The organism is Aureibaculum marinum (assembly GCF_003813905.1).
Taxonomy (GTDB): Bacteria; Bacteroidota; Bacteroidia; order Flavobacteriales; family Flavobacteriaceae; genus Aureibaculum; species Aureibaculum marinum.
In genome coordinates this window covers 1-57,671 of sequence record NZ_RPFJ01000009.1, presented here as the reverse complement: position 1 = coordinate 57,671, position 57,671 = coordinate 1, and the positions used below count along the sequence as shown (strand labels likewise).

Annotated in this window: 50 protein-coding genes and 1 pseudogene (1 of these 51 running past the window's edge); 9 read left to right on the top strand and 42 right to left on the bottom strand. The window is 34.7% G+C overall.

The features are described 5' to 3' along the window. Nucleotides 1–1,556, bottom strand: partial view of a DEAD/DEAH box helicase gene (locus tag EGM88_RS07815; protein ID WP_118505069.1) — the 5' portion only. Its footprint begins 964 nt before the window's first position; 1,556 of the gene's 2,520 nt are visible here — the first part of the coding sequence; its start codon is at nt 1,554–1,556; its stop codon lies off the left edge, out of view. Nucleotides 1,557–2,346: 790 nt separating this feature from the next. On the opposite strand from EGM88_RS07815, the gene EGM88_RS07810 reads away from it, so the two are divergent. From EGM88_RS07810 to EGM88_RS07775, 8 genes are all read left to right on the top strand, one after another. Further along, nucleotides 2,347–2,691 carry a single-stranded DNA-binding protein gene (locus EGM88_RS07810; RefSeq protein ID WP_123897416.1) on the top strand — a complete coding sequence of 115 codons (345 nt, stop codon included), beginning with the start codon at nt 2,347–2,349 and terminating at the stop codon, nt 2,689–2,691. A 77-nt stretch (nt 2,692–2,768) separates the two neighbouring features. Continuing rightward, nucleotides 2,769–3,218 carry a JAB domain-containing protein gene (locus tag EGM88_RS07805; protein ID WP_123897415.1) on the top strand — a complete coding sequence of 150 codons (450 nt, stop codon included), beginning with the start codon at nt 2,769–2,771 and terminating at the stop codon, nt 3,216–3,218. An 11-nt stretch (nt 3,219–3,229) separates the two neighbouring features. Then, complete coding sequence (locus EGM88_RS16035) at nt 3,230–3,427, top strand: hypothetical protein (RefSeq protein WP_123897414.1); 198 nt, start codon at nt 3,230–3,232, stop codon at nt 3,425–3,427. Between the two features lie 433 nt (nt 3,428–3,860). Next, nucleotides 3,861–4,241: a BfmA/BtgA family mobilization protein gene (locus EGM88_RS07795; protein ID WP_123897413.1), complete on the top strand. Its 381-nt coding sequence runs from the start codon at nt 3,861–3,863 to the stop codon at nt 4,239–4,241. A gap of 11 nt (nt 4,242–4,252) precedes the next feature. Next, the gene (gene mobB / locus EGM88_RS07790) at nt 4,253–5,284 is read left to right on the top strand and encodes a MobB family relaxase (protein WP_123897412.1); all 1,032 of its coding nucleotides are present in this window, start codon (nt 4,253–4,255) and stop codon (nt 5,282–5,284) included. Nucleotides 5,285–5,289: 5 nt separating this feature from the next. Then, nucleotides 5,290–6,870 (top strand): type IV secretory system conjugative DNA transfer family protein, encoded by a 1,581-nt coding sequence (locus EGM88_RS07785; RefSeq protein WP_123897411.1) that lies wholly within the window; start codon nt 5,290–5,292, stop codon nt 6,868–6,870. Between the two features lie 204 nt (nt 6,871–7,074). Further along, complete coding sequence (locus EGM88_RS07780) at nt 7,075–10,179, top strand: HsdM family class I SAM-dependent methyltransferase (RefSeq protein ID WP_123897410.1); 3,105 nt, start codon at nt 7,075–7,077, stop codon at nt 10,177–10,179. A gap of 93 nt (nt 10,180–10,272) precedes the next feature. Next, nucleotides 10,273–10,803 carry a hypothetical protein gene (locus tag EGM88_RS07775; RefSeq protein WP_123897409.1) on the top strand — a complete coding sequence of 177 codons (531 nt, stop codon included), beginning with the start codon at nt 10,273–10,275 and terminating at the stop codon, nt 10,801–10,803. Here EGM88_RS07775 and EGM88_RS07770 read toward each other — a convergent pair. The 9 genes from EGM88_RS07770 to EGM88_RS07730 all read right to left on the bottom strand — a co-directional run bounded on the left by EGM88_RS07770 (nt 10,800) and on the right by EGM88_RS07730 (nt 17,919). After that, nucleotides 10,800–11,099: a basic helix-loop-helix domain-containing protein gene (locus tag EGM88_RS07770; RefSeq protein WP_233565332.1), complete on the bottom strand. Its 300-nt coding sequence runs from the start codon at nt 11,097–11,099 to the stop codon at nt 10,800–10,802. The genes EGM88_RS07775 and EGM88_RS07770 overlap by 4 nt on opposite strands. 70 nt (nt 11,100–11,169) lie before the next feature. Next, on the bottom strand, nt 11,170–12,000 hold the full coding sequence (locus EGM88_RS07765) for a DUF4138 domain-containing protein (RefSeq protein ID WP_118505049.1): 831 nt from the start codon (nt 11,998–12,000) through the stop codon (nt 11,170–11,172). Continuing rightward, nucleotides 11,997–12,926: a conjugative transposon protein TraM gene (gene traM, locus EGM88_RS07760; RefSeq protein ID WP_123897408.1), complete on the bottom strand. Its 930-nt coding sequence runs from the start codon at nt 12,924–12,926 to the stop codon at nt 11,997–11,999. Before traM ends, EGM88_RS07765 begins: the two co-directional genes overlap by 4 nt. Continuing rightward, the gene (locus EGM88_RS07755; protein WP_118506293.1) at nt 12,916–13,530 is read right to left on the bottom strand and encodes a conjugal transfer protein TraK; all 615 of its coding nucleotides are present in this window, start codon (nt 13,528–13,530) and stop codon (nt 12,916–12,918) included. Before EGM88_RS07755 ends, traM begins: the two co-directional genes overlap by 11 nt. Before the next feature lie 11 nt (nt 13,531–13,541). Further along, nucleotides 13,542–14,366, bottom strand: coding sequence for a hypothetical protein (locus EGM88_RS07750; RefSeq protein ID WP_123897407.1), 825 nt, complete (start codon nt 14,364–14,366; stop codon nt 13,542–13,544). Beyond that, nucleotides 14,366–14,953: a conjugal transfer protein gene (locus EGM88_RS07745; protein ID WP_123897406.1), complete on the bottom strand. Its 588-nt coding sequence runs from the start codon at nt 14,951–14,953 to the stop codon at nt 14,366–14,368. Before EGM88_RS07745 ends, EGM88_RS07750 begins: the two co-directional genes overlap by 1 nt. A gap of 4 nt (nt 14,954–14,957) precedes the next feature. Beyond that, the gene (locus EGM88_RS07740) at nt 14,958–17,360 is read right to left on the bottom strand and encodes a TraG family conjugative transposon ATPase (RefSeq protein WP_123897405.1); all 2,403 of its coding nucleotides are present in this window, start codon (nt 17,358–17,360) and stop codon (nt 14,958–14,960) included. Beyond that, complete coding sequence (locus tag EGM88_RS16030) at nt 17,347–17,631, bottom strand: hypothetical protein (RefSeq protein ID WP_123897404.1); 285 nt, start codon at nt 17,629–17,631, stop codon at nt 17,347–17,349. The genes EGM88_RS07740 and EGM88_RS16030 overlap by 14 nt, the downstream gene beginning before the upstream one ends. After that, nucleotides 17,632–17,919, bottom strand: coding sequence for a hypothetical protein (locus EGM88_RS07730; protein ID WP_073243663.1), 288 nt, complete (start codon nt 17,917–17,919; stop codon nt 17,632–17,634). Between the two features lie 189 nt (nt 17,920–18,108). Between EGM88_RS07730 and EGM88_RS07725 the strand changes: the two genes are divergently transcribed. After that, nucleotides 18,109–18,741 (top strand): N-acetylmuramoyl-L-alanine amidase family protein, encoded by a 633-nt coding sequence (locus EGM88_RS07725; RefSeq protein WP_123897403.1) that lies wholly within the window; start codon nt 18,109–18,111, stop codon nt 18,739–18,741. A 104-nt stretch (nt 18,742–18,845) separates the two neighbouring features. Here EGM88_RS07725 and EGM88_RS07720 read toward each other — a convergent pair whose 3' ends face one another. The 32 genes and pseudogenes from EGM88_RS07720 to EGM88_RS07560 all read right to left on the bottom strand — a co-directional run. Next, the gene (locus EGM88_RS07720; RefSeq protein WP_123897402.1) at nt 18,846–19,508 is read right to left on the bottom strand and encodes a P-loop NTPase family protein; all 663 of its coding nucleotides are present in this window, start codon (nt 19,506–19,508) and stop codon (nt 18,846–18,848) included. Further along, nucleotides 19,492–20,244 carry a hypothetical protein gene (locus EGM88_RS07715; RefSeq protein WP_123897511.1) on the bottom strand — a complete coding sequence of 251 codons (753 nt, stop codon included), beginning with the start codon at nt 20,242–20,244 and terminating at the stop codon, nt 19,492–19,494. The genes EGM88_RS07720 and EGM88_RS07715 overlap by 17 nt, the downstream gene beginning before the upstream one ends. A 4-nt stretch (nt 20,245–20,248) precedes the next feature. Beyond that, nucleotides 20,249–20,533 (bottom strand): helix-turn-helix domain-containing protein, encoded by a 285-nt coding sequence (locus tag EGM88_RS07710; protein WP_123897401.1) that lies wholly within the window; start codon nt 20,531–20,533, stop codon nt 20,249–20,251. A 312-nt stretch (nt 20,534–20,845) separates the two neighbouring features. Continuing rightward, nucleotides 20,846–21,688: an RteC domain-containing protein gene (locus EGM88_RS07705; protein WP_238988409.1), complete on the bottom strand. Its 843-nt coding sequence runs from the start codon at nt 21,686–21,688 to the stop codon at nt 20,846–20,848. A 228-nt stretch (nt 21,689–21,916) separates the two neighbouring features. Next, entirely contained in the window at nt 21,917–22,456 is a 540-nt protein-coding gene (locus tag EGM88_RS16025) for a helix-turn-helix domain-containing protein (protein ID WP_238988408.1), read from the bottom strand. A 393-nt stretch (nt 22,457–22,849) separates the two neighbouring features. Beyond that, nucleotides 22,850–23,335 (bottom strand): asparaginase domain-containing protein, encoded by a 486-nt coding sequence (locus EGM88_RS07695; protein WP_123897399.1) that lies wholly within the window; start codon nt 23,333–23,335, stop codon nt 22,850–22,852. A gap of 29 nt (nt 23,336–23,364) precedes the next feature. Further along, nucleotides 23,365–25,137, bottom strand: coding sequence for an efflux RND transporter periplasmic adaptor subunit (locus EGM88_RS07690; protein WP_123897398.1), 1,773 nt, complete (start codon nt 25,135–25,137; stop codon nt 23,365–23,367). Then, the gene (locus EGM88_RS07685; RefSeq protein ID WP_118505014.1) at nt 25,134–25,850 is read right to left on the bottom strand and encodes a PepSY domain-containing protein; all 717 of its coding nucleotides are present in this window, start codon (nt 25,848–25,850) and stop codon (nt 25,134–25,136) included. Before EGM88_RS07685 ends, EGM88_RS07690 begins: the two co-directional genes overlap by 4 nt. Beyond that, the gene (locus tag EGM88_RS07680; RefSeq protein WP_118505012.1) at nt 25,851–26,435 is read right to left on the bottom strand and encodes a DUF2911 domain-containing protein; all 585 of its coding nucleotides are present in this window, start codon (nt 26,433–26,435) and stop codon (nt 25,851–25,853) included. A gap of 4 nt (nt 26,436–26,439) precedes the next feature. Then, nucleotides 26,440–28,509: a copper-translocating P-type ATPase gene (locus tag EGM88_RS07675; RefSeq protein WP_123897397.1), complete on the bottom strand. Its 2,070-nt coding sequence runs from the start codon at nt 28,507–28,509 to the stop codon at nt 26,440–26,442. 1 nt (nt 28,510) lies between these two features. Then, a complete protein-coding gene (locus tag EGM88_RS07670) occupies nt 28,511–29,062 on the bottom strand; it encodes an AAA family ATPase (protein WP_123897396.1) in 552 nt (183 codons plus the stop codon). A gap of 6 nt (nt 29,063–29,068) precedes the next feature. Next, on the bottom strand, nt 29,069–29,908 hold the full coding sequence (locus EGM88_RS07665) for an ATP cone domain-containing protein (protein ID WP_123897395.1): 840 nt from the start codon (nt 29,906–29,908) through the stop codon (nt 29,069–29,071). A gap of 1 nt (nt 29,909) precedes the next feature. Beyond that, on the bottom strand, nt 29,910–30,743 hold the full coding sequence (locus tag EGM88_RS07660; protein ID WP_123897394.1) for a universal stress protein: 834 nt from the start codon (nt 30,741–30,743) through the stop codon (nt 29,910–29,912). Nucleotide 30,744: 1 nt separating this feature from the next. Continuing rightward, nucleotides 30,745–31,017 carry a DUF5676 family membrane protein gene (locus EGM88_RS07655; protein ID WP_118505002.1) on the bottom strand — a complete coding sequence of 91 codons (273 nt, stop codon included), beginning with the start codon at nt 31,015–31,017 and terminating at the stop codon, nt 30,745–30,747. A gap of 194 nt (nt 31,018–31,211) precedes the next feature. Further along, the gene (locus EGM88_RS07645; RefSeq protein ID WP_123897392.1) at nt 31,212–31,946 is read right to left on the bottom strand and encodes a heavy-metal-associated domain-containing protein; all 735 of its coding nucleotides are present in this window, start codon (nt 31,944–31,946) and stop codon (nt 31,212–31,214) included. Nucleotides 31,947–32,024: 78 nt separating this feature from the next. After that, nucleotides 32,025–32,582: a helix-turn-helix domain-containing protein gene (locus tag EGM88_RS07640; protein ID WP_123897391.1), complete on the bottom strand. Its 558-nt coding sequence runs from the start codon at nt 32,580–32,582 to the stop codon at nt 32,025–32,027. A gap of 73 nt (nt 32,583–32,655) precedes the next feature. Beyond that, nucleotides 32,656–33,111: a heme-binding domain-containing protein gene (locus EGM88_RS07635; RefSeq protein ID WP_123897390.1), complete on the bottom strand. Its 456-nt coding sequence runs from the start codon at nt 33,109–33,111 to the stop codon at nt 32,656–32,658. Beyond that, nucleotides 33,112–33,705 (bottom strand): DUF3347 domain-containing protein, encoded by a 594-nt coding sequence (locus EGM88_RS07630; protein ID WP_123897389.1) that lies wholly within the window; start codon nt 33,703–33,705, stop codon nt 33,112–33,114. 29 nt (nt 33,706–33,734) lie between these two features. Further along, complete coding sequence (locus EGM88_RS07625; RefSeq protein ID WP_123897388.1) at nt 33,735–34,952, bottom strand: TolC family protein; 1,218 nt, start codon at nt 34,950–34,952, stop codon at nt 33,735–33,737. Continuing rightward, entirely contained in the window at nt 34,949–38,656 is a 3,708-nt protein-coding gene (locus tag EGM88_RS07620) for an efflux RND transporter permease subunit (protein ID WP_123897387.1), read from the bottom strand. The genes EGM88_RS07625 and EGM88_RS07620 overlap by 4 nt, the downstream gene beginning before the upstream one ends. A 107-nt stretch (nt 38,657–38,763) precedes the next feature. After that, nucleotides 38,764–39,177 (bottom strand): HYC_CC_PP family protein, encoded by a 414-nt coding sequence (locus EGM88_RS07615; RefSeq protein ID WP_123897386.1) that lies wholly within the window; start codon nt 39,175–39,177, stop codon nt 38,764–38,766. Between the two features lie 70 nt (nt 39,178–39,247). Next, complete coding sequence (locus EGM88_RS07610; protein WP_123897385.1) at nt 39,248–41,209, bottom strand: heavy metal translocating P-type ATPase; 1,962 nt, start codon at nt 41,207–41,209, stop codon at nt 39,248–39,250. Between the two features lie 29 nt (nt 41,210–41,238). Next, nucleotides 41,239–41,823: a methyltransferase family protein gene (locus EGM88_RS07605; protein ID WP_123897384.1), complete on the bottom strand. Its 585-nt coding sequence runs from the start codon at nt 41,821–41,823 to the stop codon at nt 41,239–41,241. 61 nt (nt 41,824–41,884) lie between these two features. Next, nucleotides 41,885–42,301, bottom strand: coding sequence for a Fur family transcriptional regulator (locus tag EGM88_RS07600; protein ID WP_118504981.1), 417 nt, complete (start codon nt 42,299–42,301; stop codon nt 41,885–41,887). Between the two features lie 2 nt (nt 42,302–42,303). Further along, nucleotides 42,304–43,488 carry an efflux RND transporter periplasmic adaptor subunit gene (locus EGM88_RS07595; protein WP_123897383.1) on the bottom strand — a complete coding sequence of 395 codons (1,185 nt, stop codon included), beginning with the start codon at nt 43,486–43,488 and terminating at the stop codon, nt 42,304–42,306. A 4-nt stretch (nt 43,489–43,492) separates the two neighbouring features. After that, complete coding sequence (locus EGM88_RS07590; protein ID WP_123897382.1) at nt 43,493–47,827, bottom strand: CusA/CzcA family heavy metal efflux RND transporter; 4,335 nt, start codon at nt 47,825–47,827, stop codon at nt 43,493–43,495. Nucleotides 47,828–47,944: 117 nt separating this feature from the next. After that, a complete protein-coding gene (locus EGM88_RS07585; RefSeq protein WP_118504975.1) occupies nt 47,945–48,256 on the bottom strand; it encodes a DUF6660 family protein in 312 nt (103 codons plus the stop codon). A 53-nt stretch (nt 48,257–48,309) separates the two neighbouring features. After that, nucleotides 48,310–49,524, bottom strand: coding sequence for a site-specific integrase (locus EGM88_RS07580; protein ID WP_123897381.1), 1,215 nt, complete (start codon nt 49,522–49,524; stop codon nt 48,310–48,312). 407 nt (nt 49,525–49,931) lie between these two features. Beyond that, entirely contained in the window at nt 49,932–51,518 is a 1,587-nt protein-coding gene (locus EGM88_RS07575) for a hypothetical protein (RefSeq protein WP_123897380.1), read from the bottom strand. Nucleotides 51,519–51,528: 10 nt separating this feature from the next. Further along, nucleotides 51,529–53,274, bottom strand: coding sequence for a RagB/SusD family nutrient uptake outer membrane protein (locus EGM88_RS07570; RefSeq protein ID WP_238988407.1), 1,746 nt, complete (start codon nt 53,272–53,274; stop codon nt 51,529–51,531). Between the two features lie 29 nt (nt 53,275–53,303). Further along, nucleotides 53,304–56,399, bottom strand: a complete 3,096-nt coding sequence (locus tag EGM88_RS07565) for a SusC/RagA family TonB-linked outer membrane protein (protein WP_123897378.1) — start codon at nt 56,397–56,399, stop codon at nt 53,304–53,306. A 1,033-nt stretch (nt 56,400–57,432) separates the two neighbouring features. Next, nucleotides 57,433–57,671 (bottom strand): annotated as a pseudogene (locus EGM88_RS07560) (galactokinase); the annotation flags it as partial.

The following is a 57,671-nucleotide window of genomic DNA, read 5'->3' as shown; positions in this document are numbered from 1 at the left end:
CATAGATTTGCTGTTTCTTTAATTGTTTCAAGAGTATTGTCTTTTGATTCTTCATCTAATAAAGAAAGACCCAGTTTAAGCTGTTCTCTGGTAACAGGTGTGAAATATTGAAGGTTAGATTTATTGCCCACAAATTGCAATAGGTCTTTTCCCATAAGAAAAACAGTACAGTAATCACTTCCAGACCGTACCGCTCTACCTAATCCTTGCTCTATTATCTGCGCTTTTAATGATGCTTTGACAGACTCTAAACGTAGTTCAGCATATAGCTGTTCATAGGAACTAAAAGATGGATAGCCATCAAGAATAAGTACTCTACACATATCCCCATTTAAGTCAACCCCGTCGTATCTATTTACTAACACATAAAACAACCCTTTTTCTTCTTTTAATTTTCCGATATCTGAATTTATACTATCGTTTTGCAGAACTTTGGCACCTATATCTTCCCATTTTGTAGCTCTTTCTGAAGAAGGAGTTAATACCATTACATTAATTCCAGATTTAGAATAGTCTTTTGCTAAGGCCATTATTTGCTCATCTGTTATTCTGGAATCAAAACGTTGTGGAGCTAGTATTAGCCGTTGACCAACATCCTTTCTGTCTTTAGGTATTAAAGCATTTTTGATGCTATCTTTATCTATTCCTAAATCTTTAATTAAGTCTATTTGGTCTTCGAATGTGGCGGAAAGGATATATCTATGTTTGGCTTCATTAAAAGCCCGAACATTATGAAATGGGACATAGGCTGGTGCAATTTCAATTCCTCTGGGACCAACATAACAATCATAAGATTTTAGGTCGTCAGCAATTAGTCCCCATTTAAAAAACAGTTCATCGTCCTCGCTAAATTCACCAATGAGTTCAATTAATTCGTCATTACGTGAGAGCCAGGACCAATAAGGGACTTTCAAAATTTTAGCATATGGGTCGCCCTGTATCAATCTATGATAAGTGCCCGGCGCCTGATATTTCAAATCCCCTTTAAATAACTTTAATAATCTCTTTGCTAAATCGTGACCAAATGGGATTAGTAATGTAGTTGCATCCCTAGCAATATCTAAACATACGTGTGCATCATCCAGAACAATAGAACCGACATCGATATTATCTCTCTCGAAAATTGAACGTGAGTTGAACAGTTTTTGAAAGGTGCATAAAAGTATTGCTTTAGAGTTCAAGAAATCGTCGGGGAACACACTTCTTTGCCCTACATATTCTACTTCACAGACAGGTATTCCATACAAATGTGCTTGGATTTTTGCTTGTTCCAAGAGTTGTCTGTCTGGACATAAATATAAACTTGGGCCGACACCTTCGACCATTTTTGAATACAACATTAGAAGGCTTACCAAAGTTTTTCCAGAGCCCGTATTCATTTTACAAAGCACATCGCGCTGGTCTCGTATTTTGTGCCAAGAATTTAATACTTCTTCCTGTATGCCACGTAAATAAGCATAACCTTCTTTATGAAATAAAGATTGAAAAAGTTCAGTAGGTTCAAAGTTGAGTTCTTTTGGTGTAGTATCTTCTAGTTTTTTCTTGAATATATTCATTAATTATGTAATTCTTTTAGCTTGATAATGTAATAAAATTTAACAGATTATTATAGAGAATAATCGTTTTGTTTTGATGAAAATTTTTGATTCAGAACCAGTTATATTTTTTCGTCTAAAATTCTATACCCACTCAGCACATTCCCCTACATTTCGTTACTCTCCATTCCAGGAAAAGAGCTTCACTACAAATATCTTGGACACAATCCCCAATTTCAGCTTTCCATTTCGTTAACCCTTCCCTGTGCTCTGGGAAGGAGCACTACATTCCCGAGCCAAAATTGTGAATTAAGTCCGCTTTTTCATCGGAAATCCATCACTTCGGTTTTCTCAACAGGATTTTCGGCGCGGTCTTCTTGAGCCCTCACTCGAAAATCCTTAAAAACCGAACCGCTGTCTTACACATTTTAAGGGGTTTATAATGGATAAAGCCATTGTTGTTTTTCGGGTCGTCGAAAAACAGGCACGACATAACCAATTCTAATTTAACCACAGCTACTTATTTCGCTTAACTATCGGTACGCTCAAACGCAACTGCGTTTAAAAGAATTGCTAATGCCATTATGGAACTTGTCAAGACTATACAAGTTTTAGTGAAAAATAAGGTTTCTACTTCCTTGAAAATCCAAGGATTTTACTACGTCGCAAACACACCTGATTTTACCCTAAAAGTCTTGACAAAACCCACTCTATCCATTGTGCGGTGCACGAAAGAAAAGAACAAACACCCCTTAAAATTTAATCTGTTTTAAATCAATAGGGGAAATATAAATCACTTAAATATTTTATTATGAGTACTATTAAAAATCACGTACAGTTAATTGGAAACGTTGGACAAGAACCAACCATTACGAACCTTGAAAGCGGAAAGAAAGTAGCCCGTTTTTCATTAGCCACAAATGAGTATTATAAAGACAGCAAAGGCGAAAAGCAAACAGATACGAATTGGCATACAATTGTAGCCTGGGGCAAGACTGCTGAAATTGTAGAAAAGTATGTTGCCAAAGGAAAAGAGGTTGGAATATCGGGAAAACTAAAAACTCGAAGCTACACAACTGATGATAATGCACAACGCTATGTTACGGAAGTCGTAGCGGATGAAATCCTTTTACTTGGAAGTAAAGGCGATAAATAAATCTAAAATTAAAGAGGGCGTAACCGTCGAAAGATGCGCCCTCTTTTTTCATTATTCACACATTAATTATATGCACAATGAAAGCACAAGTTAACGAAATAAAAATAAGTTATGAGGGTGGTATCAAATCCAAGGATTGGGTACAGGTTTCATCCTCTGCACAAGCTGCGGAAGTCCTTTTTCAAAATTGGGATAAACGTACTATGGAGTTACAAGAGTCATTTAAAATTTTACTCTTGAATAACAGTAATAAAGTGAAAGGTATCTGCCAAATTTCACAAGGTGGAATTGCAGGGACTTTAGTAGATATGCGTATTCTATTTGCAACTGTTTTAAAGTCACTTTCAGTAGGTTTGATATTAGCACATAATCATCCAAGTGGTAAGTTGGAACCAAGTAAAGCAGATATAAAATTGACAAGCAAAATCAAAAAAGCTGCATCTATTTTTGACATCCGATTATTAGACCATTTGATTTTTGCGCCCGATGGCGATTACTATAGTTTTTCTGATAACGGAATTTTGTAAAACAAATAACTATGGTATATCTCAATTTTACAGACTTGAGCGAAGAGGCTCAAAACCGACTTTTAGAAAATTCTAAAAAGGATGTGGAACGAAAATTTGGGGATGCTATCCGCAAATACGTAAAGGAAAATTATATCTGTTTTGAAACGGTAATTGAGGAAGAAGCACTTCGGAATTTGTATTCCTACACATACGTATTCAATATATAATTTTTTCATTTTTTTTGAATCTAACACCTCTGAATTTTTAGAGGTGTTTTTGTGTGTAATTCATATCCTATTCAAGAAAAAAATGTATCTTTACAATGCTGAAATTCAGCATACAAATTAAAGTAAGGTTATCCAATTTTTGACTTTCGCCGATACCCTTACACATCGAAATTTAACATATCGGAAAATTATTTTCCTTGAAAGTGGTAATCGGCTTTTTAGCCGGATTGTATGGATTTTCGTCCCGCGAGCGGGACGAAAAGGAATAGCAAGAGGGTAACACGCTTCGCGATGTTTCGGATTCCTTTTCGTTTTTAATTACCTGATTATCAGTTAATTAAATATATTTTAATTTCTTGACAATCAACGATTTGCGACAAACGGGCTGTGAACGCCCATTTTTAGGGAAGATTTTGCGACAAATCGGCGAAATATGGACTCATTTACTGGAATTAGATTTAAAAAAGAAACTGCAAAACGTTTCCAAACTTTCTCACGTACTTACTTCAAATCGCACACCGAAGCGATGGCTACAATGCTCGACTTTTTCCTCTATAATGAAATTTCGCCAAAGGAAAAATTAGGTCCAACAGGGCGAACCATAGAAGCCAAATTACTTAAAAGAATCAATGCAGTTATTGCTATAATGAGGGATGTCGAAAAGACACAAACCAAACCTACGGTAGCAATGATTCAATCTCTTTTTGAAACAGAAGAACCAACTAAAAAGCCGCTAATCGTAGAAAAGAAATATGCTGAAGAAAAGAAAGAAGTGCGCTTTCGTGAAAAACAAAACACAAGTAATCAACTCTAATTTTTTAAGCTATGTACATTACAATCACAGCACAAAAATTGGGTACAAATTACTCACAAAGTTCGGCAGATTTTGTTGGGTATTTGGAGAAAGAAAATCAAGGTTTGGAACAACAGGATATGGAACATTTTTTTAATCAATATGGCGATGAGATTTCCGCTGAAGAAGTTGTAAAAGAGATTGATGGAAACACCGCAAAATTAAAAAAGAAAGAACCTAAATTTTATTCAATTACAGTCAGTCCTTCAAAATATGAATTGCGTAAACTTCAGAATAATAGCCAAGATTTAAAAACCTACACTCGTGAGTTGATGAAGGATTATGTTGCCAGCTTCAATCGTGAAATAAATGGGCGACCAATTACGATAGACGACATAAAATATTTTGCAAAAATCGAACACCAACGCACCTTTAAAGGAACGGATAAGCAGATAAAAGAAAACCAACCTTTCGCTACGAAAATACTTCATCTCAAAACGGATATCCGAAATGTCCAAGAAGGAAGAGCTGAAGGGAACATCAGAAAACTGCAAAAAGAAATTTCACGATTAGAACGCCTAGCACCATATCAGCAAAATGGAAAACGGATTGTCCAGGGAATGGTAAAAGATGGGAACCAAAGTCACATTCATATCATCGTGAGTAGAAAGGATGCTTCCAATTCGGTCAGTCTTTCCCCAGGAAGTAAACATAAAGCTTCGGAAGTTGAAATGCACGGTAAAAACGTAAAACGTGGTTTTGACAGAGATAAATTTTTTGAGAAAGCGGAAAAGACGTTTGACAAGACTTTTGGTTATAAACGCAATTTTGCCGAGACCTATAAGGCACGAAAAGATTTTGTTAAAAACCCCAAGCTCTACTTTGCTGCCTTGATGAAGTTACCAGCTAACGAAAGAGCATTGGCTTTCAAAATGATGACGAAAACGGGATTGCCAATCGTTCCAAGTATTCCTGTTACTCAGGCGCAAATTGCACTTCGTGTTTTCAAACGATTAAGACGTGGTGCAGAAATAGCAATTAAATCAAGTTCCATAGGAATATAGTGGGTATGGAAATAGACAATCTTATAACAATACTTTCAATCATTGGTTTGACCAGTACTGTTTTCTATGTGATGTTTCGCATAACCAAATATGCGTTCTTATTAAATATCACTATGCTTTCATTTCTCGTTTTCTATATTTCTGAAGGGAATGAATTAGTGTTGATATTATTGTATTTAGTGTGTCCTCTAATGCTAATTAATACAGGATTGTTTGTTTTTCTGCATAAAACTGAAAACGTACAAAATGGAAATACGAAATACCAAGTCAGTTTTTCTACGAACAAAGGAAACTTCAAACTGGATAATATTAAACGTGGCGCATCCGTCATCGGATCCGCCGGAAGTGGAAAAACCGAAAGTGTAGTTTATGGGTTTCTCAACCATTTCAGGAAAGAGGACTTTTGCGGAATCATACACGACTACAAAGACTTTGAACTAACAGAAATAGCGTACCCGCTTTTTAAGGATGGCGATATTCCGTTTAAGGTCATTTCCTTCGATAAAATCATCCATAGGGTAAATCCTATTGCGCCCCGTTATTTAGAGAACGAGGAAAGTATAAACGAAGTGTCGAGGGTGCTAATTGAAAACCTTTTGGAACAACGGGAATCAGGAACTACAGGCACAACCAAATTCTTTAACGATGCTGCTGAAGGTTTGATTGGTGGTTTAATTTGGAAACTGAAAACAGATTATCCTAAATATTGCACGCTACCCCATTTAATAGCTATTTATCAATTATTGGACACGGATAGTCTTATCCAATTTTTGGAAACCAACACAACATCAAGGGCAATGGCAGATGCTTTTATTAGTGGAAAGGATTCCGATAGGCAGACAGCTGGCGTTAAAAGCACCTTGGCCAATGCACTAAAACGCATTAGTACACAACGTATTTTTATGGCATTATCCGCAGACGAAGTACCATTAAATATAAATAGCAAAGATAATCCTGCCATCATTTCCGTAGTAAACAATCCAAAATTTGAAACATCGTATTCGCCAGTAATTGCAACCATAATTCACACCATTACTAAACAAATGAGCGTACGAAATTCTAATTCGTCGTTCTTGCTAATGGAAGAAGCGCCTACCATCCGATTATTGAATATGCATCGAATTCCTGCAACGTTGAGAAGCTATGATATTGCCACCATCTATGTGATGCAGGACAAAATTCAGAATGATATGATGTACGGCGATAAGGCGAGTAAAGCAATTTTGAGCAATTTGTCTTATCAATTTTTTGGAAAGGTAAATGACCCAGATACGGCTAAATATTACGAACGCTTTTTTGAAATTATCAAAGACCCAACCAAGAGTATTAGCCGTGGGCATAATCTTGATTTCGATACACGTATTACGACTGGAGAGAAAGAAATCCCAAAAATTAGAGCAGATGTGTTCTTCAGGTTAAAACAGGGCGAGTTTATTACTTATGCTGATGGAAAAGACAAGAAAATTAAATTTAAATTGGCTAATATTCAACGAGAATTACCTAATATATCGAAGCAGTTTTCTCAGGTTGATTTAGAGGAGAATTTTGAGCAGGTTTATGAGGAGGCAAGGTCAATTTTTAAATAGTTTCTATGCTTAATTTGGTTAAAACCTATAGTCGTCATATTAATGTAGAATCTGTTTAATAAGGCTAGTAATTGCTTTATCCAATTTTTTGGAATATTTCCAAATAATAGTAAAACTTCAATTATCAAAATCGCAAAATCATTTGTACCTTTGGGATTAATTTAGTATGTAACTAACTATCAGGTATTTTGGACAACTTTCGATATGATTGATTTTGATATAATAGAAAATTTAGGCTTGAATAAGGCCGTGTCTATTACTTCAGAATCCAATCAAGTTTCTGAAAGTCAATTAGTTGTAATCAATCAAGTTAAGGATTTTGGTATTGATGAAATTTATTTCAGTACCGATGAAAATCACAATAGCTATCCAGCGGTTTTTTTAAAGAAAGTTCAAAAATTTGATGACTTTGCCCTTCGAGAAGTTGCAATTGCTCAAAAAAAAATATGGAACTTCAAAAAAGTAATTTTCCTTTATGTTTATTCGGAAACAGAAATTCGTATATATAATTGCGCTGAGAAACCTCTTTTGATTAAAACTGACGATTTTGATTATAAGAAGGAGCTCAAAACTCTCGAAATTGAGTCTTACAAGTTCTCAGATAAAACCAAGCTCAAACAGCTTCAAAATCTATTTTCTACTATAGCCATTGATACAGGTATCATTTGGACATTGGAAGAGGCATTTGAGATTAGGAAGAAGATAAGTCTTCAACGAAGAGTTGATAAATATCTTGTAGAGAGTCTCACCTACACGGCCAAACAATTACAAGAGGAAGGTTTAGAAATCAACCTTATTCACAAAATAATAATGCGCTCTTTATTTCTTTTGTATTTAGAAGACAGGGGCGCAACAGATGAAAAATTCTATTCAGAAATAAAAAAAGGTGCAAAGTCTTACTTTGACATTCTGGATGATGCTGATAAAACTTATTCTCTTTTTCGGAAGCTAGAAGAATACTTTAACGGTAATGTTTTTACAGTAGATAGAAATGAATCAATTTCCAGAGAGCATTTGCTAATTATCAAAAAGTGTTTTATTAATGGTAACGATAATTCCTTACAGCAGAACCTTTTTGAGGATTTACGCCTGTTCGATTTCAGTATTATTCAAATAGAGTTGTTGAGTGAAATCTATGAAAACTTCCTTGCGGAAATAAACCCTACTTTAAAGCAAGACACCGGTACATTTTACACACCGCCTTCTCTAGTAGAACTCATATTGAATGAGAAATTACCAATCTCTAGGGCAGAAAAAGAATTTAATGTTAAGATATTGGACCCAACTTGTGGTTCAGGTATTTTTTTGGTTGAAAGTTTTAAACGCTTGGTCAAGCGTTACGAAAATGCCAAAGGGGAGAAGCTTACTGACTTTAATAAATTGAAGAAGCTACTTACGGATAATATATTTGGTGTAGAGATACACCCGCAGTCTATAAAAGTTGCCGCATTTAGTCTTTATCTTGCCCTGGTAGACAACTTAAATCCAAAAACGATTTGGCAGAATAAGGACTATTGCTTGCCTTATTTGATAAACGACCCTTCGGATGGTACTCTGGTCGAACAAGGTAATAATCTATTCCGAAGCGATACTATTCAGCAAAATCCACAAGTAGAAAGATTAGATTTTGATTTGGTGGTAGGAAATCCGCCTTTTGGAACTAAGAACCTATCTCAATCTATACGTGATTATAGCGATAAATATGGTTTCGCTAAAGAAATGGTTTTACCATTTTTACACAAAGCAACAACCTTTTCTGAGAATGGAGAAATTGCCTTGATTTTTAATACCAAAATCCTCACCAATACCAAGATAACATATCAGAATTTTAGGAAGTGGCTTTTTAACGAATGCTATGTTGAGAAGATTTATAACTTTTCAATATTAAGGAATGCACCTAAAGACTTTGGTGGTCAATTATTCGGTTCGGCTACGGGACCAATAAGTATTGCATTTTACAGAAAAAATCAACCAAAGAAAAAATCTGATACAATTGTCTATTATGCCCCTAAGACTTACATTAAGTCCAATGTTATAGAAGGTGTTAGCATTGATGGCACAGATTTGAAATATCTTCCTCGTGAAGAATGCAAAAAACCGACCTCAAAAATTTGGAAAATTGCAATGTGGGGTGGAATAGGAGATATTAATTTAATACAAAAACTAAATACTTCAGACAGTCTCGAACAGTTTATTTCAGATGAAAAAATTTATAAGGGTTCTGGATTACAATTTTTGAATAATTCTACTAAGAACCCGAAAGTAGACAACGAAATTCCAAACAGATACATTGCCCCTAAGAACATTAGACGTTACATTTCACACTCATTTTCAGATTTGAATTCTGGGCTTACTCAGAGGTCAAAGGAGATATATGCCAAATATTACGGTGTGCAAGTGGAGGACTTACCCACGATTAATGTATTTAGACGTGTGGGCGCAAAAAAAACTTATTTTGCACCACATATCTTAATTAAGGAAGGTCTTTCTAATTGGAAAATTTGTGCTTCTTATGAAGATGAAGCCTGTTCGTTTAATAGTAAAGTTCTAGGGCTTAGCCACTCAGACTCAAAATTACTTAAGGGATTAACTTGTTTTATAAACTCAAAACTTGCCTATTATTACCTTTTCTTGTGTTCCGCATCTATAGGAATAGAAAGAGAAGAAATCAAACCAAATGAAGTTTATCGACTACCATTTTCTTTGACAAAAAAGAACTTACATCACCTTGCTGATATTTATGATAGGTTGATAATTGAGGAATCTAAAATTTTCAACACCAACACAAAAAAGTTTGAACAGGAAATTGATAGCTATATATCCAAATGCTTTGACTTTTCAATCGATGAAAGTTTAATTGTAGACAATTTTGTAGAATTCACAATTCCATTATTAATCAAGAAATATCAATATGTCCTCGGTCCAACCAATAAAGATGAAATTCGAGATTATGCCATAAAAGTTTCACAACATTTAAATGACTTTTTGCAAAATCAGAACCTATATGCTAATTGTACCGTTTATGAAAATATAAATCATTTCTCACCTTTAATGATAACCAAAATTATGTTTGGAGATTCAGAAAAGGAAGTTTCAATGTCTAGTGTTGATTTACAAGACATATCGCGGGAATTGGATAAAGAATTATGGCAAAAGAAAGCAACTAACATCTATTTCAGAAAAAAATTAAATTATAAAACAGGCAACGAGATTTTTATTGTTCGTCCCAATCAGAGGCGATTCTGGACTCAATCGATGGCGATTGAAGATGCTTCAGAATTAATACTGGAAATCCTTAATGAAGTATAATAAATGGGATTAAGCAAAGTAATAGTTGCTAGCTTCAAAGGAGGCTTTGAAGAAAAATGCTTTCAGCTGATAACAGAATCTTATGTTTCAGCTATGGAAACCAAGGTCATCAAACTAAACTGGGATGAAAATGATATCACTTCAGAACTACACGAGCATATCAAAGAAAACCCACTAAGATTAAAGTGGAGTATCGTTACGAATATTGAACAGCATTTGCCAAAAGATGATATAGAAAAGGAAAAGGGTTTTTCTGCGAAACTGCCTAGAATAGACCTTAGGTTGGTAACCATAAATTCATCCTTAGAATATGAATACCATATGGAAGCCAAGAACCTTAAAGAAAAAGATTCGGGCTTAAAACGACGTTATATTGATACCGGAATTAACAGTTTTGTTTCCAAGAAATATGAAAACGGATGCCTACTTGGGTATGTACTCGAAGGAGATTTAGACAAAACTGTAAATGGGGTTAATACACTTTTGAAAAAAGACGAGAGGGAGCCTGAATTTTTGAAACATAAATCCTTTCTCTTACACGATAAGTATTATGAATCAAAACACCCCGAAGATATGGTAATAAGACACTTTATGTTTGATTTCACTTCTTTAAATAGTGCTTAAAAAGGCCCTTTCTCTCTCGGTCCTTTACTCGTCACTTTCCATTGGTCATTTTCTTTGACGAGTTTAAAGATACCAGACTTTCCATCAAAAGAGGTTTTATATTTTACCCAGGCAATTTCACCTTCAATAGCTTCATCCAAAATCTCTACTTTAATTTCCTTATCAGAATCTGGTATCATATTTTGAACTGTGATTAAACTGGCATATCCATCTGATGTTGTATGCTTTTTTAAAGCTGATTCATCTTTTGAGAAGAAACTTTCAGCAACAATTTGAGCTGTTTCGGTGTGGGACATATTATTATTCCCGGCACAGGAAATAAATAGAAGTACAAGTGGGCAAATAAGTAATCTTTTCATAATATTATTAATTTGGGTTATTGATATATCTATGTGATATATTCAGTTTTATATTTCGTTCGCCATCTTTCTCGTTCAATTCTAAAATTGCCCTACGGTCATTGGACAATGAAAATTTGGGCATTACATAAACAAACCGCACCATTTTTCCTTCTGCAATTTTTGAAGGTAGATAGTGTTTGTAAATAGGTTCTTGATATAAACTCTGTAAAGATTTCTTTTTCCCTTTTTGTCGAGTCTCGATTGAGAGGTTCAAAAAATTCAAATCGTAATCCAACGTAGAATTATTCTCAATCTGGATAACAAAGTAGAGTTCTTCTTTATCAAAAACAACATTCTCAACATTCAAGACAATGCCTTGCATTCGCTTCTTAATCCGACCAATACGTTGGTTTCTGTTAAGAAGATAGGAGCAGAATTTTTGATAATAGTAGGTTCTGTTATCTATATTTTTTTCAGAAGTTACAACCTGAATCGAATCGGTTACAATTGGCTTTTCATTCCCAATACTATTTGATAATGGGATAAAATAATTGAGCTTTGACAGATGCTTCTTATATCTTACAATATACGAAAAAATTGCACCATTCCTGTTGACTACCAGTAGATTACTTTCTTTGCCAGGTTTAGCCTGAAGCAGCCCGAAATATTGTTCTTTTTCACGATTATAGCTGAAAACAAAATTATCCGAACCGGTTATGCCCTGTCTAATAGGTTCTGGGAAAAATAACGCAACATTTTTAGTATCGTTTGCATAAATTGTATCTAGTACTGTGTCTGTTTGAGCTTTCACGAAAGTGGAAATCAATGATATGAATATTAAAAATAGGGTTCTCATAATTTTGGTTTTAGAATTAATTTGTAGTTGTTAAGCACAGTTACCTTAACGTTTCGATTACGACGTCTAAATACCTGTGTGATTCCGCCCACCTGTGGAACAGTCGGAATATTGATATCACCTATAACATCATCCAAAACTTCTGTGGTAGCTTCTGCCCGAAAATTATTTTGCACATATATACCTTCGCTACCATCCAACAAATCAAAAGCTTTAAGTTTGGTCGGATGATGCTTAATGTTCTCAATTTCTATTAAGGCACGATTGGGTTGAAAACTTATAAATCCGAAGACTGGTGTATTCTTTGGCATCAGCTTACCATTTATAGTTGCTGATTTGGTAAGGCGCATTCGCAATCTAGTGTTCGCTTTAACAATCTGGTCACCATCGACAACCACATATATCGTTTCATCTGTATTACCAATAATTGAAACTTCATTGGGTTTTGGTGAGGCAGCAAAGAATAATTGATGTTCTAGCCCTAATTCTTTGGCTTGAATTTTTTGCTCTCGTATTATTTCGGTTGAATCGATTTGTTGTGAGCTCTTTTGAGCAACTTTCTTTTGCTCTAAGTTTCTGTATTTCTTGTCAGAGTATTGAATTTTACCTGCTTTGTATATACTATCCACAATGCGTTCTTTTTCGAGTTCTGGCAAATCAGGATTGTAAAGACCTGTGGAATCCAAAAGTTTTTCATCGTAGATGCTGGGTGCGTTATTCTCGCGCACTTCCTTTAAGTCATTGATGGCATCAAGCTTAGAATCGTATTCTTTTTGATTTTCTTCTAAGTCTGGAACTAAGGTCTGTTCAAGGTTTTCATTTTCACTTTCGTCATCGCCCATAATCATTACAGAATAGGAAATTAGGAAAATGAAAATCACAGCCAGTACAGCTGCAAAGACAATTTTATTTTTTTCAACTTTCATCGTTTATTTTTTTTAAGGTGTTCTCGAAATAGTTTGTAATCAACAAACCGTGTGGATTATTTGGAAAGTTTCTATCAACGGGAATTAAGTTTCCACTAGAAACCAGTTCATAAGTGTCTATTATTGAACCTCTATTTATTTCAAAGACGGTAACCGTTCTAAAGGTGTATGTTCCGTTTTGTTCCCCTATTTGTGAATCTATGCTCAGTACTTTCTGAACGAGCGAATATTGCAATAATCGATTGTAGACGCCATCAGCTTTTTTCTGGCGATATAGATTGTCCACAGAACTATTTCCTAGCCAAAGCGCCTTTTCAAGATTCCGTTCATAATTACTGGCGTCGATATTATAGAAGTAGTTGTGGAATAGGTCCAAATGTGCTAATGCCTCTACATTGAAATTTTCTTTTTGAGTAACGAGCTTCAGCGGAATAATACTACCATCGGTATTGATAGCAAAGGCACTATTAAGGGAATCCTTGTTCGTCTTAAATGCCACCCATAGTGAAAAGGTGCTGGATAGCATTGCAAAAACAACAACTGCCAACACTATAAATCTGTTCAACTTTAATACTGCATAGATGTTTTTATAAGGTGTTTTCATTTTCATTGGAATTAACTTGTAAATAATCTGAGGGTAAATGAGGTGGCACGCTTATATAATTTGAATTTTAGAAAAACTATAAAACCAACCGACCCAAGCTGAACTACAGGTGCAAAAAAGCCCTGGCCAATATCAGTTCCAAAAAGGTTTGTCCAGAAGTTCGTATTGATTTCGGTATAGAGTGCATTTACAAATACGTTGACCAAAAAGAAAGCTGGGACCAACATATACACCGCAGCGTATAATTTAAAAAATGTATAGGCAAGCGAACGGAATTTTTCAAAAACCGCTAAACTTATAACCAATGGAAAGAAGGCTTGCATAATTCCCAATAGAAAATAACGTTCGGCGAGAAATAACGGGTATATGAACAAATCCAATATCCAAAGGATAAGGCTAATGATAAATGCAAATATTTTGAATCCATAAAGTGGTGTGACCAAGGCTTCATATAAGAGCGTCATTGCGGCTTGAGCTACCTCGATGATACTTACATCTTCCTCAATAGGAATATCCTGCATCTGTAATGGTAACAAAGCAGGGGCAGTACCACGATACTGCGCTTCAATGGAAACCAAAATTCCATCAAAGAAACCCAGTACTTGAGTAGAAAATATAACAAGAAGAACCACGGCAAAATTCTTGGCTAATTCGCCTGGACTCAACCCCCAAGTGTAACCGTCTTTATCCGCTACACCTTCATTATATTTTTTAAGGATATTGACCAGAAAGAACAATACAGCAAGTGTTTTCATTCCGGCAATAGTGTATTGCGAGAAGTCACTGGCTTGTATCGTCTGAAAGACGGCATCCACATATTCAAGTCCAAAACTCATTAGTAATTCGTTTCGCGATTATTGATTTTGTCTTGCATTTTTCTGAAGGAAATGATATCACGATAGCGTTTGGTTTTTGTCTTAATGTTAGAAACCATTTCCTTAGATTCCTGCTCTTTTTGTTTTAAAACTTCAGCACGCTCAGCATCGGACATTTTTAGATTATCGCTGGATAAGATTTCGCCAATAAAATCAACGGTGTCCAAAGAATTTTGAACTATGGCATCAAATGATTCCGCAACTCGTGTTACTTCTTCTGGTTTGATATAAGGTGAGTTTAAAATATCTTGTAAATCATTTTGCATTACATTGATAAGGCGTTGATTGTTCTGTGCAATTTCCTCAACTGCTCTAAGCTGTTGTACAACGCTGGATACTTTCTCTATAGCTTCTTTAGCATCTTTCAGGAATTTTACAGACTTAATCATTTCAGCTGTCTGCTTACCTGATTCTATAAGTTGTTTTACTAGACTAACAAAGTTGGTATTGTCATAAACTGGCATTCCCTGGGCGGTAGCACCGTTGGGTAATAAAAGGGCAACTGTTAAGCATAGCCCAAACAAGATTGTTTTGATTTTTGTTTTCATAATATTATGTTTTAGATGTGAATTGAATTATTGCTTTCTCCATATTGTGATGCTCGTTGTAGAGCTTCATTATTTCCTCATTTTCTTGTCCATCGGTTAGGTAGGCAGCATAGACTTCCTTTGGAACCTCCAAACGGAAGATGTTGCTTTCCTTTCCTATTTTGATAAACATTTCAGTGTATTTTCTTGGTCCAGATAAGTTGTTTTTGATGGACTTTAATTGGTTTAAATCGTGGCTCGATAGATTGAGGCGTTTGACCAATTCGTCATAGCCCTTTTCATTGTTAAGGCTATAAATGACCTGTGTGTTTTCTATTATGCTGGCTGATGTTGAATTGTTGGGAAGCTGATTAATGGACTGAAGAATAATACCAATCGCACCATTCTGTTTACGGATGGCTTGATAGTAGAATTCTACACTTTCGAGCACATTATCAAACTTTAATTGTTTTGCAAATTCATCAAATAGGATGATGCCTTTTTCAGCTCTGTTTTTCCAAATTGTTCTTTGGATGGCTGACTTAATCAGCTTCAACATTACCGACAGGATTTCCTTATTGTCCTTTACTTCATCCAGTTCAAAAACAATCAGGCGTTTGTCCTCAATTTTATAGGTCTGGTCTTCGCTTACTTCAAAGAGGAAACTATATAGACCATCGCCGACATATTCAGACATTACGTGCAAGAAGCTGGTAATATTGAAATAGTCGGGATGGATTTTTAAGGTGTTCAGAAGGTCTTTCTGATTCCTCTCTATAAAGTTGCAAAAACCATCTAGCGAATGATTTTCTGATGTATTGTTGTAATAGTGGCGCAATATCTTTTTAACCGAAACCGATTGTGTTTTGGTTACCTTTAAATCTGATGCGAATAGTTCAAACAGAAAAACTGATAAATCTTCCAGTCGCTCAGGTGTCAAGTCATTTGCATCACTTATATAAAAAGGATTGATACCGAGATTTTTACCACTTTCATAACGAAGCACGGTATATTTTTCTGGATAGAGTTTGGCAAATTTTGTGTAGGATCCGCCAAGGTCAATTATGACCAGACGGACACCACTCTCAAAATATTGCCTCAGTATATTGTTTGCCAAGAACGATTTACCCTCACCCGTTGGCGCAAAAATGGCAAAATTGCGTGCCTTGATGCGCTTCTTACGTTCGTCCCAAACATCTTTTAAAACAGGAACGTTATGTTCCCTGTCATTGAAGATGATTCCAGTAGCATCCGAATTGTAGTTAGTATTATTAATGAACAAGCAAAGTGCGTGTTTTAAATCGGTAACGTATAAATCGTTGTTTGAAAAATTGGAAGAAAAACAACAGTAGCTGTTAAGGATGTAATTCTTTCGTTCTTCACCTCTTGGATAATAAGGAATGATGTCCAGTTCCTTAAATTCGGTCTTTATTTTAGAACCAATTCGGCTTAAATTCTCTGGGTTTTTATCCCAATACACAATGTTTAAATGACCACGTATAATCCGAGCATTATCGTCGGCATTGATTTGGTCTAGAATATGTTGAATTTTACCAAGGACTACTTTGTTCTGTGAGCCGAAGTTGGAACTTTTATTAAGTTCTTCGATTTTCTTATCGAGTAGCTTACGCCACTTTTGTTTGTCATCGAGATATAAAATTTGGTTGACAATGTGGTTTTCATTAAGCGTAAGCCCTAAACCATCAATAAATCCTTGATGAAATACAAAATCGTCAGAAGTGAATTTCTCATTGGTTTTGCTACTCTGTACACTTTCGCCAAAGCACAGTTCGCTATTGATGGCCAGGGCATCAAAGTGGTTTTCGCCAATATTGACACTTTTTTTATCTAATATGATATCAGTATCAAACCCATCATTGAAGCCATTGAAATAGCCATTTGTGAGTTGTTGAATGTCTTTTGCGTTAAGCGGAAGAAAATTCATTTTTCGGCTATTGTTTATAAAGGAAATAGAATCACTAACAGAACCGATAAAGCTCTTAATGTTGTCATCTAATTGTTGAATAATTCCTTTTGAAACTTTACGGAAAGGATTAACATATTTTGAATTGTTTAAAGCTTTGTTCTTAGTGAGCGTAAAGAACAAAAAGCAACGATGTTCCATATAATCACGTCCTTTAAAATGGTCGTGTGTTACTTTTTCTAAAAATGTTGTGTTGGGTAATGCCTCTGAAGTGTATGTCTTTTTAAGGTAGATATCTTGTTTTTGCACCACTGTACCAATAGGCAATGATTTTAGAGCCTGAAACCAAGCACCGTGTATATCCTCAAAGTCTTTTTCCGATAAGGAATAGATTTCTGGCAATTTTCCTTCATAGCATAGGACAACATTGCCATTATTGGCAAATATGATATTGTCTTGAATATCCGTGATTGGTTGATATGCTGAAAGATTAATTTTGTTCATAATCGAAGCCAGAGTTTCTTTTATTACTTATTATTCTAGGGAAGGCTTTAGCCATCTGAAAGATTTGCGGGTTATGCGTTATTCTAGACAGGGCTACGTATAAGGCAGCATTAAAAACGAGTATGCCAATTATTATCCCAAAGCTGAAAGAGAAGATGATAATGAGTAGCGAAGCTAAAATGGAAACCATCATTAGAGCAAACAGAGAAATAGGCAGCCCAAAGATGACCGCCCGTTTCCTGATGTTTTTATAGACCTCGTAGCGTTTCATTTATACTACGATTCCTATTAAGTATGTGAAGATGCCGACAACTGCACCAGCAATCAAAACAAACACAAGTACTCTAGTAATACCTTTTTTAAGGTCTGCGTTTTCCCCAAAGAAGTGCCCTGCATTAAACAGGAAACCAACAAGAAAAATGACACCAAGTAAAATTGGAAATATAGTACGTATGGTATCGCCCACATCATTAACGGAATCTTCAATTCCCCCAATTTGAGCAAAAAGTGATGTTGAGAGCAACGATAAAAAAGTTGCTAAGTAGATTGATTTTTTCATAATAAAACTGTTTAGATTTTTTATTCATTTTCTCTTTCTGAAATTTACATATATTTGCACATAAATAATTGAAAATCAAATATTTGTGAATAAAATATTATTTGAAATCAATTGAATTTAATTGCTATTATTTGGTATCAAATTCTATGAGATTTTGAAAGAATGTTGTTGATAACCCGAAAATTGAAAATGAAAAAAGTGCTCAAAAACGTCAGTTTTGTCTTTTTGCTTCTAAAAATGTGTCTCGTTTTTGGACAAGAATCGAGTACTCAAAAACGAATTGTAATTGACGTTGGACACGGTGGAAAAGATTCCGGTGCGATAGGTATGAATAAAATTCAAGAAAAGGATATTGTATTGAATATTGCAAATGCGATTTTGAGGTTGAATAATAAATTTAATAAGCCTCTGGATATTTATTTGACCAGGTATAATGATACGCTTATTTCGTTATCGGATAGAACAAAACTGGCCAAAATCCTTGATGCGGATTTGTTTGTCTCTTTACATTGCAATCATTCAGATAATTCTAATGCTAGAGGAATAGAAGTTTATGCGTCACGAAAGCGAACAAATTATTCAAAAGAATCTATTTATATAGGTTATCAAATTGAAAAAGCACTTTGCAAAGAGATAGGATATGAAAGTAGAGGCGTGAAGTTTGCAAATTTTCAAGTGCTGAGAGAAACAACCAGTCATTGCGTTTCTGTTCTCTTGGAACTAGGTTTCTTATCTAATAAAGACGAAAGTGGTTATTTGTCAAATTCCGCAAATATAAAATTGATAGCATTTGCCATTTTATTATCTATACAAAAACAATAGTATTATGAAAGATATTTTTTTAGAATTAACCAAAAGTTTAAAAGAGATAGTAGTACAATTTATCTCAGAAGTGATTATCTTATATAAAACATTTAGAAGCTAGATTACTTACGCTTATCACCAGCAGCTTTATCAAAAGCAATAAGATTAAACAATTCTCGCATTCTACTGCGAACACGATTCCCATAACGTTCTTCTAATTCTTCGGCATTAAGGTTGGTGGTAGCGTGAGTTTTTACTTTATGTTTGGTGGATAGATATAATTCGTATCGAGATAGAAGCACTTCTCCCATTACGTTCAAATCCTTACCATAGAAACGTCCAACGGGCTCAATACCTAAATCATCAAAGCAGAAAAATTTAGTATTTCCATATTCTTCAATGGTTTTAAATCCTAAGTGATTAAAGCTGAAGGTTACGTTCCTACACGGAATCATTTCGTAAGGTCGTTGTAATGGTACAATATGGCGAAGCAGTTTCATCAAGCTTGTTTTACCACAACCAACGGGTCCGGAAAGTAAGATTCCTTTTTCCATATCTATACCAAAACTTTTACAATTGTCTTTATCCTTAATAAAATAAGAGCAGAGCTTCATCAGTATATCTCTATCTTCGTCATAAATCCTAAACTTTTCACCAAAAAGCAATTTCCCTTTAGCATTCAAATAGATTAATATTTTTGGAAAATCGTACAATATACTTTTTCCATCAAATTTTCCTAGCGAATATTCCACGCCACCTTCAGTAATTTTAGAGGGGTTGTCCATAATCTTTGTTTTTTGTGGTTCGCAAGTTGTCCTTGATTTGGGACGCTTGTTTTTTATTTGATTCGCTTTTCTCGTCGAATAATTCTGTTCTGTCCATCCAATTATTTGCTAGAGCTCGCCAATCACGAATTTGCTGACCATCGCTTGTTTGCCAGTTTCGGGTTTCATAATGCTCAAAGAATTTTTTTCCTTCATCGGCATCAAAACCATTTTTTTCAAAAAAAATAATAACCGCCTGACTGCCCTTTGGCTGTTTAATATAATTTTCTTGTTTGTTATTGTTTGTATTAGATACCAATGCTTGTCCATTTATGGGACTGTGTAAGTCCACAACCTGTCCATTTGTGGGATGGTAGTGTTCCTCAAGCGGTACACTTCTGGGATTGTACTGTTCCGCAAGTTGTTCTAATATGGGATTGTACTGTCCCGTAACTGGTTCATCACTTGTACCAATAATGGACATCTTAATTTTACTCCCTTTATATGGATTGTTAGATGGGAAATAACACAGGTAAAGCCACGAATCCAAATCTCTAACACATCGATGATAAGTAGATTTTGAGCCTATTTTGGCGCAACGCATTAAATCTCTTCGGTTGACATAAAATTCATCTGCAAAGCGACTGCTGTTCCATTCTTGGAACAGCGCCATATACAAACTGATATGGGTTGGATTTAGGCGGTCATCAAAATAGAACTTTTCAAAAGCCGCGTTAAGTAGCTTTATATAGTTCATCATTTTAAGAATTTGAGCCGTGCTGCACACGGTTGGTAGTCATTATGTTTTGAATTTCTTCCGCATCGTAATAGATAATGCCACCTACTTTAGTGTAGGGCAATGTGCCATTAATACGAAGGTTTTGTAAAGTTCCTGGACTCACTTGAAGCAAGTCCATAACTTCTGCGGATTTCAAATACTTTTTGAGTTTTCCAGTAGTTTTTTTGGATAGCAGTTTTTTAATGTCATCGAGCAATTCCATTTTGAATTCCCGAAGGTCGTCTGTTGTAATGATATTTGCCGGCATAATAGAACGGTTTTAATGGAAAGGGGCTATCGTATCGCTTTCAACTAATTTGACAGCCCCTGACCTGATTTGACTTTCGTTCTACAAATTTGAATAGCTTTAGTGGATTTTATTCCCCAGTATAACCGTACTACGGTTAAAATTTAACATTTTGAAATTTGATTTGTTTTAGTGCTATTTTCTTGAGTTTCCGTAATTAATAGACCTTTAAATTGTATCAAAATTTATGGAAAACAGGTGTACAATGTGATTACCGTAGGTCAACCGTAGTACGGTCTTATTTTAAAGAATAAAAGAAGGGCAAACGAATAACTATTCCTCACTTTTGTCCATTTCCGAAAGAAGTGAGGCAGTCAGTTGGTCAAGAAACAATGTCCGGCTATTTTTGCGGTTTTTGATGTCTTGAAAGGTTTTGTAGATTTCCTTTGGGGTAAAGTCAAATACCTCTTGCAATATTTTAGATATTCTAATAATACTAAGACCTTTTTGTTTCGCAATTCCACTAGCAGATAATGCATAGAGAAGTTCTACCCAATCCGTATTTGTGAATGGCCAAGGAATTTTTTCCGTAGGTTTTATATTCACGCTATTACCGTTTAATTTATTTTTAATAGAATGTTTCTTTTGGTCCATATAGTTGATAAGAGAAATATACGCCTTGAACTTTCCCAAAAGCATATCTCTTGGTGTACAAAAATCAGGGTCTTGAAAATAAAATTTGGAAGTAGTAATATGGTAAATATCAAGATGGCTTCTGGTATAGTAAGCTTTATCGAAGTGAGTTGCCCCAGATTTTACATATTGACTGAAGTCAATATTATAAAGGAAAAATCGATTTAATTTGTTAATCTTCTTTTTTACAAATTTTAATTGGGCAGCACTGTCCGCTTTGGGGAATTGAATTTCAAAAGAATGAATCTCGGAGAAGTAAATAAGCTTGACTAATGGTATTTGCTTAATTTTCTTGAAAAAGACTATTTCTTTATCGACACTTTCAAAATCATTAACCAAAATTTCTCTTTTGAAAACACTAAGCAAATTTCTACTTAACTCAATAGAACGATAAGATTGCTCCAAAATCGGTAGATTTTCGAGCCTTATCCCGTTTAACTCTTCGAGAAGATTTTCGCATAATGTTTTTAAATCCAATTGCATCCATAAATACAGTTAAGTCCATCTAGGTTTGGGTGGTTTAGTTGTTAGAATTCTTTGGTATCAATGCGTAGTACCATACTTTGAAAGTAGAAGTTTATACTAAGAATGAGCTAAAGAACTAATCGTAAAGTACTAACATAATTTTTAAAGAAGCGTAATTTATTCCGTAGTTATGTACGGAATCAACCGTATATTCCTACGGTAATTGCTATAAACCTAAGAATAACGCTATTTCGATTTTTTTCTGTAGCGAGAAATAAATTGCCTTCTATTCTTTGCGCCTGTTTTTTTGTAGATGTTAGAGGCGTGTTTTGATACTGTACTTTCTGCAATGAATAAATCCTTGGCAATTTGTTTATAACTAAGATTGCCGAGAATGGACAAGGTAATCTCTATTTCTCTTCTTGTCAAATTTTCATAAATAATTCTTGTATCAGCCGAGTTGATTGCCTGTTCTTTGCTCATTGCAAATACTTCGTACATTTTTGTCTTATTTTCTAGAAAGTAAAGGTGCCTATCTATCTCAATAATCGTTATGGCGTAGAAAGATGCATTCATAACTGTGAAGGTCAACCACTGATAATCTCCAATAAATGTCAGTACAGGTAAAAGAGCTATACTCGCCACACTAACCATTGATAATCTGTTACGACGTAAAATATATTCATTTGGGTTACTTGGATTAGAAATTCTCTCGTAAAACATCCCTAAAAATAAAAAGGCGATTATCGAAATTGGTATGGTAAAAAGTAATCTTGAAGAGTTCAACGAATTTGTAAAGAAGTAAGGAATTAAAAAGAGGACGATGAAACTTGCTGAGACTAAAATTGCTAAATTTCGTATAGAAGAATTATATTTTAAAACCACAATATCATATTCCTTGTACAAGTAGTAAACGATATAAACGCATAGCGAAATAGCGACCCCGTAGGTTATGATATATTGAAGGATGAAAGGTCCTGGAAAGTTATCAATTGGTAAGAACCCACCTGTTAGATTGTATGTTATGAACAGTATGCCTAGATAGAAAAATCTTTTGTAACCGCTAGAATACCTACGCGTTGAATAGTAAAGTGTAAACAATACAATGACCGTATCTAATAAAAGATAGAAAAAAGTTGTCCAATGTATCGAGGTTCCAAACATAGCGTATACTGAACCTTATATGGTTTCAAACCGATTGTGCTGATTATTTTTTCGGACATTATCCCAATTAAAAACTGTTCCGTTCATAGCGATGTAAACTCCTGGTTCTAGAAACTGAAGCGCAGAAAGAGCAAATCCCAAATTGAAAGGCGCATCGCTATTCTTTTTTGTTCCCAAAACAAATGCTCCAGTGAGAACGATGGTTTTTTTGATTTTAAGCCTGCCTAAGAATTTGGCTGTTTCAGCCATTGTAACAGTACCGTGAGTTAATAATATCTTATCCGAGTCTGAAGAATTGATGGTTTTAGCTATTAGTTCTCTGTCATCATCATTAATAAAGCGACTATCCTTATTCAGAATTTTATCTATGCTGTAAGCTGAAGTGATTTTGGCATTTGAAAGTATATCTTCAATAGCAACTGTATTTGTTTGCTTTTGATTAAGATTTTCGTAATCCAGACCTTCAATCGTGCCACCTGTTGAAATAATATGAGTTTTCATAATACAATAGTTTTGTGCTAAATGGTTGATTAGTCTATTACCTGTTTTACCTCTCCACAGGTCAGCATTGCATCACCGAAATATGGGTTTAATACTTTTTCTTCTTTGCTCAACCAATAAGCGCCTTTGTTGTTATCTGCCATTGGGCAAAATTGATTGTAAACCTTTTCGTTTACTCCAAATAACTGTATTGCAGTGCCCAAATGTGATGATAGATGCTTAAAATGATTTCTCTGTTCTTTTATATCCGAGGTTTCAGCAATAGATTTAGTTGAAGATTTTAGTTCTTTCTCTAACTTCATCCAGTGATTATGAGCATTGTTGTCCTTCAATAGGGTCATATCTATCAGATTCAATTTATCGAGTAGTTTCTTTGCATCGTCAGCTACTTTCTTTGAATCATCTTTTACCAATGCATTTTTTACTTCTAAATAATCATTAAAAGCAGTTTTCAATTGACTTTGAAAATCCACCGAGACCTTTATTCTCTCATTCATTTCAGAGTGATTACTATTGTCACTTGAAGTTGTTTCTTGCATTCCCAAATGTCCTTCGTGTCCGGTCATTACTTTTCCACCTTCCTTGTTCATCATTGATTTTTTACCCTGTAATTGAGCAGCTGCATCGATGGTAAAAGTTCCATTAGTGACTATTTCATCACCATTCTCCAAGCCATTTAACACCTCATAATTATCGCCTAAAGTATTACCCAATTTTACTTCGCGCATTTCAAAAACTGGTTCATCAGGGTTACTTTTTAGATAGACAACCGAACGCTCTCCAGTCCATAAGACCGCTGTTGATGGAATACTAAGTGATTGTTCTTTAGTTGAAGAAATACCTTCAATGTTACCTTCAACAAACATTCCTGGTTTAAGCTCATCTTTTGTATTGTTTAATACAACTCTTAATTTTACGGTTCTTGTACGTGTATCTAATACTGGGTCTATAAATGAAACTTTCCCTTTGAATTCTTTGTCTGGATAAGTATTGGTGGTGATAGCCACATCTTGTTCTTTTTTGAATAAATCAATCTGATTTTCATAGACATCGAAATTTGCCCAAACCGTATTTAGTTTCGCTATTTTTAATAATGGTTGACCTTGCTTTATATAATCTCCTTGTTCTACTAATTTTTCTGAAACTGTACCAGAAACAGTAGCATATACAGGAAAGTTTTCTAACACCTTACCAGAAGTCTCAATTTTATTAATTTGATTCTCCGATAATTTCCAGAGTTTCAATTTGTTTCTGACCGCATTGTATAATGCTGGTTGCGACTCTTTTAATGAAGCTGCCGTAATCAACTCTTGTTGCGCTGCATATAATTCAGGCGAGTAAATAGTAGCTAACAGTTGCCCCTTACGAATTTCTTCACCCGTAAAGCTCACATTCAAACGTTCAATTCTTCCGGAAAAATAGCTTACTTGCACAGCGTTGGATTCTTCATTTTCTACTATTTTTCCTGATAACTTTATGGTGTTATTCTCCACGTCACCATTACCAACTATGGATGTCTGAATGTTGGCCAAAGCCATTGCGTTTTCTGTAAGTTTGAATTGGTCTGCCAACAAACCATCTGCACCACTTTCGGCAGGAATTAAATCCATCCCACATATAGGGCAGTCGCCTGCTTCTGGTTGCATAATCTGTGGATGCATTGAACAGGTCCACATTTGATTGGTCTCTGCCACTTCATTGTGATTATGCTCTGCTTCCTTGTTTGATGAGTTACCGAATAGTAACCACCCAAACAGTAATCCTAGGACTACTAATCCAATGTAAATCGCGTATTTCTTCATTTCTTTGTTTTTTTTCGTTTTAATAATTTTCTAACTGAGGGTGATGATGTGTACCATAATAAGAAGCCACTTAATACTGTAATCAAACCTAAAAGGGAGAAAGCTCTTAAGACCATAGTATTGAAATTATCCCTACCGTCGTAATCCATAGTGTGTGTCATCCATAAAAAGTCGAACCAACGCCAACTTCGATGTCTAACGGTTTGAAATTTTCCGTCTTTTGTCGATACATAGGCTTTAAGGGCTTCGTCTGTTTTATATGAAATCACATAAGCAGGCAATAGTTTCTCTCTATATTCGTGATGCTTTCCAACCTCATTTATTTGCTCAATAGCGTCCACCTCTAAACCGTTTTTCATATAGTTTTTAGCAACATAGAGTGCTTCTTCCTCTGTGATGCTATTCTTTGGGCTTCCATCTACAGCATTATACAGCTGCTTGCCATTTACCCAATAATATGGCACGTTACCAATATCTCTTAAAGCGATGGTGTTAACACCTTCAGAAACATTAAGTTGTGATGGACTTATAAGATTGTTAAACGCTTTGGGCTGATGCTCTAAATTTTTAAAGTGGTCACCGTGTATATCGTCAATATCTGTCCAACTGAAATACATACCGCTAATCGTCCAAAACAAAAATTGTATTCCTAAAAACAACCCTAAATAGCGGTGTGTTTTTCTAATTTTTAGTGCTGTGTGCCTATTTACCATCTATTGCTCTACTTTAAAATTGAAGTCAATTGATACTTTTTCCCAAGACAGACTTATTTTCCCTTCGACGTCATCAACTTTGCTGACTTTGTATTCTAAATGTTCCTTTATTTCTTCAGAAAAATTAGGTTTTACTTTAAACCTAATTACATCATCTTTTTCATCATATTCATCTTTACCGTGTTGCTCCCAATTAGAGTTAAATATGACTGTCCATTCATCTTTTGAAGGAATTGTAAAGAATCCGTATTTACCCGCAGGAAGTGTTTTACCTTTAATTTGTAAATTCTTATTGGTCTCTATCCAAGTAGCCATATGTGCTCCTGATTGCCATACTTGGTCGTATGCCAATAAACCGCCGAAAATTATTCTACCCCTAACTCCAGGTGATGAATAGTCTACGTGAATATGTGCATCACCTACCATTGCCATTGCAGATGTATGAGGGCTTAAAACTTTCTTTTTATTCTTCTCAGCATCCACCTCCATAGTTTCTTGGTGGTTATGTTCTTCTTTATTACTATTTACGTTTTTACAACTTATGAGGAGGATTCCAGCAAATAGTATTGTGAATATGATTTTCATAGATTTATTCTTTTGTGGTTATTAAATTCCTTTTTAATAATTGTGCATTTACAGCACAGATTATGGTACTTATACTCATTAACGCCGCGCCAAATGCAGGGCTTATCATAAGCCCAGGGATGAACCCTGTTGCCAAGGGCAAAGCCACAATATTGTAGCCTGTTGCCCAAACCAGATTTTGGACCATTTTACGATAGGTAGCCTTACCAAATAATATCAAGTTGGCAATGTCTTTTGGATTACTGTCCACTAAAACAATATCTGCGGTCTCGGCGGCTACATCCGTTCCAGAACCAATGGCAATACCAACATCTGCTTGTGCTAATGCAGGTGCATCGTTTACACCGTCGCCTGTCATTGCCACAAATTCATCCATTGCTTGCAATTCTATTATTTTGTCTTGTTTCTGGTCTGGCAGTACTTCTGCCATATAATCATCTAGTCCTAATTTATCAGCGACATCTTTGGCTACTTTTTCATTGTCTCCAGTAAGCAAAGAGACTTTGATATTGTTTTTCTGAAGGACTTTAATAGCTTCATAAGAACTTTCCCTGATTTCATCTGCGAAGGTTACAAAGCCAATCACTTCATCATCTACTATGGTAAAGATTTTGGTTTCAATACCCTCGTCTTTATCTTCAGCAACATCTTTGTTCAATTGTTCCATTAGTACATATCCACCTGCTTGTACTTTCTTTCCATTGACCGTTCCACTAACACCAATACCAGCGTTGTACTTGAAGTCGGTTACTGAAGGAACCTCAATATTTTCCTCTTTTGCTTTTCGCCTTAATCCTTTAGAGATATGGTGCTCGGAAGGGCTTTCAACAGCAGTCGCATACTTTAAGAGTTCTGTTCTATCGTAGTCTGATGACAATGGAACAATTCTTACTACTTCGTGTGAACCTTTAGTTAGCGTTCCAGTTTTGTCGAACACAATGGTCGATATTTTACGGGATGCTTCAAAAGCTGTTCTGTTACGAATCAACAGTCCATTTTTTGCAGAAATACTAGTAGATATTGCAGCTACTAAAGGCACTGCCAACCCTAAAGCGTGTGGACAACAGATTACCATTACAGTTACCATACGTTCCAGAGCAAATGATACTGTTTCTCCCAAAGCCAACCACGTAAAGAATGTACCAAAACCTAATACTAATGCAATTACAGTAAGCCATTTTGCTGCTACGTCTGCCAAACGTTGCGTTTTGGATTTCTGCTTTTGAGCCGTCTGAACCATATTTATCACTTTTGATAAATAGGTTTCTTCTCCTATGCCTTTTACTCGTACTTTGATGACCCCATTACCATTAATAGCACCGCCAATTACTTCTTCATCAACACTTTTACTTACAGGCTTACTTTCCCCAGTGAGCATACTTTCATTGAGGTCACTTTTACCTTCTACTATTACGCCGTCAGCCGGAACTTTTTCACCTGGTTTAATGAGAATGATATCACCTTCGCTTAGTTCGTTTATTTTTATTTTTCGAGTTTGGTTTCCATCAACCAAGTTAGCTTCGTTAGGCATTAGTGCCGCTAGAGCTTCCAAGGCTTTACTTGCACCCAAAATAGAACGCATTTCTAGCCAATGACCAATTAGCATTACATCGATAAGTGTTGCCAACTCCCAAAAAAACGTTTTCCCCTCAAACCCAAAAATGACAGCTACGCTATAAAAATATGCTGCCGAAATTGCTACGGCAATAAGTGTCATCATTCCTGCCGATTTCTTCTTTAACTCACTTACCAAACCTTTTAAAAATGGCCATCCGCCGTAGAAGTAAACAATACTCGACAATGCAAACAGTACATAATTACTGCCAGTGAAATTCCAGTCTACGCCCAACCAATTCTGTATCATTGGCGATAATAGAAGAATAGGTATGGTCAAAATTGTGGACACCCAAAATCTTCGTTTAAAATCTTCTATCATCATTTTGTGATGGTCGTGTCCCATTTCGCCGTGAGCAGGATTATGACCTGAATGGTCCATCTTACTGTGGTCCATTCCTGTCTTCTGCTTGGAATGGTTTTCGTGGTTGTGATTTTTGTGTTGTTCGTGATTTTCCATTTTAATTGTCTTTAATACTGTTCAATATAAAATTCACTCGTTCCAATGGTGGTAATACAGGTACGTGTACTACTGGAAAGGGTAATGATTCATACACTTCGGTAATAAGATTGTGTATTTGATTTTGGTCGTTTTCACTTTCCAATCGCGCATAGTCGTTTATTAAAGGCAGTTTGTCTAAAACGAAAATCTTTTTATAATTCACTTTGCGCATTGCGTCTTTTAAAATTTCGTCAACTTCCAATTTTAAAAACCGATAATATGCTAACGCATCTGGGATTGCCCTGTCTAGAAAAACTAAATCTTTAGGGTTTATCGATGCTTCCTGTTCGATTTGCATATCTAAAACACCGAGTTGAAACTCTCGTTTATTGCTTCGAAGTTCTTCAACTGTTTGCCCCTTTATTCGCATCGTATCTATATAATGTCTAGCGTGTTCAATGGTAGTTTCATACCCCAGTTCTGCAAGCATATTGATAGTAGTAGTTTTGCCAGTGCTTGGGCCTCCTGTTATGACACACCAATTGGTTTCTATGATTTGGTAATTCTTCATTTTCTTTTAGTGATTACATAATTCATTAGCTTCTTCTAAAATCTTTTTCTTTTTCGTTGTAGGTATTCCTAAGGTGTTTAAAAGCTTGGGATTATCGCAAACCTCTCTACAAAGCACAATACCATTGTTTAGAATCTTTTGTTTATCCTGTTTGCTCAATGAGGGCAATGCTGTAATTGGGTACAATCTTGAGCGGTCAATTTTACTTTTAAGATTATTTTGTTGAGGATAATCCCAACTAACTAATCCAAGTCCTGCACATTCACCAAATTGAATTGCATCGGTTGAGAATCTTGTATTGGTATAAACCCAGCCTTTATGAAATTTCTTGGAATGGTCTTTTTGCTTTAGCCAATGGGTTTCTAAATCTTTAAACCTGGACTGTATGTAAAGAGGTATTTTTACATTGCAATTCCTGCCTTGGTCACTATGGAACTTACATTCCACTAAATAATGTTCGTTAGCTTTCAAAGCGGTTACATCTACCTCGTGGGTTACGCAATGACCTTGCATAACGACACCTACATCTGTTTTGAAACCTTCATATTCGAGAATTTTACCAATATATCTCTCAAAAGGGTAGCCAGTAGGACCAAATTCCATAATGGCTTTTTTGAGCTTGTATCGAGCAGAACCTGATTTTGATTTCTGTTTCAAAATCTCATAAGCAATTTCATAAATTCGTTTGGTTGTCATACCGTCTGTTAATTGCTTCTGTACTTCTTCAGCGATTTCCACTACAAGTTGTTCACTTGCCTTGGAATGCCTCAAAGAGCGTTTTAGCTTTTCAATATTGAAAACTTCAACCTCACCCGAATACTTTATGATATTAATTGCATTTTCCATTTTAAAGATGAACTGTCATTACAGGTTTTTTTGAATGGTTAGTAACATTTTCAGCAATACTCTTTGAAAAGACATTTGTAAACCCTTTTCTACTGTGGGTGTACATTGCTATTAAATCCACATCATTTGAACCTTCAAATTTTTCAATACCACCTAACACGGTAGATTCATTATAGACGTGCATTGCATAGTTTTCCAATTTTGGGAAGAGTTTTAAAAATTCTTCGATGGGTTGCAGCCCATTTTCAACACTATTAAAATCTGATGTTGTGTTGATATTCAACAAATGGATTTTTGCATTGCATTCTTTGGCTATTTTGTCAACTTCCTCAAATGCATTGGATATGTCTTCCTTAAAATCAGACACAAACACGATATTCTTAAAAGGAAAGGCTACAGCATCTTCTTTTACAACCAAAATTGGTACTCGTGCCTTACGAATGATTTTTTGGGCATTGCTTCCTAATAATTTCTTTAAGAATCCATTTTGTATGCCTTTGCTTCCAGTAATAATAAAATCGTGATTAAAATTGTGGGAATGTGCCACAATTGCATCTTCATCTGAAACAAATTCCAGAAACGTCCTTGATTTCAAACCTTTACTTTCAGCTTCTTTGTCCAAAGCCCTCAACTTGCTTTTAGCTATGCCAATTTCTGCAAGAGTGTCAGGGTAGTTTTGCTCCTGGGTCTTGGTCAATTTTGTCCAGTTAACTATAGTACTTATTTGGTGCAAAAAATGGATTTCTGCATTAAATAGTGCTGCCATTTCTATGGCCAATTTTGCCGCTTTATTGCAGTTATCCGAAAAATCTGTGGGTACTAATATATTTTTCATCTTATTTCTTTATTTGCCAATTATAAAGCGATGCAATACAGGCACCGATTAACCAACCCAAAATGAACGTTTGAATAATACCTAGGCAAGCTTCCCAAAGTGGCATATCCATCCTAATTATGGTCGATACATCCAATCCGTGCAGTAGGCTATTGAAGAATTTTACAGACCCTTCACGGCCAACAGTAAACATTACCACCATACAACCCAAATAGAGCAATGCTCCAGTAAGGCCTGTGGCCATTCCTAATTTTTTGATGCTGATTGTTTTCATAATTGTGGTTTATTGTTATTTTCTTTATCGTGATTATGTTTATGATGCGGCATCAACAGATGGCAACCAAACATTAGAATTATAAAAATGAACAAGGACACATTCTCGCCCATTCCTATACTTGGTGCAATAAAAATGAGTAGTAATGGAAGTACACAACCTAATATCATCCAAAGCGTATGTGATTTCATCTTTTATATAATTTGAGTTAACATTACTATCGCCATTACAATCATAATGGCATTTTCAATAAATGTGGCTTCGGTCATTGGTAATTTTAATGCCGTTCCAAGACAAGCACAACGAATTGATTTTTTATCCAAAAGCGTTTTAGTAACGCCAACCGTTGTGATACTTAATATTATTAGGGTAGCTATAAGGGCAATTTCAATTTCAAAACGCATTAAGAACATCAAACCCAGAGCAGTTTCTATGAATGGGTATATCCAACCATATATTGAAACTCGTTTTGCCAATGGGTCATACATTCTGAAGGATTCAGGGAAATTCTTTAAATCTAGCATCTTGAAGAAACTGAACACTATGAAAAACAACCCCATAAAATCCAACATTACGGCATTACCATCCCAATTTTTATAATGCAACAAAATACTTGCAGTTGCTATGTAAAAAAGGATGAGCAATAATGGTTGCAATTGTTGCAGTTTTGATTTTTGCTCTGTTTCATCCATAGATTGGGATGTCATCTGGAAAACATTTTTGTTTTCCTTTTCCGAAAGCGTATATTTTTCCGGTAATGCTTTTTTAAGAACTTCCGTAGCAACGTGGCTACTCATTGTAACTTCAGCTTCAGCTTTTTCGAGGTTAACAGTAACGTTGGTAACGTTATCTACGTTGCCCAAATATTTTTCTACCGAAGCCTTACAGCCTCCGCAGGTCATTCCTTTTATGTTATATGTATGTGTCATTGTTCATTTTTTTTTAATGATTATTACACAAAATTAATTTCGGCAATCCATCTTCATTTGTAAAATTCTGGATAATCCTTACACAATTTGGTCTAAGGATTTTCTGTTCCATTTTTGCAGGTTCTTAAATACTGTCATTGACATTCCTGTTACATTTTTGAATTGTCTCGCCAAATGACTACTGTTATTATAGTTCAAGCTGTATGCTATTTCTGAAAAATTCAACTGCCCTAACTGTATCAGTTCTTTTACTTTTTCAATCTTTAAGTTGATTTCATATTTTTCAATGGTTAAACCTTCAGTTTTACTGAACAACTTGCTCAAAGCCGAATAGGATTTATTAAACCTTTTAGTCAAAAAAGAGGAAAGGTTTGCATTGTCTTGATTTTCGATTTTTTGTATGAGTACAATCTTTATTTCCTCTATCAAAATTTCTGTTTCATCCTTTATGATTTCAAAACCGTGTTTGTTCAGCACTTCTTCCAACTCTAATGCTTGGATGCCTTTCTTTTCGTTTAGAACAATTTGCCCGAGTTCAACAGATTTTATGTCACAACCCAATACTTCCAACTCACGTAATACAGTTGATTTGCATCTATCGCATACCATATTCTTTATGTTAAGGGTTTGTTCCATATTTCTTTTATAGTGCCTGAAACGGGAAGGGCTATTAACCAATCAACCAGTATTTCCTTCCCATATCAGGGCTTTATCTTAAATTTTCTTTTAGGTTCTTCATATAATCAATAATCAAGGTCTTTTCAGATTTGGACAACTTAGCATCCTTGTGAATCAATGTGTAAGATGCTAGTGGCATTTCATCATCTTTAACCTGACTAATTATTGACTTTAGTTTGCTATTTTTTCTTCGGTTAGAATATGTGTCCCATTCATTGAAATTCAATTCTTCCTTTCCATCCTTTATGTGGTTTTCTAAAAACCAAGCAGCAGGTTGTACTTTATTGTACCAAGGATATTTTGTGTTATTACTATGACAATCATAGCAGGACTCTTGTAATATTGCGCTTATGTTTTCTTGAGTGTTGTTTACTAACAAGAAGTCGGTTTTTGGCACAGTATCACTTTGATTAAGGTCTGTGGGCACAAACTGTATGCCCACAAATCCAATCAATAAAATCAATGCTATGATTTTTGTAATTTTCATTTAGTTAATTTCTCGCTGCACCTTTCCGCATTTCAACATCTGGCTTCCATAATATGGATTTCGTACTTCTTCCTTTGTACTCAACCAAGCTGTACCGCCATCATACATCGGGCAAAATTGCTCGTATAGTTTCACTTTTGTTCCTGTGATAGCTACCATATCCGTAACATCCTTACTCAAGACTTTAAAATGCTCACGCTGATGTTTAATATCGCTTTCGCTGATGTGTTCAGCGTGCTCGATAGCATCTTCCATAATATCCTTTAATTCAGACTTCTCTTTACTTGAAAAGCTAGATGCGTCAAACGATTTTAAAGATTGAGCCAATACATTACCCAATTCCTTTGCCTTTGCATTATCGTCATTTACTAAAGCATCCTTAAGAGCCATATAATCTGCCAAAACTTTTTGTGCACCTAAGTTCTGCGTATCGGAATCCATCATATCATTGGATTTATCCATTTTATCGTGGTTCATTTCGGAATGTGTTGTACTATCTTGCGCATTTTCCTTTTTGGTGTCTTTGCAAGACATTGCAGTTAGGCTTAAAAATGCCATCATCATAATTGTTGTTGTTAATCTTACTTTTTTCATTATTATTAATTTTAAATTATACTTGTTTTTTAGTTACTTAAATAATTGACTATTGTTGTTTTTACATAGTAGGTTTTAATGGATTCTATTTGGTTTATTTGAAACTTTAACTGTAATTCCTGAATGTCCAGAACATCATTAAAATCAATGGTTCCAGTTTCATAGCTTTTGATTAATATTTCTTCGGCATCATTAGCTTGCTTCAGATTCTTCGTCTGAGTTTTGTAGCTGATTCTTGCTGAGATTCTATCGTTTACAGCTTTGTCCAAAACTGTTTCCAATTTGTTCAAACGTTCTTGTTTCTGAGCAGTTATTTCCTGCTGTTGTAATTGGTTTTGTTTTGTTTGCGATTTGTATTTTTTGTTGAAAATTGGAATTGACACTGATACCATTGGCATTACAATGTCTTTTCCGTTATCACTAAAATCCATATTTGGTCGTTTGTCAACGTTGACATAATCCAAACCAAAACCAATCATAGGAAGGCTTTCCTTTTGATTTAATAATTCTGACTGCTCAACAGATTGGTAGAGCTTGTCATATTTTATCAGTTCTGGATGCAGGGATAAGTTTTCTGTATTAATCAAAGTAGTTTCAGAAGGAATCGTCAATTCTTGAACTACATTCACCACAATATCCTTATCACGGTTTAAAAGTTTATTGAGTGCCGTTTGTTCTGCCAAATACTGTTGAGCTAATACTTCCTTTAATTGTTCCAACTCATTTTGACGCATTTGTAATCGCAATACATCCACCGCTGAAGCTTTACCGACTTCAACAGAGGTCAATGCCAGAGTCTCATAGGTTTCGAGCAATTCAATATTTTGCACCAAGACCTTTTGCTTTGCTTTGTTTGCATACAAATTGTAATAGGATTGCGATACAGAAGCGATTAATTTTCTTTTGGCAATAACAATGTCCTCGTATTTGGCATCGGCCAATGAACTTACATAGTTTTCCCTTGCAGTTATCGAACCAAACCAGGGTATCATTTGTTTTGCCGATACCTTAAAGCGTTGAGCTCCTGTCCTTGTCTCAGGTTCACTAACAAAATATCCAACTCCAAATTCAGTGTTTGGAATCGTGTTTACTTCGTTCACTTTTTCAGAGACAATACTATATTGCAATTCAAATTTTTGAATTTCTGGACTGTTTTTCAATGCTTTCTCGATAAGAGTTTCCAATTGCTGTGCATTTGAAAAACCAAAAGTTAAAAGCCCTATCCCTATTAAAATTATTTTCTTCATTTCGCTACTTTTTTAAGTTGTGCCTCGTGTTTCCAACTGTATAATACAGGAACAACAAACAGTGTAATTAAGGCGATGACCATCCCGCCAAAACTTGGGATTGCCATAGGAATCATTATATCGCTTCCACGTCCTGTGGATGTTAGAACTGGCAGTAATGCCAAAATGGTGGTTGCCGTGGTCATCAAACAAGGACGAATACGTTTTTCTCCAGCTTCTACTACGGAAGCTCTAATTTCCTGTTTCGTTTCTGGTGTATTTCTATCAAATGTTTGGGTTAGGTAAGTTGCCATTACTACACCATCATCGGTAGCAATACCAAATAGCGCGATGAAACCGACCCAAACGGCAACACTCAGGTTAATGGTGTGCATTTGAAATAGGTCTCTTAAATTTTCTCCAAAAAAACTGAAGTTTAAAAACCAGTCCTGACCATATAGCCAAATCATTACAAAACCACCTGCAAACGCTACTGCAATGCCTGTAAATACCATTAATGATGTGGCTACCGAACGGAACTGGAAATACAAAATCAAGAAGATAATAAGTAGAGCCAACGGCACCACTACTGATAATGTTTCTTCTGCTCGCAATTGATTTTCATACGTTCCAGTGAATTGATAGTTGATGCCTTTAGGTACAATTAATTCCCCAGAATCTATCTTTTGTTGAATTAGAGTCTGGGCATTTTCAACCACATTGACTTCTGCAAAACCATCTAATTTATCGAACAGCACATAACCAACTAAAAAGGTGTCTTCACTTTTAATGACTTGTGGACCTTGCTCGTATCGAATTGATGCCAATTCGCTCAGTGGAACAGGACTTCCTTTTTCGACAGGTACATAAATTTGTTTTAAATCGTTCGGGTTGGCTCGCAATTCTCTTGGATAGCGTACACGAACACCATAACGTTCACGGCCTTCTACCGTTTGTGTTAACACCATTCCACCTACAGCAACTTTCAGCACATTTTGAACATCATCTATGGATATGCCATAACGAGCCAGTTTATCCCTATCTATATCAATTAATAAATAAGGCTTTCCAACTATCCTATCTGCAAAAACAGCTTCTACTTTAACACCTTCAGCTTGTTTTAAAATATCTTCTAATTGAATTCCAAAAGCTTCAATTTGCTTTAAATCTTGCCCTTTTACTTTAATTCCCATTGGAGCACGCATTCCTGTTTGAAGCATTACCAATCGGGTTTCAATGGGCTGTAATTTGGGTGCTGAAGTAACGCCTGGTAACTTGGTTACTTTTACTATTTCTTTCCATATATCGTCAGGAGAATTTATTTCAGGTCGCCAGTTTCGATAGAATTCACCATTGCTATCTTCGAGTAATTGTGAGCTGTCGAATGTACTGAAAGTAGCATTTTCAGAATTATTAGGATTTGCAATAAATCGCCCATCCTTCAATTCAAATAATCCGTCGTCATTTACTTTATAGCGTTGCCGATTTCCTTTTTCGTTCAATGCATATTCTGGTTTATACTGAATAACATTTTCATACATTGATAATGGAGCAGGGTCTAAAGCTGACTCCGTTCTACCTGACTTACCAACAACGGTTTTGATTTCTGGAATACTGGCTACCGCCATATCTAACTGTTGTAAAATCCGTTTGTTTTCTTCAACTCCTGAGTGGGGCATAGAAGTTGGCATCAACAAAAATGAACCCTCATTTAATGATGGCATAAATTCTTTCCCTGTATTTTTCATAATGGAAAAACCAGCAATGACAATAAGTGTAGGTATTGATAGAAATAATAGTTTATTGGCAAGAGCCCACCTTAAGATGCGTGTGTATTGTCGTCTGAATAGGGTGAATGCTCCTAATAGTCCGAAGCAAATAACCCCAACAAAAATTAAATTCCAAAGGATGCTTCTGTCTACACCAAGTGGTCGCCAATATTCTGCTAACAAGAATACAATTGCAAAAGCAGAAATCCCTATGTTTAATAGATTGGAACGTTTTTCTGTAATTCTGTTCTGTGATTTTAAGAAGGCAGTAACGCCAAACGCAATTAGAATTATACCTAACCAAGAACCAAAAATTAAGGCCGCTATTCCTAAGACAACTAAAAGACCATTGATTATATAACCTGATAGTTTCTTAAGGCTTTTCTTTCTAAACAAGAATGCTGCAAAAGGCGGAATTAAGAATAGGGCAACAATAATGGAAGCCGTTAACGCAAATGTTTTTGTGAATGCCAATGGTCTGAACAATTTACCCTCTGCACCAATCATTGTAAACACAGGGATAAAACTAATAATGGTGGTCATTACCGCCGTTACAATTGCACCAGAGACTTCCGCAGTAGCAGTATAAACAACGGTGTTTATAGGTAGCTTTTCATTGTTTTCATCAAGATGCCTGATAATGTTTTCAGAGAGTATGACACCCACATCTACCATTGTGCCAATAGCAATAGCGATACCTGACAATGCTACTATGTTAGCATCAACTCCGAAAAGCTTCATTGCAATAAAAACCATCAAAACTGCAACGGGTAGAAGTCCAGATATAAGTACCGAAGCTCGAAGATTAAATACCATAATGATGATGACCAAAATGGTAATTAGTATTTCTAAAGTGAGGGCTTCGTTAAGTGTTCCAAGAGTTTCTTGTATAAGTTCTGTTCTATCATAAAAAGGCACAATAGTCACTTGTGAAGTCCTTCCGTCACTCAGAACTTTTGACGGTAACCCAGGGCTTAATTCATTTATTTTCTCTTTTACATTATTGATGACTTCCATCGGGTTGGCGCCATATCGGGCTACAATAACTGCTCCCACAACTTCCGCACCTTCTTTGTCCAACATTCCTCTGCGTGTTGCTGGGCCTAAAGACACTTTACCAATATCCTTAATTTTGATTGCCGTATAATCTTCTGATGTAACGACTGCATTTTCTATATCCGATACAGATTTCACATACCCCAAGCCACGGACTAAGTATTCAGCTTGATTGATTTCTATAGTTTGAGCACCTATATCTTTATTACTTTCCTTTACGGCTTTTACAACGTGATGTAATCCGACATTATATTGTCGCATCAGTTCCGGATTGACATCAACTTGATACTCCTGAACATAACCACCTATGGATGCTACTTCTGACACACCACTTGCTGAAGACAAAGCATATTTTACGTAGTAATCCTGTATGCTTCGCAATTCGTGTAAATCCCATCCGCCCGTAACCTTACCGTTTTCGTCCCGACCTTCAAGAGTGTACCAAAATATTTGACCTAAACCTGTAGCATCAGGACCCAAAGCTGGGTTGACTCCTTCTGGAAGTAGCCCACTAGGTAATGAATTTAGCTTTTCTAGAATTCGACTACGACTCCAATAGAATTCTATATCTTCTTCAAAAATGATATAGATACTCGAAAAGCCAAACATAGACGAACTTCGGATGGTTTTCACCCCTGGAATACCCAAAAGTGATGTTGTTAATGGGTAAGTAATTTGGTCTTCTATGTCTTGAGGGGAACGACCATCCCATTTAGTGAAAACTATTTGCTGATTTTCGCCAATATCTGGAATGGCATCCACAGCTACAGGATTAGCTGGTAAAAAACCAGTATCCCAATTAAAAGGTGCATTTACAATTCCCCAGCCTATAAAAAGGACGAGTAATAGTACTGCAACGAGTTTGTTTTCTATTAGAAATTTTATGCTTTTGTTTAGCATTGACTTGATAATTAAATAATTAGACATTGGTGCTAAGAAAACACCGAATACAAGGAATTATCCTAATGGAAATAATCCACTGGATAAAAAAGTCTATTATTTAAAAATCAAATTAAGTATGTCTCGTCAAGCTTGTAGATTTGCCTGACAACGAGAGGAGGCCTATATTCTTCATAGGAAACAACCTTTTTATCTAAACTTTCAAAAAGGTTGATGTAAGTGTAAACAAATGAAGCAACAAAAACTTGTTGGTCAAAAGATAGCTTGTCAAAAGTTATGTTTAATTCATCTTGACCATCAACTGTCAACTGTTCATCAGAACAGCAATTTTTTACCTTAATGGAACATCCCTCAGTTGAAGGGTTTTCCATTTCCATCCCACAACCTTTTGCCTTTTTGAAAATGGCAGTTTCTACCAAAGAATCTCCACAATAATGCATATCAATAGTAAAAGACATTGTAGAGAAAAGCACTACAATAGCCATTAAAAAGGATGATATTTTATGAAAAATTTGCCTCATTGATTAAGCAAAGGTACAAAATTTTAACATTTTTTATTGGGATTAACAGAATTTTAATTTCGCAAAATAGCTAGTTCCAACGCATTCGTTGTAATCTAACAGCGTTCAAAATAGCTAATAATGCCACCCCAACATCTGCAAATACAGCTTCCCACATTGTAGCTAATCCACCTGCTCCTAAAATCAGAACAATTACTTTTACGCCAAACGCTAATATGATGTTTTGCCATACAATTTTACGAGTGGAACGACTTATTTTAATAGCTCTAACTACTTTAGATGGTTGGTCGGTTTGAATTATCACATCTGCCGTTTCAATAGCGACATCACTTCCTAAACCACCCATTGCAATACCAACGTTACTTGCGGCTAAAACCGGTGCATCATTAATGCCATCACCAATAAATGCTACTTTATTTTCTGAATTTTGTTTTAAGGTCTCAACTTCATTTAATTTGTCTTCTGGTAGCAATCCTCCTTTAGCATTTTCTACACTTAATTCTTTTGCTACTTGTTGGGTTATGGAATCTTTGTCTCCAGAGAGCATCATTATATTTTTAATGCCTACTTTATGCAATGCGGTAATCGTTTCTTTAGCATCTTCTTTTAATTCGTCTGCTATCACCACATAACCAGCAAATTGATTATCGATTGAAACCAATACTATAGATTCTACAATATTTTCAATTTCAGTTGGAATATCAATATCATTAGCAATCATTAAGGCTTTATTTCCTATTAAAACGATTTTACCTTTTACTATTCCTTTTAAGCCTTTACCTGCAATTTCAGAAACTTCTTTTGCTTCATAGTTATCTCCATTTTCTTTATACTTCATAATAGCTTTTGCAATAGGATGAGTTGACTGTTCTTCCATAGCCATTAGGTATTTCATAAATTCAGATTCTTCCCAACCTATAGACTTGATTTCCTTGATTTTGAAAACACCTTTGGTAACAGTTCCCGTTTTGTCCATTACCAAAGTATTTATCTTGGTCATAGCATCTAAAAAGGAAGCTCCTTTAAACAAAATACCATTTTTTGAAGCTGCACCCAATCCACCGAAATAACCTAAAGGAATAGAAATCACCAATGCACAAGGGCAAGAAATCACCAAGAAAATCAATCCTCTGTACAACCAATCCCTAAAGACGTAATCATCTACAAAAAAATAAGGGATGAATGTTACACCTATCGCTAAAAACACGACAATTGGTGTATAAATTCGTGCGAACTGTCTGATAAATAATTCCGTTTTTGATTTACGTGCAGTAGCATTTTGGACCAAATCTAATATTCTGGCAATAGAACTATCTTCAAACTTGTTAGTGACTTCAACTTCAATGACACTTTCTAAATTAATACTGCCCGCATATACTTTTCCTTCTTTTAAAACAGAATCTGGTTTGCTTTCTCCAGTTAAAGCAGCCGTATTTAATGATGCTTTTTCGGATAATAATATGCCGTCCAAAGGAATTTTTTCGCCCACACGAATTTGAATCTTCTCACCAATTCTCACATCTTCTGGTGAAACACTTATATAGTCTCTTTCACGAAATACATTGGCTTCTTTTGGTCTAACATCCAGTAATGCCTTTATATTACCTTTTGCTCTGTTGACTGCCGCATTTTGAAATAATTCACCAACTGCATAAAATAACATTACTGCCACACCTTCCGGATATTCACCAATAATAAATGCACCAATAGTGGCTATGGACATTAAAAAAAACTCGGTAAAGAAGTCACCTTTTTTAATGCTTACCCATCCTTCTTTTACCACAGGAAAACCCACGGGGATATAGGCCACCACATACCAAAGAATACGAATCCAACCAGAAAAATGAGGAAATGCTTCAAAATAATCTATAGCAATACCTACTATTAACATTACAAAACTGAAAATAGCTGGCAAATAGGTGTTAAAAGTTGAAACGCCTTTAGGACTGCTATGATTATGCCCATCGTCGTGACTATGTTCTTCTTCTGAACTTGGTTTTAAATCTCTTAAATTAAGTTTCTTTTTTTTCATTATTATTCTAATTCTTCAAATGCAAATAATTATATCCAACGTCTAACTTTTTTTGTATACTCCAAATAATCATTTTTAAATTCTCGTTTTAAAAATTCTTCTTCTAATCTAATTTGGGTATTTATACTTATTTTCGATAATGAAATTATCAATAATGTAAAAGCATTTGGAATCACTAAAAACAAACCAATGTTTGCAATCATAATCCCAAGAAATATTGGATTTCTGGAAACCGAAAATAATCCCTTAGTTACTAATTCCGTCTTGTTCTTTTCGTCAATACCTATTCTCCACGAATTAGCCATTTGTGATTGAGCAACCCAAACTACAATTAGAGAAAGAATTAAGAATCCCCAACCTATTTTAGACAAAGTATCATTTTCTAAATACCAGAAAGGAAGTAAATATTTGTACCACTCAAATTTAAAAGCATAAATACCAACAACAATCAGTTCTAAAAGAGATATTACAATGAATACCTTACCGTTATAACCGTGAGCATCATCTGTTTTGTTAAAGGTTAGAGGATTTACTCCTGTCTTTACCTTTAACCAAACTGACCTTATTACAAATACTAATAGGAAATATACTAGCAGGTATACAAATAACACCATAGAGTTTTATTTACATAATTAAAAGCAAAAGTGCTCAAAAATCAAATGCAATGGAAGTGCATTATTGCCCACTACATTTATCACACATACCTTTCACCACTAGGTTTATATTTTCCGAAACAAAGCCATTAGGGACTTTTATTTTAGGGATTTTATGCTCTGTTAAGCAAATGGTTTCATTACAGTTATTACAATGGAAGTGCAGGTGTAAATCCGTTTCAATTTCACAGCTGCAATCTTGTTCACATAGTGCATATTTTACTATACCTGTACCGTCGTCTATTTGGTGTACAATATCTTTTTCTACAAATGTTTTAACTGTTCTATATAGTGTTGTTCTATCTGCCTTTTCAAAAGCGTTCTCAATATCACTTAACGTTACGGCCACCTGGTTTTCCGCAAGGAACTTATAAATTAATAAACGCATTGCAGTAACACGTATGTTTTTTGACTCTAATACTTGTTCTATTGTTTCCATAATTAATGTTCGTGTTCTGCTTCACCTTTTTTCATTTCTGCAATAAGGTAATATGCATTATTATAAGCAAATTTTGTGTTTGGTTTTATTTCTTCGGAAAATTGAACTGCTGTCCAATTGTTATCTTTTGCTCCCAAAATAACTTCAACTGGCTTAAAACTCCAATCGTCATTTTCCTTTTCTGCTGAAAAAACATAATACCTATCACCTTCTTTAATAATGGCACTTTCAGGTAATGCTTTTGTCTTGGTGTTCTCTACTTGAATTTTACCTTGAATATACATCCCAGGGATTAAGTTGCCTTTCTTGTTTTCAATTTCCGCGTGAACGTGAACTGCTTTTGGATTGTCTTCAAAAGTTTTGCTAACGGAATAGATTTCTGCTGTAAGTTCTTCATCCGGAACGGATTGTATAGTAAAAGATACTTTCTGACCTCTTTTTACTTTATACACATCCTTTTCAAACACCATTAAATCAGCGTGCACGTGATGCGTGTTTACAACTTCAAATAACTCGGTTTGAGGCTCTACGTATTGGCCTGTTTTTACTTCAACCTTTTGTACAAAACCTTCAATGGGACTACGCAATGCAATTTGTTGAGCAATAGTACCATTACGGACTGAAGTGGTATTGACGTTTAGTATTTTTAATTGGGCAGCTAATCCGTTTACCATTGCTTTTGAAGCATTATATTCTGCTTCTGCCTTTTGAAAATTAGCACCAGAACCTACACCTGCATCGTATAATCTTTTTTGACGCTCATAGTTTTTTTTCAAAAAAACACTATTACTATGGGCATTTAAGTAATCAGTTTGCAGTTTTATAATATTTGGGTGAGAAAGGTAAGCTACTACTTGACCTTTACTGACTTTATCGCCTTCAATTACTTTAATCGATACTACATTAGCACCAACCACAGAAGTTATAGCAGCTTCGTTTTGTGGTGGCACTTCCAATGTTCCATTAGCTTCTACATAGCCACTCATATTGCGTAATGTAAGCGTGTCAATTTTCATTTTTAAAGCATTGAGCTGCTGTTTTGAGAGCACAACTTCTTCTCCTTCATTTTGCGACTCCTTTGCTTCAGTTTTTTGGGTATGACCATCTGAGCCATTTTTATTTCCACAAGCGGTTACTAAAATTGAAGCTATAAATAGTATTAAAAATTTATATGATGTATTTTTCATTGTCTTATTGGTTAAAATATTGTAATTGAAATGTACTTTGTAAATAATTGATTAGCGCGGTTTGAGATTCCAAATCAGATTGAACAGCTTCTTTTATAAGTTGTGTAAATGTGGTATAATCAATTTCCCCTTCTTTATATGCCAATAAAGCACCCACTTTTTGTTCTTTCACAAGTGGTAACACTTCATTTTTGTAGAAAAGCCAAGATGTTTTCCATTTTTGGTAATTTTCTTTAGCTTGAATAAATTTGGATTGTACTTCTTTTTGCTTGAATTGCACATTGGCTTCCGTTATCTCCTTATCAATTTTTGCGGTTCTAATTTGCGCTTTGTTTGAACCCGATAAAAACGGAATTGAAATACCTGCTTGATAGGTGTAAAATCCCGAATTGCCATCAACTTTTTGTAAACCCCCTTGTAGGTTGAACTTTGGTAAATTATTTGCTTTTGCAGCTTTATAATTGGCTTCGGCTTCATCTACAATATTCTGTGACATATTGTACAACGGATGATTTTCAATATTGAATGCTTCCATATTTATATCCATAGCAATATCAAATTTATCAGTAACCGTATAAATTTCCTCTGAAACAAACCATAGATTTAATTGCTGTAAAGCGACTAAATAATCACTATACGCCTGCGCTTTTTTATTTTGAATTTGTAAGGCTTGATTTTTAGCTGCTGAATATTCTAATCTTGAAATGGCCTCTACTTCATAATTTAAGGCAACAGCTTTCTCGAAGTTGATATAAATAGAATCTAACTCTTTGTACAAATTATAATTCCTTTTACTCTGCAAAGTATTTGTCCAAGCCTTTTTCACTTCCAATTCTAAATCTAATTCTGAAAGCTGAAACGCTTTTTGAGCTAATTGAATGCGTTGTTCTTGCAATCGCTTTTTCGCAGAAATACCAAACACATCAATGTTGCTTTGGCCAATTCCTATGGTAGTATAAATACCATTTCCATTATTAATTTCCTCACCTCCGGTAAATATTTGAGTTGTGCCAAAATCATAGGCTGTAGCTTTTAGTTGTTCCTGTTTTGTGATTTCCAACTGCTTTTGCTTCAACAACGGATAATTGTTTTTTGAGAGTTTTACAGCCTCCTGTATTGTTATTTCAGGAAGTGTATCGCTTATCTGTTGAGCGTTACTTTGTGTCGAAAAACCAAACATTATAAGTAAAACCGCAGTTGCTGTAACTATCTTTTTATTCATTTTGAACTTAAAAGATTTGTTTTCTACCCAATGGTACAAAATTGGTAACACGAATAGAGTCAGTAATGTAGAAGTCATTAATCCACCAATAACCACGGTTGCCAATGGGCGTTGTACTTCTGCTCCAGCAGATGCCGAAATTGCCATAGGTAAAAACCCCAATACATCTGTAAATGCTGTTAGCATAATTGGTCTGATTCTTCTTTTTGTGCCTTCTACAATCCTATCTTTTAGATTGGTTACACCTTCATCTTTTAACTCGTTGAGCCCGCTAATCATCACTAATCCATTTAAAACCGCAACGCCAAACAGCACAATGAAACCGACACCTGCCGAAATACTAAAAGGCATATCACGTAACCACAATGCCACGACACCACCAATGGTTGCCATAGGAATTGCGATATAAATCATTAAGGTTTGTGGTAAGGATTTTAATGCAAAATATATTAATATAAAAATGAGCAATAATGCAATAGGAACAACAGTTTGTAAACGGTTACTGGCACGTTCCAAATTCTCAAAAGCCCCACCATAGCGAATGAAATAACCTGATGGCAATTCTAATTGTGCATCTAGTTTTTTCTTTATTTCAGTTACCAATGATTTTACATCACGACCTCTCACATTAATCCCTACATAAGTTCTTCTGTTAGTATTGTCTCTACTTATTTGCATTGGTCCTGATTTGTAGCTAACATCCGCAATTTCACGTAATGGAATTTGAGTGCGAGAAGGTAGATTGATGTAGAGGTTTTGAACATCTGAAATATCCTTTCGGTTTTGAGAACTTAAACGCACCACTAAATCGAAGCGTTTTTCACCTTCAAAAATCACGCCTGCCGTACCACCAGCAAATGCAGATTGTACAGTTTGATTTAGCGCATTTATTTGAAGTCCGTATTGCGCTAATTTATCCCTATCGTAATTAATAGTCATCTGTGGTAGTCCGGTTGTTGCCTCCGCTTTCATATCACCAATACCTTCTGTACCTGCAATAATTTTAGATATTTCTTCAGCTTTTTGAGACAACACATCAATATCTTCACCATATAGTTTAATGGCAATATCTTCTCGAACACCTTCAAGCAATTCATTAAAGCGCATTTCAATAGGTTGGGTAAACTCATAATTAACGCCCGGAACGATTTCAACCGCTTCTTTCATTTTCTCAATCAGCTCATCTTTAGTAGTAGCTGTCGTCCATTCGCTTTTTGGTTTTAGAATTACGAAAACATCCGCTAAATCCATTGGCATTGGGTCTGTTGGTATTTCTGCAACACCAATACGACTAACTATTTTTTCGACTTCTGGAAATTTAGCTTTTACAATTTGCTCTATTTTTGTCGTTGTTTCAATGGTTTCTGTTAGAGAACTACCTGGTTTTAAAATGGCGTGAAATGCAATATCTCCTTCATCGAGTTGCGGGATGAACTCGCCACCCATTCGGCTAAACATAAAAACTGTAATTCCGAATAGCACGACTGCAATACCTATAATCCATTTTCCTTTTTTCAGTGCCTTTACCAATAATGGTTGATACTTATCCTCAACCCAATGCACAAATCTATCTCCATAAGATTTTTTGTCGTTTTTTGGTGCCCTTAACACCAATGCAGACATCATTGGTACATACGTCAAACAAAGCACCATTGCACCTATCATAGCAAAAATGAAAGTTAATGCCATTGGTTTAAACATTTTCCCTTCAATACCTTGTAAAGCCAGAATTGGAAGAAAAACAATGAGAATAATAAGCTGACCGAAAAAAGCAGCATTCATCATTTTTTTTGAAGCATTTGAAGCTACTTTATCTCTTTCTTTTGCCGTAAGACTCTTCTTTTTTAATACTTGGGAAGTGATAAGAAAAACAGTGCTTTCTACTATAATTACAGCGCCATCTACAATGATTCCAAAATCGATTGCACCCAAACTCATTAGGTTTGCCCATACGTCAAATACATTCATTAGTATAAATGCAAATAATAGGGACAATGGAATGGTTGAAGCTACTATTAAACCGCCTCGCCAGTTTCCTAATAAGAAAATAAGAACGAAAATGACTATTAATGCGCCTTCAATTAGATTGGTTGCAACTGTAGAGGTTGTTTCACCGATAAGTTTACTTCGGTCTAACAGCGATTCGATAATGATTCCTTCAGGTAATGACTTTTCTATTTGAGCCATTCGCTCTTTTACATTAGCGATAACATCATTGGAATTAGCACCTTTAAGCATCATCACCAAACCACCTACAACCTCGCCTTCACCATCTTGAGTTAATGCACCATAACGAATTGCAGAACCAAATTGTACTGTAGCGATATCACCAATAGTAACAGGAATATTATTAATGTTCTTAACAGTAATTTTTTTAATATCCTCTAAACTTCGTACCAGGCCTTCACCACGAATAAAATTAGCTTGATGGTTTTTTTCGATGTAAGCACCACCTGTATTTTGATTATTAGCTTCTAGTGCATTAAACACATCAGTAATGGTCAAACCAATAGCGTTTAATTCGTTTGGGTCAACTGCTACTTCGTATTGCTTAATTTTGCCACCTATGGCATTTACTTCAACCACACCTTCAACCATAGCCATTTGACGTTGTACAATCCAATCTTGCATAGAACGCAAGTCCGCAATGGTATATTTGTCTTTAAACTCTGGTGCTACCTTTAATGTGTATTGGTAAATTTCTCCTAGACCTGTTGAAATAGGTCCCATAGTGGGTTCGCCAAAACCAGCAGGAATTTGCTCTTTGACTTCATTTAGTTTTTCTGCTACTAATTGTCGCGGAAGATACGTTCCCATATCATCGTCGAAGACAATGGTAACCACAGATAGGCCGAAACGAGAAATTGACCTAATTTCCTGTACATTGGGAAGGTTGCTCATTGCAACTTCGACAGGATAGGTTACAATTTGCTCAATATCTTCAGTGCCTAGATTTGGTGCTTGTGTAATGACCTGTACTTGGTTGTTAGTAATATCTGGAACAGCATCGATTGGTACTTGGGTCATACTCCAAATACCTGCTCCAATAATGGTGAGCGTTAGCAAACCAATTATGAATTTGTTATTGATTGAAAAATCAATGATTTTATTAATCATAGAAAATGTATTAATTCAGTTGAACTATTCGATAGACACCAATTTAATAGTTGTACATCGAAGTAATGAGAACCTGCTTGCAGATTCATAAATGGATATAATTATCCTAAAACTGAATTAAACTTGTGGCGGTTGCCAAATATTGGAATGAAAATCAAATCTATAAATAGATTGATATGAAGAAAATATTTCTGTAGAAATTTTTGAATCAATTGTAAGGTTAAAAGTACTGAAAGGCTCGTATGTAATTGACATCCCACAACAATTGCAAATACAGGTCACAGGGCAAGAATCGTCGCTATCTTCTTGGTGGTCGTGACTAGCACTTATTTCTTCTGGATTTTGGTCTTCTAGATTTTGACCATCAGAACAAGGTTTCACAGATAGAAATAGTAGAATTAATGATAATATTATTGTTGCAAATTTCACAGATACAAAGATAAAAATTATTTAATGCAATGGTTGTGCAAAATTAGAATGGTTCAAAAATTGACTACGCTATCCAAAGCATCATCAGCGTCTTTGTGTATAAAGTTTGCTTGATAATTAATGGTAGTTTTTAAATCTGTATGACGGTACAGCTTTTGAAGCATTAGAGGATGAATACTGTCAGCTGCAATATTGCCAAACGAATGACGAGCAATATGCATCGTTACCTTTTTTTGGATGCCTGCTCTTTTTGTAATTTTCTTTAGATGGTCGTTAAACTTTTTATTTGCGACTTTCTTTTTTCTATAAATATCTTTTGCATCGGTTAAATCTGCTTTTTTCATTTCTGGAAACACAAAATCATCATCACTATTTTTATAAGAAATATATTGTAATAAGATTTTTTCAACCTTGCTTGGTATTTTCAAGGATAACAACTTTGAGTTCTTACCCATTCTATAATGTAATCTGCCATCATAAATCTGGGACCACCTCGTAAACAAAACATCAGACACACGCATTCCGGCAAAATAGAAACTAAAAAGCCAAACATTCAGCGAGTGTTCTTCCATATCGGTGAGTTCAGCGACATTTTCAAGGGCTTGTATTTCTTTACCCGTAAGCCCTGTTTTGGTAGTTTCAGGAAACTTGATTTTAAATTTGCCTGTACCGAACGGATAAAGTTCTTTACTTACTACCTTATCCTTTATTGCCCGATTAAAGAGTAAACGAATCAAAACCATAACATTCATAGCAGTAGTTTCAGTAAGTGAGCAAGAACCTTTAAGGTAGATTTTAAACTTTTTGAGGAATCGCTCATCTATTTCTTGAAAAGTAAGGTGTCGTGCTTTACAATATTTCTCAATATAACTGAGCCAAGCAGAATCGGTAGAATGACGATTGATTTTATTTTCTGCTACAAGAGCTTCAAGATGTTCGTCTGCAAAATCAAAGAAAGTGAGTTTAGAAGTTGGTTTATAAATTTCTTTTTTAATTTGACGAACCGTTGCATCCTTATTATTGGTCTGTAAAACTATTAAACCTTTTCTAGCTTCTGAAAGTTTAGAAGTCAAAAGATTGTTTAAACTTTCTGCATTAGGATGCGATTTCTTTACTTTAAGATTTTTTGTATCCCAGTCTTCTAGTTCAATATAATGCCCGATATGTTTATATGTTGAACGACGGTCTTTAGTTATCCTAATAGCAAGCGGATATAGGCCTTTCGAATTAGGCTTTTTACGAAGAATAATTTTTGCACTTGTTGACATTGTAAACCTGTTTTGAGTCCGAAAGTCAAATCAGGTACAACATTTGATATGAAAACCGCCCTAAAGTTACTAATTTATTAGGTAATCTGGGTACAACATAGGTACAACAAATATTGAAATCAACTGATATTAAATGACTTTAAATAAAATGATTGAAAACATAAATCATTGAAAATGAGATTATTTATGTTTTATTGGTGCAATATATACCAGACTTAGGATCTAGTGCCGCAAGGTGTGAGAGTTCGAGTCTCTCCGCCTGTACAAAAAAAGCCTTTCAGTTTACTGAAAGGTTTTTTTATTTATTTAATTGAAAGTAAATGGTAAAAAAAATAAATAGATTAGAAATTAGAAACCCTCTAGCAACAATTACTAGAGGGAATTCAATTTACTAACTCAAATAATATTTATGGTCTTAGATTTACTTCAGATATTGAGAAATTGTCCATATAGAATTTTAATCTTTTATTTGTTCCAACATTATAACCTCTAATATATAAGTCTACATTAGAGTCACTTGGCCCTGTAATAAATGTGTTTGTATAAACCCATTCACCAATAGGGAAATCTTCTGTAAAAGTTGTTACAAGAGCTTCAAAACTCCAGTCGCTAGGGTATATTCTAATATCAGATTCAAAAACAGAATCATTTAAAGGGTAAGGGCTACTAGCAAAATCTTCAGTAACATAAATCCAAAGTCCAAATTCATAAGCTTGTCCTGCTTTAATAGGGACAGTAACTGGTGTTCCTGCAAGATTATTGTGTCCAATAATCATACCTCCATTTTCATGATATTCAATATAGGCACTTTTAGATCCGTCTTGAGCATTTGAAGATACAATATCTAAATCATACATTCCCCATTCTCCGCCCCACCAAAGGTAAGGCCATTCAGTAGCTGTCGTGTTTTCAAAACTATAGTCAAACTCTGTGTCTTGTAAAATATTATATGTTTCAAATTCTAAACGAACGTCAGTAAATGCAGTTGCCTCAACAGCGTCCGTAGTCATTAAAATACCTGGAGTGTAACTTACAGTAACAATATCATCATTATAAACCCTATTATTATTTAATTCAATTAAAACTATATTTCCTTCATCTGGGTCTATACTTACTTTTGATATTGAAGATGTAATTATATTTCCATCATTTTCTATGGTTACGTTAAAGTTGTTTTTGTCTAAACTAAATGCATCCATTTCTCTACTAAAAACCAAAGCAATTTTCCCATCTTTTTCAGTTACTTGTTCTAAATCTACTGGGTCGGTAGATGGTATAACTTTAATTAAATCTTTGAAATAAATAGTGTCGATCCCTTCTGGTCTTTCTCTTGAAGCTATAAATTTCACATCGTAAACCCCTAATTTTTTGTATTTAACGTCAATTGAATTTTCTTCGCCTGTAACTGTTTCAGGATCTCCGCCTTCTAAAGTCCAATCAAAATTTTCAGGGCCACCAATTGTAGATTGAGAAAATCTAATTGATTTACTAGCTGTCACTACATTTTCAGCCATATTAGCTAAATTTAATTCGGCTCCAGTTGATCCATCTTCATTAATATAGTTAGCTGTAATTAAAGCTTTTAGAGAATCTAATACTGTAACTACGATGGTGGTATCTAATGATTTTCCTTTTATAGTTTCACCAACATACGCATCACCTTTAAACTCTTGGTGTAAATAAACATCATATGTTCCAGCTTGGTTAAAAATAGTTTTAACTGTTACTTCGTTAGATGTTAAATCGTTTTCTGAATCAATAATGTCTACAACATTTTCTGGAAATCTCCATTCTCTAGAAACTACACCTTGTGATACATCTGAAAATGAAATTTTTCCATTTACTTGGATAGTGTTTTCAAAATCCATTTCAGAAGTGTAAATTACTTGATGATTGGTTTCTATTAATTTTACATCATTATCTTCTTCACAAGAACTAAATGTTAATGAAAAAAGAATAAATAGTATATATATATTAAATGTTTTAATTTTCATAATTCGCTATTTAGTTATTTAATTGATCATTTGCTTGAACCTCGCCAGCAGGAATTGGAAAATAATTGTGCTGATTTGGTGTGTAAACATCAGAACAAATTACAAAGTCTGGTCTAATTCGTTCTTTAATAAATAGTGGTGCAACTCCAGTTCCATCGTTACCAATAGCTGCATTCTTTTTAACATTTAGATCATCAATATGGTCGAATCTCCAAACTTCATCTGCACGTAGTTCATCAAAAACTTCTTGTACAATTCCCCAACGTACTAAATCTTTCCATCTGTGTCCTTCAAAACAAAGTTCTAATGGTCTTTCAACTCTTCTTATGTGAGTCATAACTGTTTCTGAATTTGGGGCAACCATAGGTCTTTCTCCGTGAATTTCTTGACTAATATGTAATTGTGGAAACATTCCAGAATTAGCATCCATGTATTTTTGAAGTGTTACTACACCGGCTCTTTTTCTTACTTTATCAATGTATTCGATTGCGGTAGTGTAGTCTCCGTTAGTTTCAATAACTGCTTCAGCATACATTAAATAAACGTCTGCCAATCTAATATGTCTAAAGTTTATACCTGATCTGAACTCTGTATCTTCTGCATCTAGATGATACCAATTGCTATATTTTTTTGTGTAGGCACTTTGTCCGTAGGCCCAACCAGACATGTCTTCTATTGTTTTATTGTAGTATAAACCTTCATAATTTACAGGAGCAATACTAGCGTTTAATCTTTTAGAATGGGTGTTTCCATTATTTATTGGGTTCGTAGAATCTACTTCGTCAGCTAAAAACATTTCATGTAAATAGTAAGTTGGCATAATTCCGTTGTAACCTCCACCTTCTAAATGATGACCAATTTCTCTTGCCATTGTTGAGGCTTCGGCACCAGTTTCATTAGGATTGTCGTCAATTATATTTCCATTAACCCCTGGGTTTAAAGTTGATGAGTATACTACTTCAAAAATAGATTCAGAATTAAACTCATTAACATCGGTGAAGTTATCCATGATATTTTCGGTTAAGCTGTAGATTTCTGAATCTATTACTTGTTTGAATAAGCTGGCAGCAGTAGAAAAGTCTTTACCATATAAATAAACTTTACCTAACATACTGGTTGCAGCTCCCCAAGTAATACGTCCAATATCATCTCCCTCCCAAGTTGTTGGCAAATTAGCTTGAGCAAATTCTAAATCTGGAATAATTATGGAGTTAGTAACTTCTTCAATTGTTGAAAAAGGTTTAGATAGATCTTCAGAGTTTCTAGCAACTTCTGTATGAATCACAGCTCCTCCATAAGAGTGTGCCAATTGAAAGTAAAAAAATGCTCTTAAAAATCTAGCTTGTGCTTCAATTTGTGCTTTATTATTTCCTGTGAAGTTAGATTCATCTGCTTGTTGGATATATTGAATTATCTGGTTTGCTCTAAAAATTCCAACATATAATTCATTCCATTTTTCAGTAACCGCAGCTGTTGCATCTGTATAGGTAAGGTTTCTAAATGTATATCCTCCGTTCCAAGTTTCACAGCCTCCGATGTCAGACATGTTCATTTCTTTTATTAAACCACCAGCACTAATGTTTTTAAATTGTAATGCTCCATATACTGTAGTTAAAGCTGTGTTAAACTGACTTTCTGTATTCCAAAATGTATCTTCTGTAATTGCATTTGGATTTACTTGTTCTAAAAAACTATCTTCATTACAACTAACAAAAAATATAGTTATAAGAAATAGTAACTTGATGTTATTTTTCATAATTTTCATAATATTAAATTAGTTAGTAATTAAAAACTTAGTTGAACTCCAAGCATAAATTGACGAGTTACAGGGTAGTTACCTCTATCAACTCCACGTGTAAATATTCCATCTCCACCAACTTCTGGGTCATATCCAGAGTAGTTTGTGAATGTAAAAGGGTTTACACCTGTTAAATAGATTCTTGTCTTTTCAATTCCTGTTTTTTCAACTAGATTTGGAATAGAGTAGCCAAGGCTTAAGTTTCTAATTCTAAAATAGGTTCCATCCTCAAGAAAATAATCTGATCTCGCTCTTACATTATTATGTAGAGAGTTTAATCTATCTGTCGGTATATCTGAATCTGGATTTTGTGGTGACCACATATAATATTGGTCTGCATGCCTACCTCTTGAATATGCGTGTAGTTTTGCTCCATTATAAATTTCAGCTCCATAAGAATAATATCCTTGAACAAAAAAATCAAAGTTTTTATATTCTAAATTTACGCTAATACCAGCTTCAAATTCTGCTTGTCCCGAACCTGCGTATACTCTATCGTTATCGTCAATTTTACCATTACCATCTTGATCTACGTACATCATATCTCCCTTTTGTGCACTACCGTCTATTTGTTGGTAAGCAGCTAATTGTTCGTCGGTTTTAATAACTCCATCGTGTTGAACTAAGAAAAATGCACCAGCTTCGTAACCTTTAGCTAAGAATGTAGTGTAATCTGTATTTTCGCCATTTGTAAGAATTGGACGAGCATTTGCATATCCTCGTTCAATACCATTTAAATCTGTTACTTCGTTTTCATTTTTAGTAAATGTAGAAGCTATTGAATATTTTAATCCTGAGTTAGTTTCATCATTGTAACTTAAAGCTAATTCAATACCTTTATTAACCATGTTTCCTGCATTAACAGTTTTTATATCATAAACACCTGTTGCTCTTGGTTGATAAGTACCAGTTGAAGGAGGAAGTCTTTCTTGAAGGAGCATATCTTCTTTGTCGTTTTGATATAAATCTGCAGTAAAGTTTAGTTTATAATCAAGCATAGTAATATCTATACCGATATTTTTAGAAATGGTTGTTTCCCATTTAATGTTTGGATCAACATATCTTCTTTGAATAGCTCCATAGTTTAAGTTTTCATTTGGTCCATATGGGTAGTTAATTCCTGATTCAATTACAGGAGAAAATGAATAAGAAGGAATATCTTGATTTCCTACCTCAGCCCAACTAGCTCTTAGTTTTACACTATTTAATTTTTCCCAGTTTAAATTTTCGAAAAACTTTTCTTCATGAAGGTTCCAACCAACAGAAAATCCTTTAAAATTACCGTATCTATTTTCTTCTGAAAATTTAGAAGATCCATCTCTTCTAATACTTGCAGATAGTAAATACCTATCATTATAATTATATTGAGCTCTAAATAATTTACCTGAAAGTGTTCTTTCTTCTTCAATACCATTTGGAGTAATACCTTCACTACCACCACTAATAACTTCTAAAGAATTTCCTGTTTCTTTACTGTAAATAACACCAGTACCAAGTGTTTCGCTATTATATTTTTCATAAGATAAAACTCCTAATAAACCTATTTTGTGTTTTCCAAATTCTTTATTATAGTTTAAAATATTCTCTATAGATTCTTTGGTGCTCCAGAAATAATCTTTGTTTAATGAAGCTTTTTCGTTTGACGCTCCTGCATTGTATGAACCGTCTTGGTTGTATACTAAATATTGTTTAGTGAAAAAGTTTCTTTCAGAATCCCAAGAATTTCTACCTAAGCTTAATTTGTAATTAAGTCCTTCAAGAATCTCATAAGATAAGTTAACAGCAATGTTAGAGCTTTTAATTGTTCTTTCGTCTGTATTTCCTAATTGTTTAGATAAGTAACCGTATTGCACAGCATTTCTAACTGGAATTTGAACTCCATTATCTCCGTATGCTTCTAAATCAGCCAATGGTGGTTGCCAAGGGGTTTGAGTAATTGCATATTCATATAAAGCCCAAGGTTCTTGTTCTCTATTTTCTTCTGTAAAGCCTAAAGTTGCGTAAGCTTTAAATTTACCTTTTGTAAACTCACCTGTAATTCTATTTGTAAAACGGTTAAAACCTGAATTAATTAAGACTCCATCTTGTTTAAAGTATCCTGTATTAAAATTTAAAGTAAGGTTTTCAACACCACCAGATATTGAAAGGTTGTAATTTTGAATTGGAGCATTGTTATTTTGTACATCTCCAACAAAGTCTGAGTCATAATCTAAAGCATCTTGGTTAAAAAAGAAAATTAAAGGATCTCTTCCAAGTGCTTCTAATAATACTTCTTCAGTATACATTTGTTGTTCAACATTCATAAGTGGAGTACCAGAAGTAATATTTTGGATACCAGTATATGCACTAAAGTCTATTTGCATTTTTCCTTTTGAACCTTTTTTAGTAGTAATTAATATTACTCCATTTGATGCTCTTGTTCCATAAATTGAAGCAGCAGCACCATCTTTTAGAATGTCAATAGATTTTACTTGTTCAGGTGCAATATTTGGATTGCCTTCAAAAGGAATTCCATCTACAACATATAGTGGTCCTAAAGATCCAGAACTCACAGAGCCTAACCCTCTAATTTGAACATTGGCAGCTTCCCCAGGTCTACCGCTTGCTGCTTGGATATTTACACCTGCTACTCGACCTTGAAGAGAAGTTGCTAAATCTGATGTTGCAGTTTTAGTTATTACATCATCACCAATATTTACAACAGCCCCTGTAACTTCTTTTTTTCTTTGTGTACCATATCCAACCACTACCACTTCATCTAAGGTTGCTACACTTTCCTCTAAAGTGATATTTATGGTAGTGTTGTTACCCACAGTAACTTCTTGGTCAACAAAACCGATGAATCTAAAAATTAAAATATCAGTGGGGTTAGCATCAATTTCATATTCACCATCAAAATCGGTAGTAGTTCCGATTGATGTTCCTTTAATTATCACACTAGCACCTGGTAAAGGTTCTCCAGTTCCTGTAACTGTACCTTTCACAGTGATTTTTTGTGCGTGAATAATGCTGAAACTAAAAAGTAACAGCAATGTTACTAAGTAGTTTTTGGCTTTTGTTTGAGCCAATAATTTGTATTTCATATTTAAGTAGTTTATGTTAAGCCTTACAAATTTGGTTATTTGTTTAGTGAAAAGCTAGATAAGTAACTAGACCAAAACTCGACAAAAGGAAAAATAAGTGTTAAAATTCTAGATTAACACTATACTTTTGTGTTTTTTTTATTTTTAAAATGCTGTTGTTTAAATTGTTGTATTTTTTAGTTTTAAAATTGATTGTTTTTTACTGCCAAAAAGGTATAAATATTAATTATCAAAAACATAATTTAAATACAAATAAGTAAGAATACTTTAATTTTTAACCTTGTTATTTTTTATATTATCAATACAGATTTTGATTAATATTTTATGTATAATACGATTATAAGTTGCCTTTAATTTGTGATTATATTCAGTTCATATGTAAATTCTGATATATTTAAATAGGAATAAATGTGGCTGTTGAGTTTATGTCGAGTTGATACGATTTGGTATTGTTTTACAAATATTCATAGAAATCAAACTGAAAATGAATAGGAGTAGAATGATTTTACTGCAGATTTAAAATTTATTTTTCAATGGATTTGATGTTCAATTTGAAAAGGTGAAAGGGTATTTTTGGAAATTAAACTTTTTACCAAATTTGGTTATGTAGATTCTTATGAAATAGATTCTAGAGCATGAATTGTTAAGAATAATTTTGCTAACAATACAAGTTTTCTTTCTTATGAACAATAGATAAAATTTAGTGATAGAGGTTAATTACATTCATTTTTTGTAGGACAGAGAAGTGAGCCAAGGTTGGATATTTACAAATGCTAGAGCTACTATAGATATAATGGTAGGTCTATTGAAGAGTTTTATGGAGGAAATGGATAAAAATTTGCAGCTTTTATTAAAGTTATTGGTGAACCAGCTTATCAAAGTTTATGACTCAAATGGTCGTTAAGTGTATAACATGTTTATAATCAAACAAGTTTTGTTCACAAATTTCTTCTTTTGGCAAAAGGGCGATGTATTTTGTTTAATTGAATAAAAGGCTTTTTGTTCAATAATTTAACGTAAAGCCTGATTATAGTTATAATGAATTTTTAATATTGTAATTAATACGAGTACCTTCAGAGGGCATTGCTTCAAATGCAGTGAGTTTAATGTTAAATTTTTCAAAATACGCTTTGGAAGCCTCTTTTACAAAAGATGCTACGGCATCTCGGTGTATAATATTAATGGTACAACCACCAAAACCACCTCCCATCATTCTAGCTCCAATAACTTCGTCATATTTTTTAGAAAAATCGACTAAAAAGTCTAATTCAG

Coding starts and splice junctions, on each gene's coding strand:
- EGM88_RS07745 (WP_123897406.1), bottom strand. CDS start 14,953: ATGAAAACAAAAATCAAAACAATCTTGTTTGGGCTATGCTTAACAGTT.
- traM (WP_123897408.1), bottom strand. CDS start 12,926: ATGAAAGTTGAAAAAAATAAAATTGTCTTTGCAGCTGTACTGGCTGTG.
- EGM88_RS07640 (WP_123897391.1), bottom strand. CDS start 32,582: ATGGAACAAACCCTTAACATAAAGAATATGGTATGCGATAGATGCAAA.
- EGM88_RS07615 (WP_123897386.1), bottom strand. CDS start 39,177: ATGAGGCAAATTTTTCATAAAATATCATCCTTTTTAATGGCTATTGTA.
- EGM88_RS07575 (WP_123897380.1), bottom strand. CDS start 51,518: ATGAAAATTAAAACATTTAATATATATATACTATTTATTCTTTTTTCA.
- EGM88_RS07610 (WP_123897385.1), bottom strand. CDS start 41,209: ATGAAAAAAAAGAAACTTAATTTAAGAGATTTAAAACCAAGTTCAGAA.
- EGM88_RS16035 (WP_123897414.1), top strand. CDS start 3,230: ATGGTATATCTCAATTTTACAGACTTGAGCGAAGAGGCTCAAAACCGA.
- mobB (WP_123897412.1), top strand. CDS start 4,253: ATGTACATTACAATCACAGCACAAAAATTGGGTACAAATTACTCACAA.
- EGM88_RS07710 (WP_123897401.1), bottom strand. CDS start 20,533: ATGCCGGCAAATATCATTACAACAGACGACCTTCGGGAATTCAAAATG.
- EGM88_RS07580 (WP_123897381.1), bottom strand. CDS start 49,524: ATGTCAACAAGTGCAAAAATTATTCTTCGTAAAAAGCCTAATTCGAAA.
- EGM88_RS07695 (WP_123897399.1), bottom strand. CDS start 23,335: ATGAAAACTCATATTATTTCAACAGGTGGCACGATTGAAGGTCTGGAT.
- EGM88_RS07705 (WP_238988409.1), bottom strand. CDS start 21,688: ATGCAATTGGATTTAAAAACATTATGCGAAAATCTTCTCGAAGAGTTA.
- EGM88_RS07620 (WP_123897387.1), bottom strand. CDS start 38,656: ATGCTAAACAAAAGCATAAAATTTCTAATAGAAAACAAACTCGTTGCA.
- EGM88_RS07785 (WP_123897411.1), top strand. CDS start 5,290: ATGGAAATAGACAATCTTATAACAATACTTTCAATCATTGGTTTGACC.
- EGM88_RS07645 (WP_123897392.1), bottom strand. CDS start 31,946: ATGACACATACATATAACATAAAAGGAATGACCTGCGGAGGCTGTAAG.
- EGM88_RS07655 (WP_118505002.1), bottom strand. CDS start 31,017: ATGAAAACAATCAGCATCAAAAAATTAGGAATGGCCACAGGCCTTACT.
- EGM88_RS07570 (WP_238988407.1), bottom strand. CDS start 53,274: ATGAAAAATAACATCAAGTTACTATTTCTTATAACTATATTTTTTGTT.
- EGM88_RS07730 (WP_073243663.1), bottom strand. CDS start 17,919: ATGAAAAAATCAATCTACTTAGCAACTTTTTTATCGTTGCTCTCAACA.
- EGM88_RS07685 (WP_118505014.1), bottom strand. CDS start 25,850: ATGGTAAATAGGCACACAGCACTAAAAATTAGAAAAACACACCGCTAT.
- EGM88_RS07565 (WP_123897378.1), bottom strand. CDS start 56,399: ATGAAATACAAATTATTGGCTCAAACAAAAGCCAAAAACTACTTAGTA.
- EGM88_RS07780 (WP_123897410.1), top strand. CDS start 7,075: ATGATTGATTTTGATATAATAGAAAATTTAGGCTTGAATAAGGCCGTG.
- EGM88_RS07740 (WP_123897405.1), bottom strand. CDS start 17,360: ATGAACAAAATTAATCTTTCAGCATATCAACCAATCACGGATATTCAA.
- EGM88_RS07595 (WP_123897383.1), bottom strand. CDS start 43,488: ATGAAAAATACATCATATAAATTTTTAATACTATTTATAGCTTCAATT.
- EGM88_RS07660 (WP_123897394.1), bottom strand. CDS start 30,743: ATGAAAAATATATTAGTACCCACAGATTTTTCGGATAACTGCAATAAA.
- EGM88_RS07675 (WP_123897397.1), bottom strand. CDS start 28,509: ATGGAAAATCACGAACAACACAAAAATCACAACCACGAAAACCATTCC.
- EGM88_RS07605 (WP_123897384.1), bottom strand. CDS start 41,823: ATGGTGTTATTTGTATACCTGCTAGTATATTTCCTATTAGTATTTGTA.
- EGM88_RS07770 (WP_233565332.1), bottom strand. CDS start 11,099: ATGTCCCACACCGAAACAGCTCAAATTGTTGCTGAAAGTTTCTTCTCA.
- EGM88_RS07600 (WP_118504981.1), bottom strand. CDS start 42,301: ATGGAAACAATAGAACAAGTATTAGAGTCAAAAAACATACGTGTTACT.
- EGM88_RS07680 (WP_118505012.1), bottom strand. CDS start 26,435: ATGAAAATCATATTCACAATACTATTTGCTGGAATCCTCCTCATAAGT.
- EGM88_RS07670 (WP_123897396.1), bottom strand. CDS start 29,062: ATGAAGAATTACCAAATCATAGAAACCAATTGGTGTGTCATAACAGGA.
- EGM88_RS07690 (WP_123897398.1), bottom strand. CDS start 25,137: ATGAAGAAATACGCGATTTACATTGGATTAGTAGTCCTAGGATTACTG.
- EGM88_RS07765 (WP_118505049.1), bottom strand. CDS start 12,000: ATGAGAACCCTATTTTTAATATTCATATCATTGATTTCCACTTTCGTG.
- EGM88_RS07625 (WP_123897388.1), bottom strand. CDS start 34,952: ATGAAGAAAATAATTTTAATAGGGATAGGGCTTTTAACTTTTGGTTTT.
- EGM88_RS07805 (WP_123897415.1), top strand. CDS start 2,769: ATGAAAGCACAAGTTAACGAAATAAAAATAAGTTATGAGGGTGGTATC.
- EGM88_RS07725 (WP_123897403.1), top strand. CDS start 18,109: ATGAAAAAAGTGCTCAAAAACGTCAGTTTTGTCTTTTTGCTTCTAAAA.
- EGM88_RS07795 (WP_123897413.1), top strand. CDS start 3,861: ATGGACTCATTTACTGGAATTAGATTTAAAAAAGAAACTGCAAAACGT.
- EGM88_RS07750 (WP_123897407.1), bottom strand. CDS start 14,366: ATGAGTTTTGGACTTGAATATGTGGATGCCGTCTTTCAGACGATACAA.
- EGM88_RS07720 (WP_123897402.1), bottom strand. CDS start 19,508: ATGGACAACCCCTCTAAAATTACTGAAGGTGGCGTGGAATATTCGCTA.
- EGM88_RS07635 (WP_123897390.1), bottom strand. CDS start 33,111: ATGAAAATTACAAAAATCATAGCATTGATTTTATTGATTGGATTTGTG.
- EGM88_RS07630 (WP_123897389.1), bottom strand. CDS start 33,705: ATGAAAAAAGTAAGATTAACAACAACAATTATGATGATGGCATTTTTA.
- EGM88_RS07755 (WP_118506293.1), bottom strand. CDS start 13,530: ATGAAAACACCTTATAAAAACATCTATGCAGTATTAAAGTTGAACAGA.
- EGM88_RS16030 (WP_123897404.1), bottom strand. CDS start 17,631: ATGAAACGCTACGAGGTCTATAAAAACATCAGGAAACGGGCGGTCATC.
- EGM88_RS07665 (WP_123897395.1), bottom strand. CDS start 29,908: ATGGAAAATGCAATTAATATCATAAAGTATTCGGGTGAGGTTGAAGTT.
- EGM88_RS07810 (WP_123897416.1), top strand. CDS start 2,347: ATGAGTACTATTAAAAATCACGTACAGTTAATTGGAAACGTTGGACAA.
- EGM88_RS07775 (WP_123897409.1), top strand. CDS start 10,273: ATGGAAACCAAGGTCATCAAACTAAACTGGGATGAAAATGATATCACT.
- EGM88_RS07715 (WP_123897511.1), bottom strand. CDS start 20,244: ATGAACTATATAAAGCTACTTAACGCGGCTTTTGAAAAGTTCTATTTT.
- EGM88_RS07590 (WP_123897382.1), bottom strand. CDS start 47,827: ATGATTAATAAAATCATTGATTTTTCAATCAATAACAAATTCATAATT.